At 58.5% G+C, this 56,649-nt stretch carries 54 protein-coding genes, 2 tRNA genes, 1 other RNA gene and 1 pseudogene (2 of these 58 running past the window's edge); 32 read left to right on the plus strand and 26 right to left on the minus strand.

Going from position 1 to position 56,649, the window contains the following annotated elements:
- The 4 genes in view from BLL36_RS18655 to BLL36_RS18670 are tightly spaced (at most 58 nt apart) and all read left to right on the plus strand, a layout consistent with a single transcriptional unit that may run on beyond the window.
- Positions 1–512, plus strand: partial view of a YmfQ family protein gene (locus BLL36_RS18655; protein ID WP_076952806.1) — the 3' portion only. It extends 79 nt beyond the left edge of the window; 512 of the gene's 591 nt are visible here — the last part of the coding sequence; the start codon falls outside the window, past its left edge; it ends in the stop codon at positions 510–512.
- Between the two features lie 3 nt (positions 513–515).
- Entirely contained in the window at positions 516–1,511 is a 996-nt protein-coding gene (locus BLL36_RS18660) for a hypothetical protein (protein ID WP_076952807.1), read from the plus strand.
- Positions 1,511–1,915, plus strand: a complete 405-nt coding sequence (locus BLL36_RS30140) for a tail fiber assembly protein (protein WP_083735301.1) — start codon at positions 1,511–1,513, stop codon at positions 1,913–1,915. Before BLL36_RS18660 ends, BLL36_RS30140 begins: the two co-directional genes overlap by 1 nt.
- Positions 1,916–1,973: 58 nt before the next feature.
- Positions 1,974–2,507 (plus strand): glycoside hydrolase family 19 protein, encoded by a 534-nt coding sequence (locus tag BLL36_RS18670; RefSeq protein ID WP_076952808.1) that lies wholly within the window; start codon positions 1,974–1,976, stop codon positions 2,505–2,507.
- 383 nt (positions 2,508–2,890) lie between these two features.
- Here BLL36_RS18670 and BLL36_RS18675 read toward each other — a convergent pair whose 3' ends face one another.
- From BLL36_RS18675 to BLL36_RS18745, 15 genes and pseudogenes are all read right to left on the minus strand, one after another.
- A complete protein-coding gene (locus BLL36_RS18675; protein ID WP_231998928.1) occupies positions 2,891–3,121 on the minus strand; it encodes a hypothetical protein in 231 nt (76 codons plus the stop codon).
- A complete protein-coding gene (locus tag BLL36_RS18680) occupies positions 3,118–3,357 on the minus strand; it encodes an excisionase (RefSeq protein ID WP_076952810.1) in 240 nt (79 codons plus the stop codon). The genes BLL36_RS18675 and BLL36_RS18680 overlap by 4 nt, the downstream gene beginning before the upstream one ends.
- Positions 3,358–3,389: 32 nt before the next feature.
- Positions 3,390–3,587: a DUF4224 domain-containing protein gene (locus BLL36_RS18685; RefSeq protein WP_076952811.1), complete on the minus strand. Its 198-nt coding sequence runs from the start codon at positions 3,585–3,587 to the stop codon at positions 3,390–3,392.
- Positions 3,588–3,617: 30 nt separating this feature from the next.
- On the minus strand, positions 3,618–3,836 hold the full coding sequence (locus BLL36_RS18690) for a hypothetical protein (RefSeq protein ID WP_076952812.1): 219 nt from the start codon (positions 3,834–3,836) through the stop codon (positions 3,618–3,620).
- 174 nt (positions 3,837–4,010) lie between these two features.
- Positions 4,011–4,217 (minus strand): annotated as a pseudogene (locus BLL36_RS30145) (DUF2388 domain-containing protein); the annotation flags it as partial.
- Between the two features lie 119 nt (positions 4,218–4,336).
- Positions 4,337–4,555 (minus strand): hypothetical protein, encoded by a 219-nt coding sequence (locus BLL36_RS18700; protein WP_076952813.1) that lies wholly within the window; start codon positions 4,553–4,555, stop codon positions 4,337–4,339.
- 129 nt (positions 4,556–4,684) lie between these two features.
- On the minus strand, positions 4,685–5,794 hold the full coding sequence (locus tag BLL36_RS18705) for an ImmA/IrrE family metallo-endopeptidase (protein ID WP_076952814.1): 1,110 nt from the start codon (positions 5,792–5,794) through the stop codon (positions 4,685–4,687).
- Positions 5,787–6,116 (minus strand): type II toxin-antitoxin system RelE/ParE family toxin, encoded by a 330-nt coding sequence (locus BLL36_RS18710; protein ID WP_076952815.1) that lies wholly within the window; start codon positions 6,114–6,116, stop codon positions 5,787–5,789. Before BLL36_RS18710 ends, BLL36_RS18705 begins: the two co-directional genes overlap by 8 nt.
- 92 nt (positions 6,117–6,208) lie before the next feature.
- Positions 6,209–6,436 carry a BAR domain-containing protein gene (locus tag BLL36_RS18715; RefSeq protein ID WP_076952816.1) on the minus strand — a complete coding sequence of 76 codons (228 nt, stop codon included), beginning with the start codon at positions 6,434–6,436 and terminating at the stop codon, positions 6,209–6,211.
- Between the two features lie 2 nt (positions 6,437–6,438).
- Positions 6,439–6,738, minus strand: a complete 300-nt coding sequence (locus tag BLL36_RS18720; RefSeq protein ID WP_076952817.1) for a hypothetical protein — start codon at positions 6,736–6,738, stop codon at positions 6,439–6,441.
- A gap of 162 nt (positions 6,739–6,900) precedes the next feature.
- Entirely contained in the window at positions 6,901–7,638 is a 738-nt protein-coding gene (locus BLL36_RS18725; RefSeq protein WP_076952818.1) for a hypothetical protein, read from the minus strand.
- 114 nt (positions 7,639–7,752) lie between these two features.
- Positions 7,753–8,149: a transfer-messenger RNA gene (gene ssrA / locus BLL36_RS18730) on the minus strand.
- A 104-nt stretch (positions 8,150–8,253) separates the two neighbouring features.
- Positions 8,254–8,532: a hypothetical protein gene (locus BLL36_RS18735; RefSeq protein ID WP_076952819.1), complete on the minus strand. Its 279-nt coding sequence runs from the start codon at positions 8,530–8,532 to the stop codon at positions 8,254–8,256.
- A gap of 136 nt (positions 8,533–8,668) precedes the next feature.
- Positions 8,669–11,479, minus strand: coding sequence for an FAD-binding and (Fe-S)-binding domain-containing protein (locus BLL36_RS18740; RefSeq protein ID WP_076952820.1), 2,811 nt, complete (start codon positions 11,477–11,479; stop codon positions 8,669–8,671).
- Between the two features lie 69 nt (positions 11,480–11,548).
- On the minus strand, positions 11,549–13,243 hold the full coding sequence (locus BLL36_RS18745) for a lactate permease LctP family transporter (protein ID WP_076952821.1): 1,695 nt from the start codon (positions 13,241–13,243) through the stop codon (positions 11,549–11,551).
- Positions 13,244–13,493: 250 nt separating this feature from the next.
- On the opposite strand from BLL36_RS18745, the gene BLL36_RS18750 reads away from it, so the two are divergent.
- The gene (locus BLL36_RS18750; RefSeq protein ID WP_076952822.1) at positions 13,494–14,261 is read left to right on the plus strand and encodes an FCD domain-containing protein; all 768 of its coding nucleotides are present in this window, start codon (positions 13,494–13,496) and stop codon (positions 14,259–14,261) included.
- Between the two features lie 36 nt (positions 14,262–14,297).
- Here the strand turns inward: BLL36_RS18750 and smpB are convergent, their stop codons facing one another.
- Positions 14,298–14,780 (minus strand): SsrA-binding protein SmpB, encoded by a 483-nt coding sequence (gene smpB, locus BLL36_RS18755; protein WP_049711476.1) that lies wholly within the window; start codon positions 14,778–14,780, stop codon positions 14,298–14,300.
- Between the two features lie 166 nt (positions 14,781–14,946).
- Between smpB and BLL36_RS18760 the strand changes: the two genes are divergently transcribed.
- Positions 14,947–15,381 carry a type II toxin-antitoxin system RatA family toxin gene (locus BLL36_RS18760; protein WP_076952823.1) on the plus strand — a complete coding sequence of 145 codons (435 nt, stop codon included), beginning with the start codon at positions 14,947–14,949 and terminating at the stop codon, positions 15,379–15,381.
- Positions 15,374–15,676, plus strand: coding sequence for an RnfH family protein (locus BLL36_RS18765; protein ID WP_076952824.1), 303 nt, complete (start codon positions 15,374–15,376; stop codon positions 15,674–15,676). Before BLL36_RS18760 ends, BLL36_RS18765 begins: the two co-directional genes overlap by 8 nt.
- 63 nt (positions 15,677–15,739) lie before the next feature.
- On the opposite strand, the gene BLL36_RS18770 is transcribed toward BLL36_RS18765, so the two are convergent.
- Positions 15,740–16,267, minus strand: coding sequence for an outer membrane protein assembly factor BamE (locus tag BLL36_RS18770; RefSeq protein ID WP_076952825.1), 528 nt, complete (start codon positions 16,265–16,267; stop codon positions 15,740–15,742).
- 98 nt (positions 16,268–16,365) lie between these two features.
- On the opposite strand from BLL36_RS18770, the gene fur reads away from it, so the two are divergent.
- A complete protein-coding gene (fur, locus tag BLL36_RS18775) occupies positions 16,366–16,770 on the plus strand; it encodes a ferric iron uptake transcriptional regulator (RefSeq protein ID WP_003194220.1) in 405 nt (134 codons plus the stop codon).
- Positions 16,771–16,855: 85 nt separating this feature from the next.
- Here fur and recN read toward each other — a convergent pair whose 3' ends face one another.
- On the minus strand, positions 16,856–18,529 hold the full coding sequence (gene recN / locus BLL36_RS18780) for a DNA repair protein RecN (protein WP_076952826.1): 1,674 nt from the start codon (positions 18,527–18,529) through the stop codon (positions 16,856–16,858).
- Between the two features lie 253 nt (positions 18,530–18,782).
- Here recN and grpE point away from each other — a divergent pair, with 253 nt between their 5' ends.
- The 8 genes from grpE (at position 18,783) to BLL36_RS18820 (ending at position 29,255) form a co-directional block, all read left to right on the plus strand.
- Positions 18,783–19,343, plus strand: a complete 561-nt coding sequence (grpE, locus tag BLL36_RS18785) for a nucleotide exchange factor GrpE (RefSeq protein ID WP_076952827.1) — start codon at positions 18,783–18,785, stop codon at positions 19,341–19,343.
- Positions 19,344–19,445: 102 nt separating this feature from the next.
- Positions 19,446–21,362 (plus strand): molecular chaperone DnaK, encoded by a 1,917-nt coding sequence (gene dnaK, locus BLL36_RS18790; RefSeq protein ID WP_076952828.1) that lies wholly within the window; start codon positions 19,446–19,448, stop codon positions 21,360–21,362.
- A 316-nt stretch (positions 21,363–21,678) separates the two neighbouring features.
- On the plus strand, positions 21,679–22,803 hold the full coding sequence (gene dnaJ, locus BLL36_RS18795; RefSeq protein ID WP_076952829.1) for a molecular chaperone DnaJ: 1,125 nt from the start codon (positions 21,679–21,681) through the stop codon (positions 22,801–22,803).
- A gap of 10 nt (positions 22,804–22,813) precedes the next feature.
- On the plus strand, positions 22,814–23,620 hold the full coding sequence (gene dapB / locus BLL36_RS18800; RefSeq protein WP_076952830.1) for a 4-hydroxy-tetrahydrodipicolinate reductase: 807 nt from the start codon (positions 22,814–22,816) through the stop codon (positions 23,618–23,620).
- Between the two features lie 259 nt (positions 23,621–23,879).
- The gene (gene carA / locus BLL36_RS18805) at positions 23,880–25,016 is read left to right on the plus strand and encodes a glutamine-hydrolyzing carbamoyl-phosphate synthase small subunit (protein WP_076952831.1); all 1,137 of its coding nucleotides are present in this window, start codon (positions 23,880–23,882) and stop codon (positions 25,014–25,016) included.
- A 105-nt stretch (positions 25,017–25,121) separates the two neighbouring features.
- Complete coding sequence (carB, locus tag BLL36_RS18810; protein ID WP_076952832.1) at positions 25,122–28,343, plus strand: carbamoyl-phosphate synthase large subunit; 3,222 nt, start codon at positions 25,122–25,124, stop codon at positions 28,341–28,343.
- Positions 28,344–28,345: 2 nt separating this feature from the next.
- Positions 28,346–28,822, plus strand: coding sequence for a transcription elongation factor GreA (gene greA, locus BLL36_RS18815; RefSeq protein ID WP_076952884.1), 477 nt, complete (start codon positions 28,346–28,348; stop codon positions 28,820–28,822).
- Between the two features lie 28 nt (positions 28,823–28,850).
- Positions 28,851–29,255 (plus strand): MFS transporter, encoded by a 405-nt coding sequence (locus tag BLL36_RS18820; RefSeq protein WP_076952833.1) that lies wholly within the window; start codon positions 28,851–28,853, stop codon positions 29,253–29,255.
- 8 nt (positions 29,256–29,263) lie between these two features.
- On the opposite strand, the gene BLL36_RS18825 is transcribed toward BLL36_RS18820, so the two are convergent.
- Positions 29,264–29,572 (minus strand): YhbY family RNA-binding protein, encoded by a 309-nt coding sequence (locus tag BLL36_RS18825; RefSeq protein ID WP_003176146.1) that lies wholly within the window; start codon positions 29,570–29,572, stop codon positions 29,264–29,266.
- 106 nt (positions 29,573–29,678) lie between these two features.
- Between BLL36_RS18825 and rlmE the strand changes: the two genes are divergently transcribed.
- From rlmE to BLL36_RS18905, 16 genes are all read left to right on the plus strand, one after another.
- Positions 29,679–30,329 (plus strand): 23S rRNA (uridine(2552)-2'-O)-methyltransferase RlmE, encoded by a 651-nt coding sequence (rlmE, locus tag BLL36_RS18830; protein WP_065892263.1) that lies wholly within the window; start codon positions 29,679–29,681, stop codon positions 30,327–30,329.
- 200 nt (positions 30,330–30,529) lie between these two features.
- Positions 30,530–32,440: an ATP-dependent zinc metalloprotease FtsH gene (ftsH, locus tag BLL36_RS18835; RefSeq protein ID WP_076952834.1), complete on the plus strand. Its 1,911-nt coding sequence runs from the start codon at positions 30,530–30,532 to the stop codon at positions 32,438–32,440.
- 8 nt (positions 32,441–32,448) lie between these two features.
- Positions 32,449–33,300, plus strand: coding sequence for a dihydropteroate synthase (gene folP, locus BLL36_RS18840; RefSeq protein WP_076952835.1), 852 nt, complete (start codon positions 32,449–32,451; stop codon positions 33,298–33,300).
- A gap of 16 nt (positions 33,301–33,316) precedes the next feature.
- Entirely contained in the window at positions 33,317–34,654 is a 1,338-nt protein-coding gene (gene glmM, locus BLL36_RS18845) for a phosphoglucosamine mutase (protein WP_076952836.1), read from the plus strand.
- Positions 34,655–34,720: 66 nt separating this feature from the next.
- Positions 34,721–35,476, plus strand: coding sequence for a triose-phosphate isomerase (tpiA, locus tag BLL36_RS18850; RefSeq protein WP_076952837.1), 756 nt, complete (start codon positions 34,721–34,723; stop codon positions 35,474–35,476).
- Positions 35,477–35,480: 4 nt separating this feature from the next.
- Positions 35,481–35,864, plus strand: a complete 384-nt coding sequence (secG, locus tag BLL36_RS18855; RefSeq protein WP_010206600.1) for a preprotein translocase subunit SecG — start codon at positions 35,481–35,483, stop codon at positions 35,862–35,864.
- Positions 35,865–35,885: 21 nt separating this feature from the next.
- Positions 35,886–35,971 (plus strand) — tRNA-Leu (locus tag BLL36_RS18860).
- Positions 35,972–36,067: 96 nt separating this feature from the next.
- A tRNA-Met gene (locus BLL36_RS18865) sits at positions 36,068–36,144 on the plus strand.
- Positions 36,145–36,284: 140 nt separating this feature from the next.
- Positions 36,285–36,743 carry a ribosome maturation factor RimP gene (gene rimP, locus BLL36_RS18870; protein WP_034117933.1) on the plus strand — a complete coding sequence of 153 codons (459 nt, stop codon included), beginning with the start codon at positions 36,285–36,287 and terminating at the stop codon, positions 36,741–36,743.
- 47 nt (positions 36,744–36,790) lie between these two features.
- Complete coding sequence (nusA, locus tag BLL36_RS18875) at positions 36,791–38,272, plus strand: transcription termination factor NusA (RefSeq protein ID WP_076952839.1); 1,482 nt, start codon at positions 36,791–36,793, stop codon at positions 38,270–38,272.
- Positions 38,273–38,299: 27 nt separating this feature from the next.
- Complete coding sequence (infB, locus tag BLL36_RS18880; RefSeq protein ID WP_076952840.1) at positions 38,300–40,825, plus strand: translation initiation factor IF-2; 2,526 nt, start codon at positions 38,300–38,302, stop codon at positions 40,823–40,825.
- A 159-nt stretch (positions 40,826–40,984) separates the two neighbouring features.
- Entirely contained in the window at positions 40,985–41,380 is a 396-nt protein-coding gene (gene rbfA, locus BLL36_RS18885; RefSeq protein ID WP_057725021.1) for a 30S ribosome-binding factor RbfA, read from the plus strand.
- A gap of 3 nt (positions 41,381–41,383) precedes the next feature.
- Positions 41,384–42,301 carry a tRNA pseudouridine(55) synthase TruB gene (gene truB / locus BLL36_RS18890; RefSeq protein ID WP_076952841.1) on the plus strand — a complete coding sequence of 306 codons (918 nt, stop codon included), beginning with the start codon at positions 41,384–41,386 and terminating at the stop codon, positions 42,299–42,301.
- 262 nt (positions 42,302–42,563) lie between these two features.
- A complete protein-coding gene (rpsO, locus tag BLL36_RS18895; RefSeq protein WP_003176135.1) occupies positions 42,564–42,833 on the plus strand; it encodes a 30S ribosomal protein S15 in 270 nt (89 codons plus the stop codon).
- Positions 42,834–43,027: 194 nt separating this feature from the next.
- Positions 43,028–45,133, plus strand: a complete 2,106-nt coding sequence (gene pnp / locus BLL36_RS18900; protein WP_076952842.1) for a polyribonucleotide nucleotidyltransferase — start codon at positions 43,028–43,030, stop codon at positions 45,131–45,133.
- Between the two features lie 297 nt (positions 45,134–45,430).
- Entirely contained in the window at positions 45,431–46,051 is a 621-nt protein-coding gene (locus BLL36_RS18905) for a BON domain-containing protein (protein ID WP_076952843.1), read from the plus strand.
- A gap of 290 nt (positions 46,052–46,341) precedes the next feature.
- On the opposite strand, the gene BLL36_RS18910 is transcribed toward BLL36_RS18905, so the two are convergent.
- The 7 genes from BLL36_RS18910 to panB form a co-directional block, all read right to left on the minus strand.
- Positions 46,342–49,260, minus strand: a complete 2,919-nt coding sequence (locus tag BLL36_RS18910) for a DUF748 domain-containing protein (protein WP_076952844.1) — start codon at positions 49,258–49,260, stop codon at positions 46,342–46,344.
- Between the two features lie 87 nt (positions 49,261–49,347).
- On the minus strand, positions 49,348–50,364 hold the full coding sequence (locus tag BLL36_RS18915; protein WP_076952845.1) for a class I SAM-dependent rRNA methyltransferase: 1,017 nt from the start codon (positions 50,362–50,364) through the stop codon (positions 49,348–49,350).
- Between the two features lie 66 nt (positions 50,365–50,430).
- Positions 50,431–51,300 (minus strand): oxygenase MpaB family protein, encoded by an 870-nt coding sequence (locus BLL36_RS18920; protein WP_076952846.1) that lies wholly within the window; start codon positions 51,298–51,300, stop codon positions 50,431–50,433.
- A gap of 16 nt (positions 51,301–51,316) precedes the next feature.
- The gene (gene acs, locus BLL36_RS18925; RefSeq protein ID WP_076952847.1) at positions 51,317–53,254 is read right to left on the minus strand and encodes an acetate--CoA ligase; all 1,938 of its coding nucleotides are present in this window, start codon (positions 53,252–53,254) and stop codon (positions 51,317–51,319) included.
- 105 nt (positions 53,255–53,359) lie between these two features.
- On the minus strand, positions 53,360–55,024 hold the full coding sequence (gene pgi / locus BLL36_RS18930; RefSeq protein ID WP_076952848.1) for a glucose-6-phosphate isomerase: 1,665 nt from the start codon (positions 55,022–55,024) through the stop codon (positions 53,360–53,362).
- Positions 55,025–55,249: 225 nt separating this feature from the next.
- Positions 55,250–56,101, minus strand: a complete 852-nt coding sequence (gene panC / locus BLL36_RS18935; protein WP_076952849.1) for a pantoate--beta-alanine ligase — start codon at positions 56,099–56,101, stop codon at positions 55,250–55,252.
- A protein-coding gene (gene panB, locus BLL36_RS18940; protein ID WP_076952850.1) for a 3-methyl-2-oxobutanoate hydroxymethyltransferase crosses the window boundary here: on the minus strand, positions 56,098–56,649 show its 3' portion. The gene runs 249 nt beyond the window's last position; 552 of the gene's 801 nt are visible here — the last part of the coding sequence; the start codon falls outside the window, past its right edge; it ends in the stop codon at positions 56,098–56,100. Before panB ends, panC begins: the two co-directional genes overlap by 4 nt.

Raw genomic sequence — 56,649 nt, forward strand, 5'->3', positions numbered from 1 at the left:
CCACGCTTCACAACCTGCTTGACGGTATGTCGATTGAACTGGCTCGGGTAGATGACCGTGGCGAAGCGCTTCCAATGGAGGCCAATCCTTCCACCACCAACGAGATGCTGAGCGACTGGGAAAGGGTCGCGGGCCTCCCCGATAAATGCTCCGGTGTTTTGGAAGAAACGCTGCAAGGCCGGAAGAACGCTCTGCTGGCGAAACTATCCAGCACTGGAGGGCAGTCGGCGGGTTACTTCATCGAACTGGCGGGCGTGCTCGGTTACACGGTGACTATTGAGGAGTACCGGCCCTTCCGGGCCGGTCTTTCGCGCGCCGGTGACGCGCTCACCAATGGTGACTGGGTATTTACCTGGCTTATTCGCGCTCCCGAAACCTCGATCATTTCTTTCCGTGCCGGGATGTCTGCGGCAGGGGAACGGTTGCGTACCTGGGGCAATGACACCCTCGAATGCAAAATAAATCAATTGAAGCCAGCGCACACCATCGCGCTCTTCGCCTACGGAGATTGACGCATGCACAGAATTGATGGGCCGGGCGCCACGGTCGACAACAAGTTCACTGAAGGTGATCCGGTAGGCGGTATTCAGGCCACGGTTGTGACCGATGATTTTCTGAACGACGTTCAAGAAGAATTCATCAGCGTTTTGGCCGCCGCCGGTGTAACGCCAGTAAAAGGCACACAGGATCAGGTGCTTCAGGCCATTTATAAGCTGGTTCAGTCGCAGAAGGCAACGGCGTTTACGGCGGGAGGAAGCGCTACAGCGCTCACCCTGACACCGACCCCGGCTATCTCTGCCTATGCGGCGAACCAGCGGTTCACCGTGAAGTTCCCGGTAAATTCTGGACTGAATCCGACGCTGAACGTATCGGCTAAGGGCGCCAAGCCGATAAAACAGTACGATTCCACCGGGGCTAAAGTTCCTGCAGTGTTCGTAGCGGATCAAGTGTCCGACGTTTTATTTGACGGTGTAGACCAAATTCTTTTAGATCAACTTCCATCGAACTCGCTTAGTGATCCTTGGGCTCTTCAGCCTATTGGTGTGCCAATTGCGGTTTTTGATCACATAAACGGAATGTCTCCCCCACCCACAAACTCTAGTTACCGGTACATAAAACTCACCGCGAGCGATTCATATAATACCGGCGTTTTGAGTTCGGAAAGTGTGACCGGTACAGCGCCGCTGGTGAACGCGACAGCGCTTATCAGTCTTTCTGGAAGCCCCATCAATGGGCAGGCAGTGCGGCTTATCAACACCGAACGTCGGGACCTGCGAGCGGGCAATAGCGGCACTGTTCAAGACGACCAGTTCCAAGGACACACGTTTGGCGATGGCACGAACGCGATGCGGGCGGCCCCTAGTGGCGTTTCCAGTGGCGGCGAGTTTCTTCGGCTCACTGCTGGCGGTCTTCTGGTGATTATGAATGACGGTACCAACGGAGTTCCTCGGGCTGGCAATGAAACCAGGTCCCGCAACATTGGCGCAACTTATTACATGAGGATCAAGTAATGCCGTATGCAGCCGCCGGAATTGTGCAACAGGACCCTATTGAGGGCGGAATCGAGATAACCGAGGAACAGTACTTCGAAGCAATTGAAGGGATGTGTGCAGGGTTGATGGTTTCAATTGAGGGAGGCTTCAAAGTGATTGAAGTTCCGCCACCGGCGCCAGTTATCCCACCCGAACCGACATTGGAAGAACTGGCAAATCAGGCGCGCGGCCAGCGCGACTATCTGTTGTCGGTAGCTGCTATTCGCATCGCGCCGCTACAGGACGCTGCCGACCTGGATGAAGCGACCACGGCCGAGGTCGCACTGCTCAAAAAATGGAAGCAATACCGAGTCGCAGTCAATCGTGTGCCAGATCAGCCTGATTACCCTCTGAGCATCACTTGGCCGGTTGAGCCTTCTTAACCTATAGCCGGAAGCAATCACCCGCCATGAGCGGGTTTATTTTTGCCTGGAGAAAACCATGCCGATCACTGAGCAGCAGTTGTTGCAAACACTCCCCAACGCCGGTCGCCAAGCCGGCGTTTTTGTTCCGGCGCTGAACTCTGCCATGGGCAAATACGGGATCGTGACCAAGCTGCGCATCGCTGCATTCATCGCCCAGGTCGGGCACGAGTCTGGACAGCTGCGGCACGTGCGCGAGATCTGGGGCCCCACCGCGCGGCAGGCCGGCTACGAGGGGCGCGCTGATCTGGGCAACACTGTGCCGGGTGACGGCTCAAAGTACCGTGGGCGGGGCCTGATCCAGATCACCGGCCGGGCGAACTACGCGGCGTGCGGTGAAGCGCTGGGTCTTGACCTGGTCAATCAACCCGCATTGCTGGAGCAGCCGCAGCACGCCGCGATGTCGGCGGCCTGGTTCTGGTCTACCCGTGGCTTGAACACCCTGGCAGATCAAGGAGAGTTCGTGAAGATCACCCGGCGCATCAATGGTGGGCTCAATGGATTAGAAGATCGCCTTCAGCTTTGGGACATAGCGAAAAAGGTGTTGGCATAGGAGGTCAGTGCCAGTTTGATCAAGTTACAGTCGTAGCGCGCGCAGGTGCGAAGATTGGTCGCTCAACGTAAAAAGGCCAGCCACGAAGTGTGGATGGCCGCTAAACACTATTTTCCTTTCGGTGGAGCATTCCCTCTGCCGCCACCAGAAGGATTACCCGTGGTGCTTGGCAGATTAGGTACTGCCGGAGTCTTGGAGCCACCTCCTGCACTGCCGCTACCCTTGCTTGATGATCCCGAACCGCTCTTACTGCCCGACGATTTCGACATAACGTTCTCCTGATTATGACCAGCAAGACTGCACAAGAGACTCTAGTCCAACTGGTAGCATTTACTGGTAAAACGAAGGCTAGCTAGGATACGACTCAGAGCCTTGGCGAGCATTCAGTCAATTTTGAGCATCTGCGCGAGCAGCGGATCGTTCGATCCCATTATTGCCGCCTGTACGTCTACGAAGTACATCCCTCCCGTGATCTCACCAATAATCTCGCCTTCTTCAATCCATTTCTTCAGTTGCTGCAGGCTGGGCTTGTTCCCGACATACCGCAGCTTTCGATATTCACCGACCTCCATGAGCCTCGGCAGTCTTACTGTTATCTGGGACAGAATTTTCATAATCCGACGGCTCGCCGAGCTGCTTCCACTCTTTCTATGAGATTACCGCCGTGAGTTCTTCTCACAAGCTTCTCGGGTTTCAGGTACTGCGAATTCGCATCTACGTAGTAATTGCGCCCGTGCTTGATAGGGTGAGGTGTAATGCGGCCTTCGCGGGCCCATTTGCGTAGGGTATTTGGACTGGGCGGCGTTTTATAGTTTTCAGCTGCCCATTCTGAGAGAGTCAATTTGGTCATGAGTTCACCTGCCACTAGGCTAATATCGGCCGCTATTTTAGTCGGAGCTCAGGGCTTCTCTTCTGAGTCGCCTGGCCTCCCAGTCGACTTATTACGACTTGGCGTAGCACTTTGGGTACGCCGTCACCACCCACGATAAATCCGAACTGTTGCGCCTCTAACCACCTGATTTGCGCACTCGGTTTTTGATACCCAGTGAGCTCCGCCACTTCGTCCCTCGTTAAAAACATCGGATTTCTCCAGGCGCACGGCTGATCAGACTACATCTTTCCATTCTGCTTGATGCGCGCCAAGCCCTGTTTGATATGCCCTGCGTTCTCGCCGATCGTCTCTAGGGCGCCGCGGACGTTCTCACCTACGTTTGAGGTTTTGCAGTCCTCTGCCCACAGAGTTAACTCCATGATGGCTGCCTCCAGGGCGAGCTGGTTCTTGTAGATGCGCTCGAGCGTGTCAGGAAGGGAATATTCCGGGGAGGGCATTGCAGTGGCTCCATTCAGTTATTCTCTGAGCGTAGCCCAGCCTAACGCGGCCGATCCAGGCAAATCGCAGACAAAGAAAATCCCGCGATGGGGAGTGCGGGCTTAAAGGGAGGTTCACTAGGAGCTGAGATGACGATAGGCGGTCGACTGTGAAAAGGTCGTGAAAGGTTACGCTCAGTGGGAGGTTGCTATCGCCTGGGCCAGTTGCATGTCCGACATCAGCGGGGAGGCATTGGTCGCGCGGTAGTACCGGTAGGCCTGTTCAAACTGGGCTCCCCGTATCTCGCCGTCCGAACCGATGAATGCCAAAGCGTCAGTCTTGGCTGACTTGAAAATCTTTGGCGGCTCGGTCGTGAGAGATGTGGTTGCTCCCATTGCGATCTAAGGACGCTACCATAGCAGAGCAGTGGACCACCACATACGAGAAGCCCGGCGATGGTTTATTCGCTGATGCGCAAGGTACCTTTGGCCGAGTTCATTGTGTTGAATGTGCGTTGAGATCAGTGGAGTACAGGAGAAAAGAGCGCCTTGGCAGCCTCTTCCAGCTGCTTCTCGATCTCAATCAGCTCAGCCGCTTTGATATCAATCGAGCTTTTGTAGATGCCGGCCATGAGTCGCAGCAACTCGAGGTCTGATATTTTCGCGAGATCATCTTTCAGGTCGGGACGCTGGCTGATTAGAAGCGCTCGCATCTCTTCTGCGGTTTTCGACTTGTCCATGGGCATTTCCTTCATAGCTCAGCTCGATTTTAGCGCATGAGAATGTGGAGTCATGGCCGCTGATCGCCAGATTGACCGAAGGAGATGAGCCTAGATACAAGAAGCCCGGCGCTGGGCCGGGCTTTGGATTTAATTGGTTTCGGCGAACCTGAAGCTTTGCTTCAAGTCATTCATCCAGGACACTTCTATCAACCCATCATGCTGAAGTCGACCCACGACAATTCCCGGATGAACTCCGATCTGGCGTGCAAAGATCTGTACCGCATCTCTGGTCTTCAACCCAGCCAAAGCGTGCGAATACTGCTTTGGAATCATAAAGTTTCCTGCCCAATCGTTTGCCTCTATCTCCTTCGGATCTTCGTTGTTTCGCTTGCTTGGATCGTCGAGGTAAACAGACTTCTTTTCGTTAGCATGAAGCAAAATATGCGCTGACTCATGGAACAGGGTGAACCAAAACTTATCGTTCGTTTTTCCATAAAGCGACATCTGGATTAGCGGCCTGTGAGGGTTAAGCCACCTGGCAACGCCGCTTACATGAGATCTCGGAATGGCAGGTACGAGTACGAACGCTACACCAGCGTCAGTGAAAAGCGACCTCATTCGAGGTTCAAAGTCTTTGGGGCTCTTTGTGGTTAGGGAGCGAATTTCAATCAAGGCTTTTTCAAATTTATCTCGATCGTATTTCGGTCCAGAGAACTGTTCAGCCTCAATCTCACCCATTCGAAGCCAAGAAGAAATAGCTGCGATATCGCTTTGGTCCTCTCGGCTACGTCGGAACGCTACTTGCATTCCAGAATAGTGATCTGTCCACTCGTCAGGAGATGCGACACCGAAGAACTTCAGACATTGCTCTACTAGTCCGGGCTTGTTTTTTTCAACAATTCGGCATTTTTCAATAGCGCCTGAAGACATCAGCTCCTTTAAAGGGAGGCAGTCAAGCCAAGACGTCCATTGACCAAGCTTCGCCTTGGACTCTGCACGAGATAGCTGCTCCCTATAGAGGGCCTCTCGTGAAATCCAAAATGCAGCAGTACTGCCCAGTACGCGCTCAAGCTTGAGGGCTGTATCCTGACTTAATGCTGCCTTGCCTTTGATTAACTGATTTACAAGCTTTGCCGACACCCCGAGCCTTGTAGCTAGCTCATCCTGAGTCCATTCCTTCTCCTCGATGAGGTCGAGGATGGTGTCGCCAGGCGGGGACACCCAATCTGGCGCAAACGAAACGGCCAAATCACTCATGGTAATCTCCGATAAAAATAACTTTCACATCAAATACTTGAGACCAGTCCAAAGACTGATCGTCGCGCAGCGGGAGTGGGTCGTGATCGGGCTCGAATACAATCCTGCATCCGCCGGCCAAACTGACTGAGAACTGATTTTTCCTGTCGCCCTTAAGGGGGTGGGGGGCGCCAGCAACGAGATCGAGAACTGTGGTCGCGGCTTCAATATCAGAAAGCCTAGATCTCAATTTACGGGCCGAATCAGCTCCTAGCTTTTTCTCCGCAACACGGCTTTGCTCACATAGATCGCGAAGCTTTTTGTCTTTGAAGTCCAGTTTCAAGCTTCACTCCTAAAGGCTACCCTTCTTTACCTATCAGGTAAAGATTAGATGCTATAAAGCGACGAGAAGTCACAAAAAGGCCATTTTACACATCACTGAGCCTTCCCTCGCACGATCCTTCTCGCCTTCACTTCATCCGCATACCCAGCCAGCCTGCTGGATTCCTCGTAAAGCGTACCCACCAGTCCCGCCAGGGCTATGGCGTCGGCGTCGCTGAGCTTTTCCGCAAGCTTTCCCAGGTCGACACAGGACTGCTCGAGGTTGAGCGCTATAGCCTTGAGGTCGCGGCGCAGCTGCTGGTTGGCTTTGGTCAGAGGCATGGTCAGCGCTCTCGTTTAGTTTGGCCAGTCAAAATCCACTGCACGACCCGGCCGATTACCTTGTCATACAGGACTGACAAGAAAAGCCCAATTATCACAAGGTAGCTACCGTAAAAGACCGCCGGGTACTGCCTGACGCGATATTTATTCCAGCTGATCACATCTAGCCACCGTTCAGAAAAACGGTCCAAGCTCAGGTAGCGCCCGCTCATATCGTAAAGACCAATCGATAGAATAATCAGGCCGACCAGCAACAAAACAATACCTATGCGCTTTGTGACGGTATTTGTGAACTGCTCCACGCTGGCCTCCTGTCAGCTCACCGCAACATGCCGCATGGCTGGTCTTTGATCCGTAAAATTGCTGTAGTACCTGCAGAAGGCGCGTACGGAGTACTAGAGTCGAGTATTGGCGTTCTGCTATCGAGTTGCTAGCGAAGCAGTTTTGGCCAGCAATATCTGGTCTCAATGGAGCAGTGGCAGTAGTTTTTCGATCATAGGTGACGCCAGCGCCACCATTTCATGTGTCTTAGCAAGAATTTGATTTACGGAGCTGAAATGCTCGATTACTTTTTTTGCTAAGGACTGTCCCTCAGCTGATGAGCTTTCAACAGAGGGTAAGCTCTTAACAAAAGCGCCTACGGCTTGGTCTGAAGCTTCCTGAATCTTGTCAGGCCCGCCTGCTAAGTAAATCAACAAACTTGCACGTATTGCCTCAAGGTGTCTCACGAAAAGAGCCTTGAGCTCCTCGGAGAGGTCTGATGCCAGGCACTCCTTTAGCAAACCTTCGAGTTTTTCGACGAAGGCAAGAATGTCCTGTTGAACTTGAGTATCGGCAGTAGGATAGGAGTTGCTCAAGTTCTGATGACCAAAAGACAATCCCTGCATTGTGCCGGCATCAATATGGTTTCGGCATGCCTGCCAGGCTTGATTGAATGTAAATTTGGATACCATGGCGCGTACATTTTTCAGCGGGGCGAGATAGAGACTCGGGTCACCTGTGACATGCTCTCGGAGCGCGGTTTCGCATGTGTCAACTAGATCGGAAAACTCCCGAAGGCCCTTTGCTATGGCTAAGGGATCATCTTTTTCGCATTGTAGTAGCGCCGCCCAAGCGTCACACGCGACCAGGTCTCCTTTGATGCGCAAGGCCGCATTCATATAGTCCAGTAGGCGGCCCACAGGGTTGTTTATCTCGCTCATTCGCCATTTCCCCCAAGCTGTCATTAAGCTGGCATAACCGAGCCAATCCGGGCCCGTCAGGCACAAAAAAGGCACCTGCGGTAAACGCTAAGTGCCTGATTTATAAAGCTAATTTGGTGGAGCCGGGGGGATTTGAACCCCCGTCCGCCAGTACTCCGCTGTCGGTACTACATGCGTAGCCGTTTCTATTAAGTTAACCCGCAGCGACCCGAAGGGCAGGGTGCTTTGGGCGAGTTGTGTAAGTTTTAGCCGCTTCGTCCACAACGTACTGCACGGCGATTCTGTTCTATATGACAATCACTTTGGGTTTACAGACATCCCCTGGTGATTGCTGGACCCGAAGGTACCAGAAGCTCAGGGCTAAGGCTGCTTACGCAGCGAGAGCGAATTCCTGGCCGTAGTTTTCGTCATTGGCAACTATAAGTAGTTGCAACAGTGGATTTACGAGTTCTGTTACCAACTCGGCATGCACCTAAAGTTTCGCGACCGGCGTCGAATCCTAAACGGCCCCGTGCTTGTAACTCGTTGTTTCTTAGTGAGTGACAAGCTCGTGCAGTGTACTCCAAACCGTCACGGAAGGCCAACCCGAAGGTTGGTCCTGCGTGACAGGGCAACCTATTCGCCGCCTTTGTCGTTGTTCTGCAGGTCTTGCAGGGCCTTGGAGGTGATTTCGATGCACTTTTTCTCATCACCGGCGGCGTGGGCGGCCTTGGCTTGGGAGACGGCGGTGTCTATCTCGCCGCTTTTGCCACTGGTGTCGGTAGCGAGCAGTGCCTTGCCGTTGTTGATTTTGTTCAGGTTGATCTCGCAGAGGTCTTTGTCGCCCGCAGCAAACACAGGGGACGCCAGCATCGCAGCGGTAATGAACAAGCCAGCCAGAGCGGAACGCTTCATAAGGTATCTCCTTGCGCAAAAGGGCTCGACGCTGCTGGCGTTCAACGGCTGCCAGCGACATCACTGATGGGCCTCGTCTGTCGAGGCCTATGCAGATGACTGCGCCAGCGCTTAAGGGTTCTATTTTTTTGCTGGATCAATGGGCGCGGGCCTGGGTGACGCGGTCAACCAGGTAGACCAGGCCGTGATAATCAATGCCGCCATGCTGGCTCAGGCCGATCTCGCAGGTGCGGCTGGTGGAGATGCCTTCACTGCAATATTGCACGGCATTTTTGAGGCTGCGCAGTGCATGGGCGTTGAGTTGCGGTGTGGTGAAGCCTTTGTCGCCGGCGAATCCGCAGCAGTGGATGCCTTCCGGAATCACTACGGTCTTGGCGCAGCGCCGGGCCAGGTCGATCAGGGCCTGGCTTTCGCCCAAATGTTGGGTGCTGCAGGTGACGTGCACGGCGATGGGCGCCTCCTGGGGCGTGAAGTCGAGACGATCCATCAAGTGGGTGCGGATAAAGCGTACGGGGTCGTAGAGGTCCAGGCGGGTTTCGCCCAGGTCCTGCACCAGGCGCAGTGTGCAGGGGCTGGTGTCGCAGTAGATCGGGTCGAGCCCGCCGCGGCTGGCGTGGAGCAGGGCGCCGAGCAGTTCCTGGCGCTTGTGTTCGGCTTGTTCGGCATAGCCTTTGGAGGCGAAGGGCTGACCGCAACACAGGCTGTCCTGGTTCTCGGGGAGCACCACTTGGTAACCGGCTTTTTCCAGCAGGCCGCGGGTTTTGTCGTACAGCGACATCTGCTCTTTATCCCCCGCCGCCGGGCCCATGGCGCGGGAGACGCAGGCGGCCAGGTAGACCACCCTTGGCCGTTCGTCCGTCACGGCGGGGCTGAAGCGGATGGCTTTTTCCGGCTGTGGCATGGCGTTGGTCCACTGCGGGATCTGCCCCTTGGACAACCGGGTGACAGTGGCCGATAGCTTGGCCAGACGCGGCGCGCCCAGCAGCATGCGTGCACCATTGGCCACGTGCAGCGTAAAGCGCGCACCTTGCAGCGCAGTGGAGAAATGGCTGGCGAGCCATTCGGCCGTTTTCGTACGGTCGGCTTCACGGCTGCGCAGTTTTTTCACCAGGTCGCCGGTATTGATTCCCACAGGGCAGCGTTGAGCGCACAGGCCGGTGGCGGCGCAGGTGTCGATGCCCTGGTAGTGATACGCGGCTTCCAGTTCGGTGGTGTCGACGCCGGCGCGCTTTTTCGCCTGAATGTCGCGCCAGATCACGATGCGTTGGCGCGGGCTCAAGGTCAGGCCTTTCGAGGGGCACACCGGTTCGCAGAAGCCACATTCGATGCACTTATCCACCAGCTCGTCGGCGGCGGGCAGCGGCTTGAGGTGTTTCAGGTGGATTTGCGGATCTTCGCTGAGCACCACGTCCGGGTTGAGGATGCCATTGGGGTCGAGCAGACGCTTGAGTTGCCACATCAATTGGTAGGCATCGCTGCCCCATTCCAGCTCGACAAACGGCGCCATATTGCGGCCGGTGCCGTGTTCGGCTTTCAGCGAGCCACCAAACTCTACCGCCACCAGTTGCGCCACGTCGTCCATGAACGCTTGGTAGCGTGTGATTTCTTCCGTGCTGTTGAAGCCCTGGGTGAAGACAAAGTGCAGATTGCCTTCCAGCGCGTGCCCGAAAAGAATCGCTTCGTCGTAGTGATGTTTGTCGAACAGTTCGATCAAGCGATTGACCCCGATTGCCAATTGCTCAACCGGGAAGGTCACATCCTCGATGATCACCGTGGTGCCGGTTTTACGCACAGCGCCGACGGCGGGGAAGGTGTCTTTGCGGATTGCCCACAGGCGGGCGTTTTCCAGTGGGTCTTCGGTGAAGTCGACCTGTTTTTCCACAGGGAAACCGGCCAGGGAATCCATGATCAGCGCCAGTTGCTCATGCAGCAAGGCCGTTGAAGCAGCGCGGGATTCGATCAGCAGTGCGCAGGCATTTTCCGATAGTTGCTGTACGAAAGCGGGCATGCCCGGCTTGTCCTGTACCGAGCGCATGCTGCGTCGGTCCAGCAGCTCGACGGCGGAGACCGGTTGGGTTTTGAGAACGGTGACCGCGTTGCAGCAGGTTTCGACATCCGGGAACACGATCAGCGCCGACGCTTTGTTCGGGTGATCAACCACCGTGTCGTAAGTGACCGCACTGATAAACCCGAGCGTTCCCTCGGAGCCCACCAGCAGATGGCTGAGGATATCCAGCGGCTCATCGAAATCCACCAGGGCATTGAGTGACAGCCCAGTGGTATTTTTCAGACGGTATTTGTGGCGGATTTTGGCTGCCAATTCAGCATTTGCCCGCGTCTCGCGGCCCAGCGACGCCAGGCGCTCAAGCAACGGCCCGTGTTGTTCACGAAACGCCGCGACGCTGTTTGCATCTTCAGTGTCCAGGCGGCTGCCGTCAGCCAGTACCAGGCGTATGCCCGCCAGGGTGTGGTAGGTATTCTGCGCCGTGCCGCAGCACATGCCGCTGGCATTGTTGGCGACGATCCCGCCGATTTTGCAGGCGTTGATCGACGCCGGGTCTGGCCCGATCTTGCGCCCGAACGGCGCCAGCCACGCATTGGCCTGGGCACCGATGACACCGGGCTGCAAGCGAATCTGCGTGCCTTGCCCACGAATTTCGCGGCCGTTCCAGTTGTCACCCAACACGATCAGCACCGAGTCGCTGATGGCCTGCCCGGACAGGCTGGTGCCGGCTGCGCGGAAAGTCACGGGTACGCGGTCGCGTTGGGCCAGCTGTAACAGCGCCACGACTTCATCTTCCGACTCCACGCGGATCACCAGCTGTGGGATCAGTCGGTAAAAGCTGGCGTCGGTGCCGAAAGCGAGCGTGGAAAGTGGGTCGTCGAAACGCCGATCATTCGGAATCAGGTGTGCGACGTCGCTCAGGAAAGCAGCAGGCAGGCTCATCGGTCCTCCAGAAATAGCTGACGCCGGCATCGGTGTCCGGCGTCGATTCTTACTCTGTTACGTGCAGGCCTAGTGCACCAGCATACCGGTGAACCAGTACGCCTGGGCCAGGGTAATCAGCCCGACGATCGTGGCAAAGAACAGGCTGTGTTTGAGCGTGAAGCGGAACAGGTCGGACTCCTTGCCCACCAGGCCGGTGGCGGCGCAGGCCACGGCGATCGACTGGGGCGAGATCATCTTGCCGGTGACGCCGCCGCTGGTATTCGCGGCCACCAGCAAGGTGTCATTTACGCCGATCTGATGCGCGGTGGTGGCTTGCAGCGAGCTGAACAGGGCGTTGGACGACGTGTCGGAGCCTGTCAGGAAAACCCCCAGCCAACCGAGGAAAGGCGAGAAGAACGGGAAGGCAGCCCCTGTGCCGGCCAACACCAATGCCATGGTTGAAGACATGCCCGAGTAGTTGGTGACAAAGGCGAACGCCAGCACCATGCCGATGGACAGGATTGGCCAACGGAGCTCGTAGAAGGTCTCTCTTAAAGTGGTAAGACCAGTTTTAAGGTCTATCTTCAGCACCAGCATCGAGATCAGGGCGGAGAAGAAAATCGCCGTGCCGGTCGCTGAAATCGGGTCCAGCTTGAACACGGCCGGGATCGCGGTGGGGTTGGTCACGATCGGTGCGACCTTGACCACCAGTTGATCCAAGTGGGGGATCGCGAAGTTGAACACCCAGCTGTACATCGAGCCGCCGGCGGCGAACATCGCCTTGAACGGTTTGAGCGTCCAGAGGGTGACCAGCACGGTGAGAATCAGGAACGGCGACCACGCCTTGAAAATTTGCCCCAGGCTGTAGGGTGAGACCGCCGTGTTGCGTGGCAGGCCGAAACCTCCGGCGCTGGCGGTGACCGCTGCGCTGGAGGTGGCGCCGGCAATCTGTGCACCGGCGGTGCGCTTGGGTTGCCAGACTTTCAGGAATAGCGTGAGGGCGATCAGGCTGGCGAGCGCCGAGGTGATGTCCGGCAGTTCCGGGCCGATGAAGTTGGAGGTGAAGTACTGGGTGATGGCAAAACTCAGGCCCGCAACCAGCGCCGCCGGCCAGGTTTCGCGAACGCCGCGCACGCCGTCCATCATGAACACCAGCCAGAACGGCACGAACAGCGACAACAACGGCAGCTGGCGGCCTGTCATGGCGCCAATCTTGAAGGCGTCAATGCCGGTCACTTGGCCGGCCACGATAATCGGGATACCCAGTGCGCCGAAGGCCACGGGGGCGGTGTTGGCGATCAGGCACAGGCCGGCGGCGTACAGCGGGTTGAACCCCAGGCCGACCAGCAGCGCGGCGGTGATCGCCACGGGAGCGCCGAAACCGGCCGCGCCTTCGAGGAAGGCGCCGAAGCAGAAACCGATCAGCAGCACTTGCAGGCGCTGGTCATCGGTGATCGACAGCACCGAGCTGCGGATAATCTCGAACTGGCCGCTTTTGACCGTGAGTTTGTAGAGGAAAACCGCAGCGACAATGATCCACGCAATTGGCCACAGACCATAGGCAAAGCCGTAACCGGCGGCGGCGAGTGCCATGTCCACCGGCATCTGGAAGGCAAAGATCGCCACCAGGATCGACAGCGCCAAGGTGATGCTGCCGGCCACGTGGCCTTTGAGGCGAAACACGGCCAGAGCCAGGAAGAAGAATACGATCGGAATGACGGCCGCCAGTGCGGACAGGCCGAGGCTGCCGAGCGGGCTATAGAGCTGTTGCCAGGTTTGCATGGGGGATGGCCCTGATTGTTGTTGTTTGGTCAGCTTGGTTAATTGGTAATACCAATTTACAGTCGCTGTGGGCTAGAGTAAAAGCCTTGGCAGGGATGTGTCAATTTGCCGCTTACGAAACTTTGGTCGTAAGTGGTCGAGCGGGGCTCGCTGGTCGGCTGAAATGAAGGCGTTCTGATAGGTGCTGCCAGCGCTGCGATAGGCCAGAATGGAGCCGCCGGCGAGTGGTCGGGATGGTGGAGAGTGAGTGATGGGGTTTGATCAGGTGCGTCAGCGCCGTTTGTCTGACGATATCGTCGAGCAGCTGGAGGGCATGATCCTTGAGGGCACGCTGAAGTCGGGTGAGCGCTTGCCGGCCGAGCGCGCGTTGGCCGAGCAGTTTGGGGTGTCGCGCCCATCTTTACGCGAGGCGATCCAGAAACTGGCGGCCAAGGGCTTGCTCGTCAGTCGTCAGGGCGGCGGCAACTATGTGGCTGAATCTCTGGGCTCCACATTCAGTGACCCGCTGCTGCATCTGTTGGAAAACAATCCCGAGGCTCAGCGTGATCTGCTGGAATTTCGGCAAACGCTCGAAGCTTCTTGCGCCTATTACGCAGCGCAGCGCGCCACCGAAGTCGATCGCGAGCGGCTTACGGCGGCGTTCGAAGCGCTGCAGGATTGCTACACCCGCTCCGATGAAGTGAGTCGACTGGAGGAGGGCGCGGCGGATGCGAGGTTTCACTTGGCAATCGCCGAGGCCAGCCACAACGCGGTATTGCTGCACACCATTCGCGGCTTGTTCGACCTGCTCAAACGTAACGTGGTGACCAACATCGGTGGCATGTATCAGCAGCGTACGGAAACCCGCGACATGCTGATCAGTCAGCATCGGGATTTGTACCTGGCGATTATCGAAGGGCGGGCCGAGCAGGCACGCGAGGTTTCAACACGGCACCTGCTGTATGTGCAGGAAGTGTTGGAGGAGGTGCGTCAAGAGGTACAGCGCGTGGCGCGTGCGGAGCGGCGCAAGGGGATGTAGCCGAGGGAGGCTCCCTAGGCTACATCACTGCAAGGATCAATCTTCCTTGCCCTTGTTGCGCACGGCGCGGTGCAGCTCACGATTGGAGTCACGCTCGCGTTCGGTATCACGCTTGTCGTACTCCTTCTTGCCCTTGCCCAGGGCAATTTCGCACTTGACCAGATGCTTGCTCCAGTACCAGGACAGGCAGATGCAGGCATAGCCCTTCTGCTGTACGGCGGAAGCGAGCTTTTCAAGTTCGCGTGCGTTGAGCAGTAGCTTGCGCGTGCGCACCGGGTCGGCAATCACGTGGGTGCTCGCCGTGGTCAGCGGGGTGATATGACTGCCGAGCAGCCACGCCTCGCCGTCCTTGAGCAGCACATAACTGTCGACCAGCTGCAGCTTGCTGGCACGCAGACTCTTTACTTCCCAGCCGGCCAGGACCAGACCAGCCTCGAACCGATGTTCGATGAAGTAATCGTGTCGCGCCTTTTTATTTTGCGCGATGGTCCCTGTGGGGTGTTTCTTTTGTTTAGCCATAGGGGCGGCATTATAGGGAGTTGCGCGCGAGTAGGCTACGGTCAACCTGCGTGCTTGAGCGTGTTGTCCGAATCCCGGACAATGCGGGCAGTTCTCTGGTTTTTTCTCTCGCGGATCGGGCTGTTCTTTCGCGATGTTTTGCCTCAGCAGTGGAAATAACGCACACATGACGACGCATATTCAACGTTCGGCGCTGCTGCCCTATCCGGCACAGGCGCTTTATGACCTGGTCAACGACGTGGCGCGTTATCCGGAATTCCTGCCTTGGTGCTCAACCGCCGAAGTGCTGGAAAGCAGTGATGAGCACATGGTCGCCAGTGTCGGGGTCGCGAAGGGCGGTCTTAGCCAGCACTTTGTTACGCGCAATGTGCTGGTACCTGGGAAGTCCATCGAAATGAACCTGCAGGAAGGGCCGTTTACCCAACTGCACGGGGTCTGGGTATTCAAGGCGCTGACGGATAAGGCCTGCAAAATCAGCCTGGATCTTTCTTTTGATTACGCCGGGCCGATCATTCGAGCGACGTTGGGGCCTTTGTTCAATCAGGCGGCCAATACGCTGGTCGATGCGTTCTGCGAACGGGCCAAGCAATTGCATGGTTGAGGTTGAGGTGGTGTATGCCGCCGAAGATCGCCAGGTGTTATTGACGGTGGCGGTACCGGTGGGCATCAGTCTGCGGGCAGCGGTGCAGGCGTCGGGTATTGCGCAGCAGTTTCCCGACCTGAACCTGGCTGATTGCCCTTTGGGGATATTCGGCAAGGTAGTCGCGGACGCTGATATGAGCGCCGTACAAGCGGGTGATCGTATTGAAATTTACCGGCCGTTGCTGGCGGACCCGAAAGAAGTGCGCCGACTGCGTGCAGCCAAGGCGGCGCTTGCCAGGCAGCAGCATTCATAAGCCCGCCAAGTGGCAGGCAGCAAAAAGCCCGGCATGCCGGGCTTTTTGTTGGGCGCCGCACAGTTACTGCGGGCTGGTGTCCAGAGGCTGTGGCGTCGGGACGGGCACAGTTTCGACGCCGTCGACGTCCTTCTGGATCTTGTCGAGCAAGGAGCCAGGCTTGGCCGGAACTTCGGACTTCGGCTGCTCGCCTTCCTTCGCAGGCGCGGTGACATTGGTGCCGTTGTCCTTGCCGAGCAAGGCTTCATCACGGCTTACGCCGGGCATGAAGTCACCGGACAGGCTGACGAGCTGGTCATTGCCATTGAAAATGACACTGACACGCTCCTGCTGGCGTTCACCGCCACCAGGCTGGAGGCTGTAGAGATAATCCCAGCGATCGGCATGGAAAGTGTCGGTCAGCAGGGGGTTCCCCATGATAAACCGTACTTGCCGTCGGGTCATTCCGGGGCGTAACTGGTCTATCATGTCCTGCGTGACGACATTGCCCTGCTGGATGTCGATTTTGTAAACCCCGGGGAATGAACAACCGGCGAGTGCGAGCAGTCCCACAAAGGTGAAACTGGTTAGCAAGAGCTTGGTGTTTTGCATCGGTGGGCGACTTCCACTATCTTGGCTGGGACAACGTAAACGCCGATCATACCCGTATTAAGAGAAGCTGCGAAGCAGCATCCGCGAGAAAGCTAACCATGGTTGAAAATAGCGAACTACGCAAAGCCGGTCTCAAAGTGACTCTGCCACGAGTCAAGATTCTACAAATGCTCGATTCTGCTGAGCAGCGCCACATGAGTGCCGAGGATGTCTACAAGGCGCTGATGGAGTCTAACGAGGACGTTGGTCTGGCCACGGTTTACCGTGTGCTGACCCAGTTTGAAGCCGCTGGGCTGGTGGTTCGTCATAATTTCGACGGCGGTCATGCAGTGTTCGAATTGGCTGACGGTGGTCATCACGACCACATGGTTGACCTGGATACCAATGAGGTTATCGAGTTCACCAGCCCTGAGATCGAAGCGCTGCAGCATAAGATTGCTGAAGAGCACGGCTTCGATTTGGTCGACCATAACCTGGTCCTGTACATCCGTAAGAAAAAGTAACAAGCGCTGCAGATTTACGCTGCAAAACGATCGAAGGCGACCTTATGGTCGCCTTCGTGCTTTCTATAGAGGAAAATTTACCCGATCAGGCCTTCGCCGCCACGACCATCTTCTTCGCGTGCGCCAGCGATTCCTTGGTCAAATCAATACCACCGAGCATGCGCGCCACTTCCTCCACGCGTTCCGACTTGTTCAGCTTGGACACGGCCGTGTGCGTCGCATCACTGCCTCGCACCTTATGCACAAACAAGTGCTGATGCCCTTGGGCCGCGACTTGCGGCAGGTGGGTGACCGTAAGCACCTGGCCTCTATCCCCCAGGCGTCGCAGCAGTTGGCCGACAATTTCCGCGGTCGGCCCGCCAATCCCCACGTCGACTTCGTCAAATACCAGCGTTGGTACCCGAGAGGTTTGCGCGGTAATCACTTGAATCGCCAGGCTGATCCGTGACAGCTCGCCGCCGGATGCCACTTTTGCCAGCGCCTTGAGCGGTTGCCCAGGGTTGGCGCTGACCAGAAGTTCGACCTGTTCCAGGCCGTGAGGCTGCAGTTCGTTGCTGGCGTTGGCGCGCAATTCAATGGTGAAGCGCCCGCCCGGCATGCCCAGGCGCTGGATTTCCAATTCCACCGCGCTCGCCAGGCCGGTGGCCGCTTGCTGGCGCAGATCGCTCAGTTCGCGTGCTTTCTCCTGATAATGGCGGGCGAAAGAGGCGAGCTCCTCACCCAGGCGTTCGATGGATTCATCGTTGGCGTTCAGCGTTTCGATTTCATCCATCAACTTTTGCTGCATTGCCGCCACTTCGGTGGGCTGGATGCGATGTTTGCGCGCCAGGGTATAGATGGTGTCCAGGCGTTCTTCTATTTCCTGCAAGCGTGCCGGGTCGGCGTCGAAGTGATCCAGGAAGCGGTTGAGTTCGCCGACGGCTTCCTCGACCTGGATCTGCGCACTGGTGAGCAAGGTCGTTGCTTCACTCAGCGAGTCGGACGCGTTGTTCACGCTGGACAGGCGATTGAGGCTGGCGGTCAGTGCGTTGAGCACGTTGCCGGAATCACTCTCGCTGCATTGCTCCACCACCTGGCGGCAAATACCCAGCAGGGTTTCGGCGTTGGTGAGGTTCTTGTGTTCCTGTTCGAGTTGTTCAAGCTCGGTCTCGCCCAGGCCCAGGCTTTCCAGCTCTTCGAGCTGATAGCTGAGCAATTGGTGGCGAGCGCGTTGTTCATCGCCGGAATTGGAGAGTCGCTCCAGCTCCTGGCGGGTCTGGCGCCAGCGCTGAGCGGCAAGCTGTACCTGGCGCGCAAGGTCGGTGGCGCCCGCATATTCATCGAGCAGGCGGCGGTGGGTGTCGGTTTTCAGCAGGGACTGATGTTCATGCTGGCTGTGGATGTCGATCAGCAACTCGCCCAGCGCCTTCAGATCGCCAAGCGGGCAAGGTGTGCCATTGATATACCCGCGTGAGCGGCCTTCCGCCGTGATGACCCGGCGCAGGATGCACGGGCCTTCATTATTAAGGTCGCGCTCGGCCAGCCAGGTTTCGGCCTCGGGGATATCCGCCAGGTCGAAGGTGGCGAGGATGTCGGCCTTGTCCGCACCGGGGCGCACCACGCCGCTGTCGGCACGATCACCCAGGGTAAGGCCCAGGGCGTCGAGCATGATCGACTTGCCGGCGCCGGTTTCGCCTGTGATTACGCTCATCCCGCGATCCAGTTCAAGATCCAGGTGTTCAACGATGGCGTAGTTATGTACGGACAAGTGCACGAGCATGACGGCCGCTCCCAGGCTTTAGGTCTGGTTATTTATACAGTGTTTTGTCCGGGGCTGACAATCCTGACGCTTAGCTTGATTTGCTTGGTTTGAGCGTTTTTTAAGCGCAATCAGGAATGACCCGGTAAGAATTGATGAGGGTCAATCGAAAGACTTTTGGTAACGCCTGCGCCCTTGAACCTGGAAATTGTGGCCCCATATACCGGAACAGAAGCGCGAGTTGAGTTCGCGCATGATTTGAAAGGAGAACACTATGGCTGACGAACAGACGCAGGATACGCAAACTCCAGACGCCAATTCGGCTGTCGGCGACGAGCTGGCGACCCGTGTGCAAGTGCTCGAAGAGCAATTGGCCGCTGCGCAGGATCAGTCTTTGCGTGTTGCCGCCGATCTGCAGAACGTCCGCCGCCGTGCCGAGCAGGACGTAGAGAAGGCTCACAAATTCGCACTGGAAAAATTCGCTGCAGATTTGCTGCCGATTATCGACAGTCTGGAGCGCGGTCTTGAGTTGTCCAACCCGGACGACGAAAACATCCGCGCGATGCGCGAAGGGATCGAACTGACCCTGAAAATGTTCCAGGACACCCTGAAGCGTTATCAGTTGGAAGCCATCGACCCAGCAGGCGGCGAACCGTTCAACGCTGAACATCACCAAGCCATGGCGATGCAGGAAAGCCATGACCTGGAGCCAAACAGCGTATTGAAAGTCTTCCAGAAAGGCTATCTGCTCAATGGTCGCTTGCTGCGCCCGGCGATGGTGGTGGTGAGCAAGGCTCCCGCACCCGTTTCGCCTTCTATTGATGAGCAGGCTTGAAATACGCCGCAAGGCCCCCATCTATAAGTCAAGCGTTTAAGTGCTACCGCAGTTAGCCACCACTGCTGCGGCAACCAAATTCAAGTTTCGGGAGAGTCAATCATGGGTAAAATTATCGGCATCGACCTGGGGACCACCAACTCGTGCGTCTCGGTCATGGAAAACGGCAAGGCCAAAGTTATCGAGAACGCCGAAGGCGCGCGTACCACGCCGTCGATCATCGCTTACGCGAATGATGGCGAGATCCTGGTGGGTCAGTCGGCCAAGCGCCAGGCTGTCACCAACCCGCACAACACCTTGTACGCGGTAAAGCGTCTGATCGGTCGTAAGTTCGACGAAGAAGTCGTACAGAAAGACATCAAGATGGTGCCTTACAAAATCGCCAAGGCCGACAACGGTGACGCCTGGGTTGAGGTAAATGGCACCCGGATGTCCGCGCCGCAGATCTCGGCTGAAGTCTTGAAAAAGATGAAGAAGACTGCCGAAGACTACCTCGGTGAAACAGTGACCGAAGCGGTGATCACCGTTCCGGCCTACTTCAACGACAGCCAGCGCCAGGCAACCAAAGACGCCGGCCGCATCGCGGGCCTGGACGTAAAACGTATCATCAACGAACCAACCGCAGCTGCCCTGGCTTACGGTATGGACAAGGCCAAAGGCGACCACACCGTGATCGTTTATGACCTGGGTGGTGGTACTTTCGACGTCTCCGTCATCGAGATCGCTGAAGTTGACGGCGAGCACCAGTTCGAAGTGTTGGCCACCAACGGTGACACCTTCCTGGGTGGCGAGGACTTCGACATTCGTCTGATCGACTACCTCGTTGACGAATTCAAGAAAGAAAGCGGCATGAACCTCAAGGGTGACCCGCTGGCGATGCAGCGCCTGAAAGAAGCCGCTGAGAAAGCCAAGATCGAACTGTCCTCGAGCATGTCGACCGATGTGAACCTGCCGTACATCACTGCAGATGCCACCGGGCCTAAGCACTTGAACGTGAAGATTTCTCGCGCCAAGTTGGAAGCACTGGTTGAAGACCTGGTTCAGCGCACCATCGAGCCATGCCGCATCGCCCTGAAAGACGCCGGTATCGACGTGGGTTCCATCAACGACGTGATCCTGGTCGGTGGCCAGACCCGCATGCCGCTGGTGCAGCAGAAAGTTACCGAGTTCTTCGGTAAAGAAGCACGTAAAGACGTGAACCCGGACGAAGCGGTTGCCATGGGTGCTGCCATCCAGGGCGCGGTATTGGCCGGTGACGTGAAAGACGTGCTGCTGCTGGACGTGAGCCCGCTGACCCTGGGTATCGAAACCATGGGTGGCGTAATGACTGCGCTGATCGAGAAAAACACCACGATTCCTACCAAGAAATCCCAGGTGTTCTCGACTGCCGACGACAACCAGGGCGCCGTGACCATTCACGTGCTGCAAGGTGAGCGTAAGCAAGCCGCCCAGAACAAATCCCTGGGCAAGTTCGACCTGGCCGAGATTCCACCAGCACCGCGTGGCGTGCCGCAAATCGAAGTGACCTTCGACATCGACGCCAACGGCATCCTGCACGTCGGCGCGAAAGACAAGGCGACCGGCAAAGAGCAGAAGATCACCATCAAGGCCAACTCCGGTCTGTCTGATGAAGAAATTCAACAGATGATTCGTGATGCTGAAGCCAACGCCGATGCGGATGCCAAGTTTGCCGAACTGGCTGGCGCCCGTAACCAGGGTGATGCGCTGGTTCACTCGACGCGCAAAATGGTCGCTGACGCTGGCGACAAAGTGACTGCGGAAGAGAAGGCCGCGATCGAAGCTGCCGTGGTTGCCCTGGAAGCCGCCGTCAAAGGCGACGACAAGGCCGCTATCGAAGCCAAGATCGAGGAGCTGTCCAAAGTCTCTGCCCCGGTTGCTCAGAAAATGTATGCCGAACAAGGTCAGCCAGCTGACGCTGCCGCGCAACAGGCAGAGCCTGAAGCCAAGCACGACGACGTTGTCGATGCCGAGTTCGAAGAAGTCAAAGACAACAAGTAATTGGGTTGTCCGGTTGACCGCTTTCAAGCGGTGACTGGTAGGATGTCGCCGCGCGGGAGCTTGCTCCCGCGTTGGCGTGTCTGGGGTATGCGAATTTTTACAGCATGCGACAACGTGCGGATGCTGGCGGTGTGATCGGAAATGCTCCTGCTTTCCGAGTAATAAATACCGCGTTTTGGCCGGGTCCCTGGCTGAAAGTAGTAACGACCAGGATCGTTGAATTGACGTGAGTTGGGTCCGGGCCTGTATTGGGGCTCAACGAGTTTGGCGGGGCTCAGGAGGGTCTGGCCGAACGTCCTTAAGAGTGCAAAGACTTATGGCAAAGCGTGACTATTACGAAGTGTTGGGTGTGGAGCGCGGCTCCAGCGAGGCGGACCTGAAGAAGGCCTACCGTCGCCTGGCGATGAAGCATCACCCGGACCGTAATCCGGACAGCAAAGAATCCGAAGAGATGTTCAAGGAGGCCAACGAGGCCTACGAATGCCTGTCTGATCCCAACAAGCGTGCGGCCTACGACCAGTATGGTCATGCGGGCGTCGACCCGAGCATGGGTGGCGGCGGTGCCGGTTTTGGCGGTCAGAATTTCTCCGACATTTTCGGCGACGTATTCAGTGATTTCTTCGGCGGTGGCCGGGGCGGCCAGCGTGGTGGCGCCCAGCGCGGCAGCGATTTGCGTTACACCCTGGAATTGAACCTGGAAGAAGCCGTGCGCGGTACCAGCGTCAATATCCGCGTGCCAACGCTGGTCAACTGCAAGCCGTGCGATGGTTCGGGTGCCAAGAAAGGCTCATCGCCGATCACCTGCCCGACCTGCGGCGGCATCGGCCAGGTCCGTATGCAGCAAGGCTTCTTCTCGGTGCAGCAGACCTGCCCGCGTTGCCATGGCCAGGGCAAGATCATTTCCGACCCGTGCGACGCCTGCCACGGCGAAGGTCGCGTCGAAGAGTACAAGACCCTGTCGGTGAAAGTGCCGGCGGGCGTGGACACCGGTGACCGCATTCGCCTTTCGGGTGAAGGCGAGGCGGGTGCCCAGGGCGGCCCTACGGGCGATCTGTACGTGGTGATCAATGTGCGTGAGCACTCGATCTTCCAGCGCGACGGCAAGCACCTGTTCTGCGAAGTGCCGATCAGCTTTGTCGATGCCGCCCTGGGTGGCGAGCTGGAAATCCCGACGCTCGACGGTCGCGTCAAACTGAAGATCCCTGAGGGTACTCAAACCGGCAAGCAGTTCCGTATCCGTGGCAAAGGCGTTGCGCCGGTGCGCGGTGGTGGAGCGGGCGACCTGATGTGCCGCGTCGCGGTTGAAACGCCGGTCAACCTGGGGCGGCGTCAGCGCGAACTGTTGGAAGAGTTCCGCAGCTCCCTGGAAGGCGATGACTCGCACTCGCCGAAAACCACGGGCTTCTTCGATGGTGTGAAGCGCTTCTTCGGCGACCTGTAAGGAATTGAATATGCGACGTATAGCCGTAATGGGCGCAGCCGGGCGCATGGGCAAGACGCTGGTGGAGGCGGTACAGCTGCGTTCGCCAGCCTCTGGCCTGACGGCGGCGATTGTTCGTCCGGGCAGCACGTTGATCGGCGCGGACGCGGGTGAGTTGGCTTCATTGGGGCGTATCGGCGTTTCGTTGTCCGGCAACCTGGAGCAGGTGGCCGATGAGTTCGATGTGCTGATCGATTTCACCCTGCCGGAAGTGATGCTGAAAAACCTGGCGTTCTGCCGTAAGGCGGGCAAGGCCATGGTAATCGGCACCACCGGGTTGACGGCGGAGCAAAAGCATTTGCTGGCGGACGCGGGCAAGGATATTCCCATCGTCTTCGCCGCCAACTTCAGCGTCGGCGTGAACCTGTCGCTCAAATTGCTCGACCTCGCGGCGCGGGTGTTGGGTGACGAGGCGGATATCGAGATCATCGAGACCCACCACCGTCACAAGATCGATGCGCCGTCGGGCACTGCCTTGCGCATGGGTGAAGCGATTGCCGATGCACTGGGCCGCGATTTGTCGAAAGTGGCGGTGTACGGTCGTGAAGGCCATACCGGCGCGCGTGCGCGTGACACCATTGGTTTTGCAACGGTGCGCGGTGGCGATGTGGTCGGTGATCACACCGTGTTGTTCGCCAGTGAAGGCGAGCGCCTGGAAATCACCCACAAGGCGTCCAGTCGCATGACCTTTGCCAAGGGTGCGGTGCGTGCTGCGCTCTGGTTGGAGGGTCGTGAGCCGGGCCTGTATGACATGCGTGATGTGCTGGATCTGCACTAATCAGTAGCTAAAACAGGGCCTCAAGCTTATGCTTAGGCCCCGTTTTTACCCGCTAAGCGACGTCCTGTCGCATTCCCCTGCCTTTAAGGCTCATTAGCGGTGGACCAAAAAAGCCTTTTTCTGTAAGCTACAGCTTTAGTGTGTCCACTAAAAGCGCGCAGAATAATTCAGTGAAGAAGCGGGGTGACGTGTCCATACGTCACTCCGCTTTTTTGCAACCTGCGATCGCCCTTTCAGGCTTTATTTACGGGAGGTCTTCTTGACTAAGCCAGCCATACTCGCCCTTGCTGATGGCAGCATTTTTCGCGGCGAAGCCATTGGAGCCGACGGTCAAACCGTTGGAGAGGTGGTGTTCAACACCGCCATGACCGGCTATCAGGAAATCCTTACCGATCCTTCCTACGCCCAACAGATCGTTACCCTGACCTATCCGCACATCGGCAACACCGGTACTACACCGGAAGACGTTGAGTCCGATCGTGTCTGGTCGGCCGGTCTGGTGATTCGTGACCTGCCACTGGTTGCGAGCAACTGGCGTAACACGATGTCGCTCTCCGATTACCTGAAAGCCAACAACGTTGTGGCGATCGCCGGTATCGATACGCGCCGCCTGACACGCATCCTGCGTGAAAAAGGTTCGCAGAACGGCTGCATCATGGTCGGTGAGAATATCTCCGAGGAGGCGGCGATTGCCGCTGCGCAAGGTTTCCCTGGCCTCAAAGGCATGGACCTGGCGAAAGTCGTCAGCGTCAAAGAGAAGTACGAGTGGCGTTCCACTGTCTGGGACCTGAAGACCGACAGCCATGCGACAATCGATGCCGCTGAGTTGCCTTACCATGTTGTGGCCTACGACTACGGCGTCAAGTACAACATCCTGCGCATGCTGGTTGAGCGCGGCTGCCGCGTGACCGTAGTGCCGGCGCAAACGCCTGCCAGCGACGTGCTTGCCCTGCAGCCGGACGGCGTGTTCCTGTCCAACGGCCCCGGTGACCCGGAGCCCTGCGACTATGCCATCCAGGCCATCAAGGACGTGCTGGAGACCGACATTCCGGTGTTCGGTATCTGCCTCGGCCACCAGTTGCTGGCCCTGGCCTCCGGCGCCAAGACCCTGAAAATGGGTCACGGCCACCACGGCGCCAACCACCCCGTGCAAGACCTGGACACCGGCATCGTCATGATCACCAGCCAGAACCACGGTTTTGCGGTGGATGAAGCGACCCTGCCGGCGAACGTGCGCGCCATCCACAAGTCGCTGTTCGACGGTTCCCTGCAAGGCATCGAGCGCACCGACAAGAGCGCGTTCAGCTTCCAGGGCCACCCTGAAGCCAGCCCCGGCCCGAACGACGTAGCGCCGCTGTTCGACCGTTTCATCAATGAGATGGCCAAGCGACGCTGACTGAGCAGCCTGCGGGCGGCCCCGAATATCGGTGGCCCCCGCAGGCTTTTCAAAGAGTGTTCAAGACGGCTTGCCGACTGACCTGCGGATTTGAGTGACAAACCCATGCCAAAACGTACAGACATAAAAAGCATCCTGATTCTCGGCGCTGGCCCGATCGTGATCGGCCAGGCCTGCGAATTCGACTACTCCGGCGCCCAGGCCTGTAAAGCCCTGCGCGAAGAGGGCTACCGCGTCATCCTGGTGAACTCCAACCCGGCCACCATCATGACCGACCCGGACATGGCCGACGCCACCTACATCGAACCGATCAAGTGGCAGACCGTTGCCAAGATCATCGAGAAAGAGCGTCCGGACGCGTTGCTGCCGACCATGGGCGGCCAGACCGCCCTGAACTGCGCCCTGGATCTGGAGCGCGAAGGCGTCCTGGAAAAGTTCGGCGTAGAGATGATCGGCGCGAACGCCGACACCATCGACAAGGCGGAAGACCGTTCGCGTTTCGACAAGGCGATGAAGTCCATCGGCCTTGACTGCCCGCGCTCCGGTATCGCCCACAGCATGGAAGAGGCCAACGCGGTTCTCGAAAAGCTGGGCTTCCCGTGCATTATTCGTCCGTCCTTCACCATGGGCGGCACCGGCGGTGGCATTGCTTACAACCGTGAAGAGTTCGAAGAAATCTGCGCCCGCGGTCTGGATCTGTCGCCGACCAAAGAGTTGCTGATCGACGAATCCCTGATCGGCTGGAAAGAGTACGAGATGGAGGTTGTCCGCGACAAAAAAGACAACTGCATCATCGTCTGCTCCATCGAAAACTTCGACCCGATGGGCGTGCACACCGGCGACTCGATCACCGTTGCTCCGGCGCAGACCCTGACGGACAAGGAATACCAGATCATGCGTAACGCCTCGTTGGCGGTACTGCGTGAGATCGGCGTTGAAACCGGCGGCTCCAACGTTCAGTTCGGCATCTGCCCGGACACGGGCCGCATGGTCGTGATCGAGATGAACCCGCGTGTATCGCGCTCTTCAGCGCTGGCATCGAAAGCGACCGGCTTCCCGATCGCGCGTATCGCGGCCAAGCTGGCTATCGGTTACACCTTGGACGAGCTGCAAAACGAAATCACCGGCGGCGCCATGCCGGCGTCTTTCGAGCCGTCTATCGACTACGTTGTCATCAAGCTGCCGCGCTTTGCTTTCGAGAAATTCCCAAAGGCCGACGCGCGCCTGACCACTCAGATGAAGTCGGTCGGTGAAGTCATGGCCATCGGACGCACCTTCCAGGAGTCCCTGCAGAAAGCCCTGCGTGGCCTGGAAGTGGGCGTTTGCGGCCTGGACGAGAAGCTCGACCTGAGCAACCCGGAAAGCATGAGCATCCTCAAGCGCGAGCTGACCGTGCCGGGCGCCGAGCGCATCTGGTACGTGGCTGACGCCTTCCGTGCGGGCATGACCGTCGAAGACATCTTCGGCATGAACATGATCGACCCGTGGTTCCTGGTGCAGATCGAAGATCTGATCAAGGAAGAAGAGAAGGTCAAGACCCTCGGTCTGTCGTCCATCGACCGCGACCTGATGTTCCGCCTTAAGCGCAAAGGCTTCTCCGACCAGCGTCTGGCCAAATTGCTGGGTGTGACCGAGAAGAACCTGCGGACCCATCGCCACAAGCTGGATATCTTTCCGGTCTACAAGCGCGTGGACACCTGCGCCGCCGAGTTCGCCACCGACACTGCCTACATGTACTCCACCTACGAGGAAGAGTGCGAAGCCGCGCCGTCGGGCCGCGACAAGATCATCATCCTGGGCGGCGGTCCGAACCGTATCGGCCAGGGCATCGAGTTCGACTATTGCTGCGTACACGCCGCCCTTGCGCTGCGCGAAGACGGGTACGAGACCATCATGGTCAACTGCAACCCGGAAACGGTTTCCACTGACTACGACACTTCCGACCGTCTGTACTTCGAGCCGGTAACACTGGAAGACGTGTTGGAAATCTGTCGCGTCGAGAAGCCCAAAGGCGTGATCGTCCAGTACGGTGGCCAGACCCCGCTGAAGCTGGCGCGTGCCCTGGAAGCCGCCGGCGTGCCGATCATCGGCACCAGCCCGGACGCCATCGACCGTGCAGAAGATCGTGAGCGCTTCCAGCAGATGGTTGAGCGCCTGAACCTGCGTCAACCGCCAAACGCCACCGTGCGCAGCGAAGACGAAGCTATCCGCGCCGCCAGCAAGATCGGCTACCCGCTGGTGGTGCGTCCGTCCTACGTTCTGGGCGGTCGTGCGATGGAAATCGTCTACGAAGAAGACGAGCTCAAGCGCTACCTGCGCGACGCGGTGAAAGTGTCCAACGATAGCCCCGTGCTGCTCGACCACTTCCTCAACTGCGCCATCGAGATGGACGTGGATGCGGTTTGCGACGGTACCGACGTAGTGATCGGCGCGATCATGCAGCACATCGAACAGGCGGGCGTTCACTCCGGTGACTCCGCGTGCTCGCTGCCGCCGTACTCGCTGCCGGCGCATATTCAGGACGAGATGCGCGAACAGGTCAAGAAAATGGCCCTGGAACTGGGCGTGGTCGGCCTGATGAACGTTCAGTTGGCGCTGCAAGGCGAAGACATCTACGTCATCGAAGTCAACCCACGTGCTTCGCGTACCGTGCCGTTTGTATCCAAGTGCATCGGTGTGTCCCTGGCCATGATCGCTGCCCGCGTGATGGCCGGTAAGACCCTGAAGGAAATCGGCTTCACCAAGGAGATCATTCCGAACTTCTACAGCGTCAAAGAGGCGGTGTTCCCCTTCGCCAAGTTCCCTGGCGTGGACCCGATCCTGGGCCCTGAGATGAAGTCCACCGGTGAAGTGATGGGCGTGGGCGACACCTTCGGCGAAGCGTTCGCCAAGGCCCAGATGGGCGCCAGCGAAGTGCTGCCGACCGGCGGTACTGCGTTCATCAGCGTGCGTGATGATGACAAGCCATTGGTTGCAGGCGTGGCCCGTGATCTGATCAACTTGGGCTTCGAAATCGTGGCCACCGCCGGGACCGCCAAGCTGATCGAAGCCGCCGGCCTGAAAGTGCGTCGCGTGAACAAGGTGACGGAAGGCCGTCCGCACGTGGTCGACATGATCAAGAACGACGAAGTCACTTTGATTATCAATACCACCGAAGGTCGCCAGTCGATCGCGGACTCCTACTCCATTCGTCGTAATGCCTTGCAGCACAAGATCTACTGCACCACCACTATTGCTGCTGGCGAAGCCATCTGCGAAGCGCTCAAGTTCGGTCCGGAAAAGACCGTGCGTCGCTTGCAGGATCTACACGCAGGATTGAAGGCATGAGCATAACCAAATACCCGATGACCGTTCAGGGCGCTCGCGCCCTGGAAGAGGAACACGCCCACCTGACCAAGGTCGTTCGTCCAAAGCTGAGCCAGGATATCGGTACGGCCCGCGAGCTGGGTGACCTGAAGGAAAACGCCGAATACCACGCTGCTCGCGAGCAGCAGGGTATGGTCGAGGCGCGCATCCGTGACATCGAAGGCCGCATGCAGAACGCGGTGATCATCGACGTGACGACCATTCCACATACCGGCAAGGTGATTTTCGGCACCACCGTGGAAATCGCCAACGTCGAGACGGATGAGCGCGTGGTCTACCAAATCGTGGGTGAAGACGAGGCTGACTTCAAACTTGGCAAGATCTCCGTCGGTTCACCCCTTGCCCGCGCCTTGATTGCCAAGGAAGAGGGGGATGTGGTGTCCGTGAAAACCCCTGGCGGCGTGATCGAGTACGAGATTGTTGAAGTTCGTCACATCTGAAAGACGGCGCCCGCTTCGTGCGGGCGCCATGCTCTGGCAGCTCTCCCAGATGCTCTGGGTCGGCGGCCTGTGGTTGCTGCACATTGGTGTATTACCGGCGCTGGGCCTGATTGGCCTGGCGCCGTTGCTGGTCGATGAGATCGATGGATTGCTCAGTGCGTTGCTGGTAGGTTTTGCGGCGGCGTGCGTGACGCTCCAGGCGTTGGTGCTGGTCAAGGCCGAGGGCTTGGGGAGTTTGTGGCGCGATATTCGCGGGCAACTGCTGTTGATGGCGCTGTATGCGTGCGCAATGTATTGCATTGTGCATGTCTGGCTGCCGGAGGCGTTGCGCTGGCAGCTATTCAGCTATCTTGTGCTAGGGTTCTCCGGCCTGGTGCTGGTTGTACAACCCGCACCGGGATGGAGTGGCGGGGCGCGCGAAGCACGCCCCTGACCCTTGTTTTACTTGAAGCGATGAACGTTCGACAGCTGCTTGTTGACGCTGAAGTTCTTGCGATACAGCAGCGCCATCTTGCCGATGACCTGAACCAAGTCCGCCTTGCCCACCTTGCACAGTTCTGCAACGGCAGCCAGGCGCGCTTCGCGATCAAGGATGTTGACCTTGATCTTGATCAGTTCGTGATCGTTCAGTGCGCGTTCAAATTCGGCTAACACACCTTCAGTCAAGCCGTTATCTGCCACAATCAGAACTGGTTTCAGATGGTGGCCAATGGACTTGTACTGTTTCTTCTGCTCTTGAGTGAGCGGCATAATCTGACCCCTGCGTCTGATCTTGTAAAAAGCGGCGGCCAGTTTACCCGAGCGAGTCCGGGACCGCCCAGTTAATCACGACCCGTTTTATTTTTCGAGGTGGCCCGTGGCCCGTTCCAAAACCAGCCTTAAGTGGCTACAAGAACATTTCAACGATCCTTACGTCAAAAAGGCGCAAAAGGACGGCTACCGTTCCCGGGCCAGCTACAAGCTGCTGGAGATCCAGGACAAGGACAAATTGATCCGCCCCGGCATGAGTGTTATTGACCTGGGCGCGGCGCCGGGTGGCTGGTCTCAGGTGACCAGTCGTCTGATTGGTGGGCAGGGCCGCTTGATCGCTTCCGACATCCTGGAGATGGACAGCATCCCGGATGTGACCTTTGTTCACGGCGATTTCACCCAAGATACGGTGCTCGCAGAGATTCTCGAGGCTGTGGGAAATTCCCAGGTAGACCTTGTGATTTCAGACATGGCCCCCAATATGAGTGGATTACCGGCCGTCGATATGCCGCGCGCGATGTTCCTTTGTGAGCTGGCGCTGGATTTGGCGGGTCGGGTTCTGCGTCCTGGTGGTGATTTTCTGGTGAAAGTCTTCCAGGGCGAAGGGTTTGACGAGTACCACAAGAACATCCGCAAGCTGTTCGACAAGGTGCAGACGCGCAAGCCTGACTCTTCCCGGGACCGGTCTCGGGAGCAATATCTGCTCTGCCGCGGCTTCCGCGGCGTAGAAGGCGCTGCGAGCGAAGAGCGTTTTTAAGGAATTCGAGGAGGGCGATAGGTTTTTTTATTTCGCTTTCGTCACGAAGCTTTACGAATATTGTGTAGTCAAAGTTTCACAAAGGGTTACAGACGGCGCCTGCCAGAGTTGTAGGTAATGTAGTAAGTTAGGCCGGTGAATATCATGCGAAGCACGCGCCAGTAGCGGAGCTTGCTTCAGAGGGTAGTTAATTGAACGATATGGCAAAGAATCTGATCCTGTGGTTGATCATCGCGGCTGTCCTGGTGACGGTGATGAACAACTTCTCCAGCCCTAACGAGCCGCAGACCCTCAACTATTCCGACTTCATCCAGCAAGTTAAGGATGGCAAGGTCGAGCGCGTAGCGGTTGATGGCTACGTGATTACCGGCAAACGAATTGATGGCGACAGCTTCAAGACCATTCGTCCGGCAATCCAGGACAACGGTCTGATCGGCGACCTGGTGGACAACAAGGTCGTTGTGGAAGGCAAGCAGCCCGAGCAGCAGAGCATCTGGACCCAACTGTTGGTGGCCAGCTTCCCGATCCTGGTGATCATCGCCGTGTTCATGTTCTTCATGCGCCAGATGCAAGGCGGCGCGGGAGGCAAGGGCGGGCCGATGAGTTTCGGCAAGAGCAAGGCGCGCCTGCTCTCCGAGGATCAGGTGAAGACCACCCTGGCTGACGTTGCCGGTTGTGACGAGGCCAAGGAAGAAGTCGGCGAGCTGGTCGAGTTCCTGCGCGATCCGGGCAAGTTCCAGCGCCTGGGCGGCCGCATTCCTCGTGGCGTATTGATGGTCGGTCCTCCGGGTACGGGTAAAACCTTGCTGGCCAAGGCGATTGCCGGCGAAGCCAAGGTGCCTTTCTTCACCATTTCCGGTTCCGACTTCGTCGAAATGTTTGTCGGTGTCGGCGCCAGCCGTGTTCGCGATATGTTCGAACAGGCCAAGAAACACGCGCCATGCATCATCTTTATCGATGAAATCGACGCCGTTGGTCGCCATCGTGGCGCCGGCATGGGCGGTGGTCACGATGAGCGTGAGCAGACCCTCAACCAGTTGCTGGTCGAGATGGACGGCTTCGAAATGAACGACGGCATCATCGTGATCGCCGCCACCAACCGTCCGGACGTACTTGACCCAGCGTTGCTGCGTCCAGGCCGTTTCGACCGTCAGGTTGTGGTGGGCTTGCCGGATATCCGCGGTCGCGAGCAGATCCTGAAAGTGCACATGCGCAAAGTGCCCATGGGCGATGATGTGGCTCCGGCCGTGATTGCCCGTGGTACGCCTGGTTTCTCCGGTGCCGACCTTGCCAACCTGGTCAACGAGGCGTCGCTGTTCGCTGCCCGCACCGGCAAGCGCATCGTTGAAATGAAAGAGTTCGAACTGGCGAAAGACAAGATCATGATGGGCGCCGAGCGCAAGTCCATGGTCATGTCCGAGAAAGAGAAGCAGAACACGGCCTACCACGAAGCGGGTCACGCAATCGTCGGCCGCGTAGTGCCTGAGCACGACCCGGTCTACAAAGTGTCGATTATTCCTCGTGGGCGGGCGCTGGGTGTCACCATGTTCCTACCGGAAGAGGATCGTTACAGCCTCTCCAAGCGTGCGTTGATCAGCCAGATCTGCTCCCTCTACGGCGGTCGTATCGCCGAGGAAATGACCCTGGGCTTTGACGGTGTGACGACGGGTGCCTCCAACGACATCATGCGTGCGAGTCAAATTGCGCGGAATATGGTGACCAAATGGGGCTTGTCGGAGAAACTTGGCCCGTTGATGTATGCCGAGGAAGAAGGCGAAGTGTTCCTGGGTCGTGGCGGCGGCGGTCAAAGCGCCAGCTTCTCCGGCGAGACCGCCAAGCTGATCGATTCCGAGGTGCGCAGTATCATTGACCAGTGCTACGGCACGGCCAAGCAGATCCTGACCGACAACCGCGACAAGCTGGACGCCATGGCTGATGCGTTGATGAAGTACGAGACCATCGACGCCGACCAGATCGACGACATCATGGCCGGCCGTACGCCGCGTGAGCCTCGCGATTGGGAAGGTGGTTCGGGCACCTCGGGCACTCCGCCTGTGGTACAGAATGAACGCCCTGAAACTCCGATCGGCGGCCCCGCAGCTGACGTCTAAGGTTTGAAATGACTTCTGTGTCGTCCTCCACCCGGTTGCCTTGCGGCAACCGGGTTCTTGATTTGGCTCATACGCATGTCATGGGCATCCTCAACGTAACTCCCGACTCCTTTTCCGATGGTGGCCGCTTCAGCCAGCTTGATGCTGCCTTGCGTCATGCCGAGGCGATGGTGGCGGCGGGCGCGACGCTGATTGATGTGGGCGGTGAGTCGACTCGGCCTGGTGCGCGCATGGTTTCTCCCTTGGAGGAGCTGGAGAGGGTGGCGCCAATCGTCGAGCGTATTGCGCGTGAACTGGACGTGATCATTTCGGTGGATACGTCGACGCCTGCGGTGATGCGCGAAACTGCGCGCCTGGGAGCAGGCCTGATCAACGATGTGCGCGCTCTGCAGCGTGACGGTGCCCTTGATGCCGCTGCCGCGACCGGTTTGCCGGTGTGCCTGATGCATATGCGTGGCGAGCCCGGGAATATGCAGGACAGTCCTCACTATGATGATCTGGTCGGCGAAGTGAGTGGTTTTCTCGCCGAGCGAATTGCTCAGTGCGCTGCCGTCGGGATTGCTGCGCACAAGATCATCCTCGACCCCGGCTTCGGCTTTGCCAAGACCCTGCAGCACAATTTAAGCCTGTTCAAGCATATGGAGTCCTTGCATCGCCTTGGGCGGCCGCTGCTGGTCGGCGTTTCGCGCAAGAGCATGATAGGGCTCGCCCTGAATCGTCCGGTGGGCGAGCGGTTGTACGGTGGGCTTGCACTGGCGGCGCTTGCGGTAGCCAAGGGCGCACGTATCTTGCGTGTGCATGATGTCGCCGAGACAGTGGATGTGGTGCGTATGATTACCGCGGTAGAATCAGCCGAATAAGAATGATGGAGCACTTATGACTAAAAAATACTTTGGCACCGACGGTATCCGTGGTCGGGTCGGCGAATTCCCGATTACTCCCGATTTCATGCTCAAGCTGGGTTGGGCGGCGGGCATGGCGTTCCGCAGCATGGGCGCGTGCCGCATCCTGGTGGGCAAGGACACCCGCATCTCGGGGTATATGTTCGAGTCCGCGCTGGAGGCGGGCCTGTCCGCGGCGGGTGCCGACGTGATGTTGCTGGGGCCGATGCCTACGCCAGCGATCGCCTACCTGACGCGTACCTTTCACGCTGAAGCCGGTATCGTGATCAGCGCCTCGCACAATCCCCATGACGACAACGGCATCAAGTTCTTTTCGGGCCAGGGCACCAAGCTGCCGGACGAAATCGAGTTGATGATCGAAGAGCTGCTGGATGCGCCGATGACGGTGGTTGAGTCCAGCAAGCTGGGCAAGGTATCGCGTATCAATGACGCATCCGGCCGTTATATCGAGTTCTGCAAGAGCAGTGTGCCCAGCAGCACCAATTTCGCCGGCCTGAAAATTGTGGTCGATTGCGCGCATGGTGCTACCTACAAAGTCGCACCCAGCGTATTCAAGGAATTGGGCGCGGACGTCACGGTGCTGTCGGCCCAGCCTAACGGTTTGAACATTAACGACAACTGCGGCTCCACGCACATGGAGCAGTTGCAGGCGGCCGTTCTCGCCGAGCATGCCGACCTGGGCATTGCCTTCGACGGTGACGGTGACCGTGTACTCATGGTGGATCACACCGGGGCTATCGTTGACGGTGATGATCTCTTGTTCATCATTGCCCGTGACCTGCACGAGCGTAACAAGCTGCAAGGTGGCGTCGTCGGTACGCTCATGAGCAACCTTGGGCTCGAGCTGGCCCTGGCCGACCTGGGTATTCCGTTCGTGCGCGCCAACGTCGGTGACCGCTATGTGATCGCTGAGCTGCTTGAGCGCAACTGGCTGGTGGGGGGGGAGAACTCCGGGCACGTTGTCTGCTTCCAGCACACCACCACCGGTGATGCGATCATCGCTGCGCTGCAGGTGCTGCTGTCGCTGCGTCGTCGCCAGGAGAGCCTTGCACAGGCGCGCCAGGCGTTGCGCAAGTGTCCGCAAGTGCTGCTCAACGTGCGTTTTGGCGGTGGCGAAAACCCGATCGAGCACCCGGCGGTCAAAGAGGCGTGCGAGCGCGTGACCCTTGCAATGGCGGGGCGTGGTCGCGTGTTGTTGCGCAAGTCCGGCACAGAGCCTCTGGTGCGTGTCATGGTCGAAGGTGACGACGAAACGCAGGTTCGCGGCCATGCTGAAGACCTGGCAAAACTGGTAACTGAAGTTTGCGCCTGAATTCGGCTTGCCAGTGATGATGTGGTTGGGTAACATCTGCGCCCACTTTGACCGACGGGGTACAGCATGCGTCGCACGATGGTAGCTGGTAACTGGAAGATGCACGGTACCCGCGCCAGTGTCGCTGAGCTGATCAATGGCCTTCGTCACCTGGCCTTGCCTGGCGGTGTCGATGTCGCGGTTTTCCCGCCTTTCCTGCATATCGGCCAAGTGGTTGATGGCTTGAAAGGTCAGTCGATTCAGGTCGGCGCGCAGAATTCTGCGGTGGAACCCGCCCAAGGTGCGTTGACCGGTGAGATTGCGCCGAGTCAGTTGGTTGATGCAGGTTGTGCCTATGTGCTTGTCGGGCACTCCGAGCGCCGCCAGCTGATGGGTGAAAGCGATCAGGTGCTCAATCGCAAGTTCGCAGCGGCACAGGCTTGTGGCTTGATCCCGGTGTTGTGCATAGGGGAGACCCTGGAGCAGCGCGAATCGGGCAAGACGCTTGAAGTTGTCTCGCGTCAATTGGGCAGCATCATCGAAGAGCTGGGTGTCGGTGCATTTGCAAAAGCGGTCATTGCTTACGAGCCGGTCTGGGCCATTGGCACCGGGCTGACTGCTACACCGCAACAGGCGCAGGATGTGCATGCAGCCATCCGCGCGCAGTTGGCGGCAGAGAATTCTGAAGTCGCACAAGGTGTGCGTCTTCTATACGGCGGCAGCGTGAAGGCGGCCAATGCGGTCGAACTGTTCGGCATGCCGGATATCGATGGGGGGCTCATTGGTGGAGCGTCCCTGAATGCAGATGAGTTCGGTGCGATCTGTCGCGCCGCGGGAAACTGAAAAAATGCTGGAAACAGTCGTAGTCGTTTTTCATCTGTTGGCTGCCCTGGGCGTAGTTGCCCTGGTTTTGTTGCAACAGGGTAAAGGTGCGGATGCTGGTGCGTCTTTCGGTGCAGGTGCTTCAAATACTGTATTCGGAAGCCAAGGTTCCTCTACCTTTCTTAGTAAGTTTACTGCTATACTTGCCGCCGGTTTCTTCATAACCAGCTTGGGGTTAGGTTACTTTGCTAAAGAGAAAGCTCATGTGCTGACTCAAGTAGGTCTCCCAAACCCAGCAGTGTTGGAAGTACCCAAAGCGAAACCGGCTTCTGATGATGTCCCGGTGCTTCAAGAGCAAAAGTCGGCTACTCCAGCGACTGACGTACCTCCAGCTCAAGAGCAGAAGTAAGAAGGTTGTAAGCGCTGTATTGCCGAGGTGGTGGAATTGGTAGACACGCAACCTTGAGGTGGTTGTGCCCATAGGGTGTAGGGGTTCGAGTCCCCTTCTCGGTACCAATTATCAGGAGAGCCCGCTGTTGCGGGCTTTCTTGTAGGTGGAAGGTTACATTGACCCTGTAAGGGATCGGTCGTATACTTCCGCCCCAGCTTTGTCGCGGGGTGGAGCAGTCTGGTAGCTCGTCGGGCTCATAACCCGAAGGTCGTCGGTTCAAATCCGGCCCCCGCAACCAGTTTTAGCGGAGCCCCTTTTAAGGGGCTTTTTGTTAGCTGGACACTTTCAACGCCGCTGTTCGACGGCGTTTCAAGGATGGGCGTTTCGCCCATTTTTTTATTTTGCACAGCATGCACATACATGCACGAGGGGGTTCAGGTGTCGAGCAAGCTAGAAGAGTTGCAGGCCTTGTTGGCCCCGGTGATCGTGGCCCTAGGCTATGAATGCTGGGGTATTGAGTTTTCGGCTCAAGGTCGCCACTCAATGTTGCGCGTTTATATCGATAAAGAGGGCGGTGTGCTGGTGGACGATTGCGCCATTGTCAGCCGCCAGATCAGCGGCGTGCTGGATGTTGAAGATCCAATCGCCGTTGAATACACCCTCGAAGTTTCCTCGCCAGGCATGGAACGCCCACTGTTCACTATTGATCAGTTTGCAAAATTTGCCGGTGAACAAGTGAAGATCAAGCTGCGCTCTCCCTTCGAAGGGCGACGCAACTTTCAGGGCCTTCTGCGCGGTGTAGAAGAACAGGATGTCGTGGTGCAGGTAGAAGACCATGAGTTCCTGTTGCCGATCGATATGATCGACAAGGCCAACATTATTCCCAGTTTTGACTGAGACGCGGATCCCGCGGATCCAATGGCTTGCGAAAGGCGAGGCGTACGATGAGCAAAGAAGTACTGCTGGTTGTTGAGTCGGTATCCAATGAAAAGGGCGTACCGGCAAACGTGATTTTTGAAGCGTTGGAGCTGGCCCTGGCCACTGCTACCAAGAAGCGTTTTGAAGACGAAGTTGATCTGCGTGTGGAAATCAACCGCCACACCGGTGCCTATGAGACTTTCCGTCGCTGGACGGTCGTCGAAGAAGCCGATCTTGATGATCCGGCCATCGAAACCTGGCCGAGCAAGGTTGCGCAAACGCATCCTGGCGCCCAGGTCGGTGATGTCGTCGAAGAAAAGATCGAATCGATCGAGTTCGGCCGTATCGCTGCACAGACTGCCAAGCAGGTCATCGTGCAGAAGGTTCGCGAAGCCGAGCGCGCGCAAGTCGTTGACGCCTATCGCGAGCGCCTGGGTGAAATCATCTCCGGCACTGTGAAAAAAGTCACCCGCGACAACGTGATCGTTGACCTGGGCAACAACGCCGAAGCGTTGCTGGCCCGTGAAGACATCATCTCTCGCGAAACCTTCCGTGTCGGCGTGCGCCTGCGTGCGCTGCTCAAGGAAATCCGCACCGAGAACCGCGGCCCTCAGCTGATCCTGTCGCGTACCGCGCCGGAAATGCTGATCGAGCTGTTCCGTATCGAAGTGCCGGAAATCGCCGAAGGCCTGATCGAAGTCATGGCAGCGTCCCGCGACCCGGGTTCGCGCGCCAAGATCGCGGTCCGCTCCAAGGACAAACGCATCGACCCGCAAGGCGCTTGCATCGGTATGCGCGGTTCGCGCGTCCAGGCAGTGTCGGGCGAATTGGGCGGTGAGCGTGTGGACATCGTTCTGTGGGACGATAACCCGGCGCAGTTTGTGATCAACGCCATGTCGCCGGCTGAAGTGGCGGCAATTATCGTTGACGAAGATGCCCATGCAATGGACATCGCCGTTGGCGCAGACAATCTGGCTCAGGCCATTGGTCGTGGTGGTCAGAACGTGCGTCTGGCCAGCCAACTGACCGGTTGGACCCTGAACGTGATGACCGAATCGGACATCCAGGCTAAACAGCAAGCGGAAACCGGCGACATCCTGCGCAACTTTATCGAAGAGCTTGAAGTCGATGAAGAACTGGCGCAGGTGCTGGTGGACGAAGGCTTTACCAGCCTGGAAGAGATTGCCTACGTACCGGTGGAGGAGATGCTCAACATCGACGGCTTTGACGAGGATATCGTCAACGAGCTTCGCGCTCGGGCCAAGGATCGTTTGTTGACCAAAGCCATCGCTACTGAGGAAAAGCTGGCAGACGCCCATCCGGCCGAAGACCTGCTCTCGCTTGAGGGTATGGACAAGGATCTGGCGATGGAACTGGCGGTGCGCGGCGTAATTACCCGCGAAGACCTGGCCGAGCAGTCTATTGACGATCTGCTCGACATCGACGGCATTGACGATGATCGTGCCGGCAAGTTGATCATGGCCGCCCGAGCCCATTGGTTCGAGTAACTAGGCGCGGCCTGAGGAGAGAAGTGCATGACGCAAGTCACGGTGAAACAACTGGCCGATGAGGTCAAAACACCGGTAGAGCGCCTGTTGCAGCAGATGCGTGAGGCAGGTCTGCCGCACACCGCCGCCGACGAAGGTGTGAGCGACAGTGAGAAGCAGTCTTTGCTGACTCACTTGAAGAGCAGCCACAAGGCGAAAGTGGAAGAACCGCGCAAGATTACATTGCAGCGCAAAACCACCAGCACCCTGCGTGTTGCGGGTAGCAAGAGCATCAGCGTTGAAGTACGCAAGAAGAAAGTCTTCGTACAACGCAGCCCGGAAGAAATCGAAGCCGAGCGCAAGCGCGATCTGGAAGAACGTCGCGCAGTAGAAAATGCTGCACGTCAGAAGGCTGAAGAAGAAGCCAAGCGTCGCGCCGAAGAAGAAGCGCGTCGCCAGCCTGCTGCTGCGCAACCTGCTGGTACTGACGCGGTTGCCGCGCCTGGCGCGCCGGTAGAAGCTGTGCGTGAGGCCGCTCCGGTTGCCCCTGCACCAGCGCCGGCTGCTGACGCCCGCAAGCGCGACGAACCTCGTCGTCCGGACAAGCCGCGTGCTGACGATAACAATCGTCGCGGTGGCGGCGGTGATGGCGAGCGCAAAAACGCTCCGCATCGTGCTTCGGTCAAAGAGAAAGCGCCTGCGCCACGCGTTGCACCACGTACTACCGATGAAGAAAGCGACGGTTTCCGTCGTGGTGGTCGCGGCAAGGCCAAGCTGAAAAAGCGCAACGCCCACGGTTTCCAGAGCCCAACCGGCCCTGTCGTGCGTGATGTGCAGATCGGCGAGACCATCACCGTTGGCGATCTTGCCAACCAGATGTCGGTCAAGGCTGCTGAAATCATCAAGTTCATGTTCAAACTGGGTACTCCAGCGACCATCAACCAGGTGCTTGATCAGGAAACTGCTCAGCTGGTAGCCGAAGAACTGGGCCACAAAGTGACCCTGGTCAGCGACACCGCCCTGGAAGATTCCCTGGCCGAGTCCCTGAAGTTTGAAGGTGAGACGTTCTCCCGTGCGCCAGTTGTGACCGTAATGGGCCACGTTGACCATGGTAAGACGTCGCTGCTCGACTACATCCGTCGTGCCAAGGTAGCTGCTGGCGAAGCCGGCGGCATCACCCAGCACATCGGTGCGTACCACGTTGAAACCGAGCGCGGCATGGTCACCTTCCTCGACACCCCAGGTCACGCCGCGTTTACCGCGATGCGCGCCCGTGGTGCCAAGGCGACTGACATCGTGATCCTGGTGGTTGCAGCGGACGACGGCGTGATGCCGCAGACCATTGAAGCTGTCCAGCACGCCAAGGCTGCCGGTGTTCCACTGGTTGTTGCAGTGAACAAGATCGACAAGCCGGGCGCCGATCTTGATCGCATCCGTAGCGAACTGTCGGTTCACGGCGTGACTTCCGAAGAGTGGGGCGGTGATACGCCGTTCGTTTCGGTCTCGGCGAAAGTCGGTACCGGTGTAGACGAACTGCTTGAAGCGGTCCTGCTGCAAGCCGAAGTACTCGAGCTCAAGGCAACCCCATCGGCTCCAGGCCGCGGTGTTGTGGTTGAATCGCGTCTCGACAAAGGTCGTGGCCCGGTAGCAACCGTCCTGGTTCAAGACGGTACCCTGCGCCAAGGCGACATGGTACTGGTCGGTTCGAACTACGGCCGTGTACGTGCCATGCTCGACGAGAACGGCAAGCCAATCAAGGAAGCCGGTCCTTCCATCCCTGTCGAGATCCTCGGCCTGGACGGTACCCCGGACGCTGGCGACGAGATGAGCGTGGTTGCCGACGAGAAGAAAGCCCGTGAAGTGGCTCTGTTCCGTCAAGGCAAGTTCCGCGAAGTCAAACTGGCTCGTGCTCACGCAGGCAAGCTGGAAAACATCTTCGAAAACATGGGCCAGGCAGAGAAGAAGACGCTCAACATCGTCCTCAAATCCGACGTCCGTGGTTCCCTCGAAGCGTTGAACGGCGCCTTGAACGGCCTGGGTAACGACGAAGTGCAAGTGCGTGTTGTCGGTGGCGGTGTCGGTGGTATCACCGAATCCGACGCCAACCTGGCACTGGCTTCCAACGCTGTATTGTTCGGCTTCAACGTGCGTGCCGATGCTGGCGCTCGCAAGATCGTCGAGCAGGAAGGCCTGGACATGCGTTACTACAACGTCATCTACGACATCATCGAAGACGTCAAGAAAGCCCTTACCGGCATGCTTGGCAGCGACGTTCGGGAGAACATCCTGGGTGTGGCCGAGGTGCGTGACGTGTTCCGCTCGCCGAAATTCGGCGCGATCGCCGGTTGCATGGTTATCGAAGGTGTTGTGCACCGTAACCGTCCAATCCGTGTACTGCGTGAAGACATCGTTATCTTTGAAGGCGAGCTGGAATCCCTGCGCCGCTTCAAGGATGACGCTTCCGAAGTACGTGCCGGCATGGAATGCGGTATCGGCGTCAAGAGCTACAACGACGTCAAGCCTGGCGACAAGATCGAAGTCTACGAGAAGGTTCAGGTTGCTCGCAGCCTCTGACTCTCACACTTCAGGAGCCACACGGCGTGTGGGCATGCAGATGCCCCGCGCGGTGTACGGACTCTAAACGCAACGCCCGGTCTGGCTTTTGTCAGGCCGGGCGTTTGCCGCTTTCAGACCCCACGGGTTTCACCGTGTGGCAGTAACAGGTAACAAGACATGGCAAAAGAATACAGCCGTACCCAGCGTATCGGCGATCAGATGCAGCGCGAGCTGGCCCAACTGATCCGTCGCGAAGTCAAGGATCCACGTGTTGGCCTGGTCACCATCACTGCGGTTGAAGTGAGCCGTGACGTGGGTCACGCCAAGATTTTCATTACCGTGATGGGGCAGGACAGCAGCGAAGAAATCGCGCAAAGCATCAAGGTGCTCAACGCTGCCGCGGGTTTCCTGCGCATGCAGTTGGCCCGTGAAATGAAGCTGCGCAGCGTGCCCCAGTTGCATTTCCACTACGACGAAAGCGTCGTACGCGGTGCGCACCTGTCGGCTTTGATCGAGCGCGCGGTGGCTGAAGACAGCCAGCACCCGTCGACACCTGAAGACGCCAAGGAGTAAGCGGTGGCTCAGGTCAAACGTATCCGTCGCAACGTCAGCGGCATCATTCTGCTCGACAAGCCCATTGGTTTTACCTCCAATGCCGCGTTGCAGAAGGTCCGCTGGCTGCTCAACGCCGAGAAGGCCGGGCACACCGGCAGCCTCGATCCCCTGGCCACCGGCGTATTGCCGTTGTGCTTTGGCGAGGCCACCAAGTTCTCGCAATACCTGCTTGATTCCGACAAGGGTTACGAGACCCTGATGCAGTTGGGCAAGACCACCACCACGGCCGACGCCGAAGGTGATGTGCTGCAGGCGCGCGATGTGACCGTTGGTCGTGCCGATATTGAAGCTGCCTTGCCCGGTTTTCGTGGGCAAATCAGCCAGATACCGCCGATGTACTCGGCGCTCAAGCGTGATGGCCAGCCTCTTTACAAGCTGGCACGTGCGGGCGAAGTAGTGGAGCGCGAACCGCGTTCTGTTACTATTGCCCGGCTCGAATTGCTCGCCTGTGAGGGCGACACTGCCCGATTGGCGGTGGACTGCAGTAAAGGCACCTATATCCGTACCCTGGTGGAAGATATTGGTGAGCAACTGGGCTGTGGCGCATACGTTGCCGAACTGCGACGTACCCAAGCCGGCCCTTTCACCCTGGCCCAGACGGTCACGCTGGAAGAGCTCGAAGCGGTACATGCCGAAGGCGGCAACGAAGCGGTTGATCGCTTCCTGATGCCGTCGGACAGCGGTTTGCTCGATTGGCCATTGCTTCACTTTTCGGAGCACAGCGCGTTCTACTGGCTTAACGGCCAACCCGTACGTGCCCCGGATGCTCCAAAGTTCGGCATGGTGCGGGTACAGGATCATAACGGTCGCTTTATCGGTATCGGTGAAGTGAGCGAAGACGGGCGCATCGCGCCACGTCGACTGATTCGGTCAGAATGACCGGAACCAGTTTGTGGTAAAAGCGTAGCGAGCGAAGGTAAGACAAGGAAAAAACAGGCGAGGAAGCGGAGTTAACTGCTGTTAATGAGCATTCCGAGCCTGTTTTTGACGCAGGATTACCGAGCGCAGTAGCTTTTACGCAAACTGGGACGAGTGTGGCTGTTAACAGGCATGGTCAACACTCATTTTTAGATACAGGGATTTGTCCCTGGCCTGTTGAAACCGCCCTTTGGGTGGTTTCCTTAAAAAAAAGGATTGCCTCATGGCTCTCGACGTTCAAGAAAAAGCACAAATCGTAGCTGACTATCAGCAAGCTGTTGGTGACACTGGTTCGCCAGAAGTGCAAGTTGCACTGCTGACCCACAACATCAACAAGCTGCAGGGTCACTTCAAGGCCAACGGTAAAGATCACCACTCCCGTCGTGGTCTGATCCGCATGGTAAACCAGCGCCGTAAGCTGCTGGACTACCTGAAAGGCAAGGATCTGGGTCGTTATCAGGCTCTGATCGGTCGCCTGGGTCTGCGTCGCTAATCAGCGATTGCGCTAGAGGTTGGTTGTCTGCCGTGTGCCAGTGGGATTCCCGCTGGCCCATGGCAGGCTCCCAGCCTCAAGTTTTATCTGGATACACGTTTTACCCTGGACGAGGGTCGGGCCGATTCCCGACATTGCCCAAGAATTTCGCAAGAAAACAAGTTCCCCAAGAGCCACAAAGAAGGTAGGACACCGTGAACCCGGTTATCAAAAAATTCCAGTTCGGTCAGTCGACCGTTACCCTCGAGACAGGCCGTATCGCCCGTCAAGCCTCCGGCGCAGTGCTGGTTACCGTTGACGACGACGTGACCGTATTGGTGACCGTTGTTGGCGCCAAGACCGCTGACCCGAGCAAAGGCTTTTTCCCTCTGTCCGTTCACTACCAGGAAAAGACTTACGCTGCCGGTAAGATCCCTGGCGGTTTCTTCAAGCGCGAAGGCCGTCCTTCCGAGAAAGAAACCCTGACTTCCCGACTGATCGACCGTCCGATCCGTCCGCTGTTCCCAGAAGGCTTCATGAACGAAGTGCAGGTTGTCTGCACCGTCGTTTCCACCAGCAAGAAGACCGATCCGGACATCGCTGCGATGATCGGTACCTCGGCTGCCCTGGCTATCTCCGGCATTCCTTTTGATGGCCCGATCGGCGCTGCCCGCGTTGCTTTCCACGAAAGCACCGGCTACTTGCTGAACCCGACTTACGAGCAACAGAAAGCATCGAGCCTGGACATGGTCGTTGCCGGTACCTCGGAAGCCGTGTTGATGGTTGAATCGGAAGCCAAAGAGCTGACCGAAGACCAGATGCTGGGCGCCGTACTGTTCGCCCACGACGAGTTCCAGGTGGTGATCAACGCCGTCAAGGAACTGGCCGCTGAAGCTGCCAAGCCAACCTGGACCTGGGCTCCACAGCCTGAAGCCACCGAGTTGCTGGCCGCTATCCGCGCCGAGTTCGGCGACGCGATCTCCCAGGCCTACGCCATCACCGTCAAAGCCGACCGTTACGCTCGCCTGGGCGAGCTGAAGGACCAGGTCGTCGCCAAGCTGTCCGGTGAGGAAGGTCAGCCTTCTTCCAGCGAAGTCAAAGCGGCTTTCGGTGAAATCGAATACCGCACCGTTCGCGAAAACATCGTTAACGGCAAGCCACGTATCGACGGCCGCGACACTCGCACTGTACGTCCGCTGAACATCGAAGTCGGCGTTCTGCCGAAGACTCACGGTTCGGCGCTGTTCACCCGTGGTGAAACCCAGGCACTGGTTGTCGCGACCCTGGGCACCGCCCGTGACGCACAGCTGCTGGACACCCTGGAAGGCGAGAAAAAAGACCCGTTCATGCTGCACTACAACTTCCCTCCGTTCTCGGTGGGCGAGTGTGGTCGCATGGGTGGTGCCGGTCGTCGTGAAATCGGTCACGGCCGTCTGGCCCGTCGTTCGATCGCCGCGATGCTGCCGGCTGCCGACGTGTTCCCGTACACCATCCGCGTCGTGTCGGAAATCACCGAGTCCAACGGTTCCAGCTCCATGGCTTCGGTCTGCGGTGCCTCCCTGGCATTGATGGACGCCGGTGTGCCGATGAAGGCACCGGTTGCCGGTATCGCCATGGGCCTGGTTAAGGAAGGCGAGAAGTTCGCCATCCTGACCGACATCCTGGGCGACGAGGATCACCTCGGCGACATGGACTTCAAGGTAGCCGGTACCGCCAAAGGTGTGACCGCGCTGCAGATGGACATCAAGATCAAGGGCATCACCGAAGAGATCATGGAGATCGCCCTGGGCCAAGCCCTGGAAGCGCGCCTGAACATCCTCGGTCAGATGAACCAGATCATTGGTCAGTCGCGTACCGAGCTGTCGGAAAATGCTCCGACCATGATCGCGATGAAAATCGACACCGACAAAATCCGTGATGTCATCGGTAAAGGCGGCGCGACCATCCGTGCGATCTGCGAAGAAACCAAGGCTTCGATCGACATCGAAGACGACGGCTCGATCAAGATCTTCGGCGAGACCAAGGAAGCTGCAGAAGCTGCCCGCCAGCGCGTTCTGGGCATCACCGCGGAAGCCGAGATCGGCAAGATCTACGTCGGTAAGGTTGAGCGCATCGTCGACTTCGGCGCATTCGTCAACATCCTGCCGGGCAAGGACGGTCTGGTTCACATCTCCATGCTGAGCGATGCCCGCGTTGAGAAAGTGACCGACATTCTCAAAGAAGGCCAGGAAGTGGAAGTGCTGGTACTGGACGTGGACAACCGCGGCCGTATCAAGCTGTCCATCAAGGACGTAGCAGCAGCCAAGGCTTCGGGCGTTTAATTACCCCTGAGCGTTACGCTGAACAAGAGGACTCTTCGGAGTCCTTTTTTTATGGCTTCAGGAAAATGCCGAGAAATCAGGTGCTTACTGAGCGGTAAAAAGCCGCAACTTGCATGCAGTGGTGATTGGCATCATGCAAGTTGCACGATTCCGGGAATTTCGCATTTTCATAACGCATTGATTTATAAGGTTTTAATTGCGCGGCATGACTTGGCACATTGCCTGCAACATCCCTGTTAGCGCTGCAGTGTCGAGGTTTAGGTACTGCGGTCTTTTAATAAAACAGGAGTTACTCGTATGAAGAAGTTCGCTCTCGCTACTGCTACCGCTCTGACTCTGGCCATGGGTGCTAACGTAGCCTTTGCTCAGACTTCCCAAGCCCCTATGACTCTGGCGGCCGGCGAAGCCACCCAGGCTAAGGAAAGCGTTTCGGATACTTGGATCACCACCAAAGTCAAAGCTGACCTGCTGACTGAGAAAGGCATCCCAGGTTCGGACATCAAGGTTGAAACCAACAAAGGCGTGGTTTCCCTGTCTTCCGACGTAGCCATCTCGAACGCGCAGAAGGCTACCGCTGTAGCGATCACCAAAAAAATCAAAGGCGTGACCGCTGTTTCCGCTGACGGCCTGCTGGCTGGCGGTGCTACCAAGGCTGACGGTATCGACAAAACCAAAGGCGCAGCCCATAACGCTGGCGAGGCGACTAGCGATACCTGGATCACCACCAAAGTAAAAGCTGACTTGGTTACCGAGAAAGGTATTCCTGGTACCGACATTAAAGTCGAAACCAACAAAGGTGTTGTCTCCCTGTCGTCCTCTACTGCCGTGACTGAAGCGCAGAAAGAAACCGCAGTAGCGATCACCAAGAAGATCAAAGGCGTTAAAGCTGTATCGGCCGACGGCCTGAAAGCAGAGTAACGCTCAACAGTTCGTCTGAACTAGAAGGCGGCGGCAACGAGTGAGTTAGATATCCACTCAATGCACCTCACAGGTTCATGCGACCGACCACACGGATGTGGTCATTACAGGCCCCGGCACTTGTGTCGGGGCCTGTTCTATTGTGGGCTTGGCTCGAAGTCTTGAGACCGACAAAGATCAATGTGGGAGCTGGCTTGCCTGCGAAAGCATCACCTCAGTTCAGCTGATTGACCGAGGTGTCTGCATCGCAGGCAAGCCAGCTCCCACATTTGGACAAGCATCGCTCGTAGTTACTCGGCATCCAGATGCATCGGCGTGACCACCCGACCATCTTTTTCAGCCTGCCCCAACTGCGCATCAATGAAGTACACCCGGTCATCCTCCAACTGGCCTTTATCCACCAGGTAATCCTTGATGGTGCTGGCCCGGTCCTGGCCCAGTTGGCGCAGTAACACATCACTGGCGCTCCAGAACTTGATCACGCCGTCACGAAGCCTCGCACTGCGTTCGTCGCTGCTCAGGTCCTTCCACTCGGCCGGCGGTTGTTGTTTCAGGCGGGTGCGGTAGATGCCTTCGAGCAAGGGCGCCTTTTCTTTTTCGGGTACGACAAGCAGCGACGCCTGGGCGGGCACCTTGTCGCCACGTCGCTGGAGGATCTTGTAGTAGTTGTATTGGTATTCACGTTCCAGTCGCTGTGCAGCGAGGAACGGGCCATCGCTGCTGGCGGCGGCAGTGCCTTCGATTTCCAGGCGCAGTGCTGGACGTTCTTTCAAGGCCTTGGCCAGGGTGTTCAAGGCGCCCTCGGCGTCCTTGTTCAACTCGCTGGAGCCTGCGGCAAACGACACACTACCGAGGTCTTCCGAGCCCCCGCCGGTCACCAGCCCGCCTATGAACTTGAAGGGCGCCGTTGCCGCGCGCACCACCAGATTACGCAGGGTCTGCCATACAATCGGCATTACGCTGAATTGCGGGTTATTCAGGTCGCCTGTCACGGGCAACTCAAGGGTGATCTTGCCATTCGAATCCTTGAGCAGCGCGACTGCCAGGCGAATCGGCAAGTCCACCGCATCGGCGCTGTCGACTTTCTCACCCAGTTGCAATTGCTCGACCACCACTTTGTTCTCGGCCTTCAACTGGCCCTTGGTAATCACATAGTGCAGGTCGAGGTTCAAGCGTCCCTTGCGGATACGGAACCCGGCGAACTTGCCGGAATAGGGGGTCAGGGTGGTCAGTTCGACACGTTTGAAACTGGTGGCAATGTCCAGCGCCGCCATGGGATCGAACGGGTTCACGCTGCCTTTGATGGTAACCGGCGCATAGCGGTCGACCTTGCCCTTGATATCAACGCTAGCCGGTTTGGCCTGGCGGCTATCAATCGTGCCGATCTGCCCGTTGAGCTGTTGAATGGCGGTGGCGAAGTTTGGTGTAAGGCTGAAGTCGGCAAAGTTGGCCGAACCGTCGTTGATCGCGATCTGCCCGATACGGATGCCCAGGGGCTTTTCCTTGCTGGCAGGCTTGGCGCTTTTGTCGGCCGGTTGAGGGATCAACAGGTCATCGACGTTGGTGGTACGGTCATCGTTGATCATGAAGCGCGCATAGGGCTGCAGCAGGTTGACCTTGTCGATCGACAGGCTATCGCCGTGCTGGTAGTTGACGCCTTCGAGCACCAGTCGCTGCCATTTGACGAAGTCGCGGGTCTTGAGGGTGTCCAGCGTATGCAACTGGTCGACCTGCGCCCGTCCCGTGATCTGCAGCTTCAAAGGATCAGTGCTTTTCAGGTCGACATCGAGATTGCTGCCGAGCATGCCGCTGCGCAGTTCCAGGCGGATGAAGGGGCTGATATAGGACTGGGCAACCCGCAGGTCGATGTCCTGGGTATTCACCTTCAGCTTGGCGCTGACCGGGTTGAGGTTGACCGCGCCGCTCGCCTGGAGCTTGCCTTGCTTGCCCAGGCCCGTGTCGACCTTCAAGGTGAAGGGGCTCTGGTTGAGGCTATCGAAATTCTGCACATCGACATTCAACGGGCCCAGTTCCAGCGCGACCGCAGGCTTGGCCCGGCGGTCTGCCAGGTGCACCTGATAGTTACGCAGTTGCACATCCTTGAGCAGCACTTGCCAGGGCTTGCCTGGTGCGGCGGGTTCAGCTTTTGGCGAGTCGGCAGTGGCTGGCGCGGTGGTGGGTTCCGGCGCCTTGGCGGGTTTGTTGGGTTGGCTGGCGAACAGTTTTTGCCAATCCAGTTGGCCGTCGGCCTCAAGGGCCGCCCAGGTTTCCAGTTTGTTGCTGCGGATCTTGCCAACCACCACCTGCTGCTTGGCCAGGTCCACTGTGGTCTCGCTGATATCCAGGCGTTCCAGGCGTACCAATGGACGACCGTCCGGTGCCTTCATGGCAAAGGGCGCAATGCTGGCGGCGGTGTTGGTCAGGTTCAGCTCGGTCTCCTTGGCCAGGCTGAACTTATATTCAGTGCTGAAGTTGAGCACACCATCTTCCAGCACCAGGGGCAGCGCGTCGCGTACATAGGGCCACCAGGCTTTCATCTTGCCATCGGTGACCTTCAAGGTGCCTTCGGAGGTGATCGGCACCAGGCTGAAGTTGCCTTTCCAGTCGATCTGCCCGCCTTCAGGCCCGGCTGCCACCAGCGTCATGTCGGCATTGTCTTCCGGCAGGGTACTGAGGTTTTTCAGTTCGAAGTCGAGGGTGTCATAAAGGAATTCGATGGGCTCGCTCGGGCGCAAGTCCTGGAAGTGCACATAGCCGCCCGCCAGCTTGATGCTGTCGATACGCAACGGAAACGGTTTGGCATCAGGATCGGCCGGGGTTGGCTCGCTGGGTGGCAGCTTGAACAGCTGCGCCAGGTTCAGCTGGCCGGACTTGTTGAACAGCAGCTCGGTCTTGGGCTTGTCCAGTTGTACGTCAGCCAGGTGCAGGGCGCGGGTCCATAGGCTGTCGATCTGCAGGTTGGCGTAGAGACGCTCGAAACCCACCTGTTCCTTGCCGGGCTCACCGATTTTCAGCCCCCATGCCGTCACTTCCAGGCTGAACGGGTTTAGCTCGATCCGCTCGATCCGCGCCGGCACCGTGGCGTAATTGGCCAGTTGCTGGTTGGCAATGCGAAGCGCGATACCGGGGAGAATCAAAAAGCCCAGCAGGCTATACAGGGCAAGGGCAGTCAACAAAGCGCCAGCGGCGCGGATCAATCCTTTGGGCATGGGGCGGCGCCATCTATGTCAAACAGGAGTGCCTTGGAGTATGGCACGGCTTTTCGGTTCCGAAGCGCTGGGCCTTTGGGAAACCTCTTACAGCTGAAGTATCAAGGTTTTCAAAGGAGGCTGTTGATCCTGCGAGGGAAAGTCCGCGCCAGGCGTCATGATTTCCCAGTTACGCACCGGGCGCCCGGCTTTTTCCGCACAGCGCAGCACCTGCTCACGCCAATCCTCCATACTGACTTTCGCCAGGTTGTTGCAGCAGATCAGCACGCCATTGTTGGCGGTGGCAAGCAGCGCCGGCTTGAGCAGGCTCTGGTAGTCGCGCAGCAGGTCGACGGTGCCGAACGCGCTTTTGGCCCAGGCCGGAGGGTCGAGCAGCACCAAGTCGTATTGGCGCTGCTCCAGGCGTGGATAACTGGGCAGCTTTTGCCCGCGCCGCTGGGTGATCGGCAGACCGGCCAGTTGGCGGATCGCCGGAAAGTAGTCGGACTGCACGAATTGCATGGTCGGCAACTGCGGGTTCAGCAGGCCATTTTCGCGGCCGATCGCCAGGTTGCCCTCGGCAAAATCCAGGTTGCATACCTCGCGGGCCCCCCCGGCGGCAGCGCTCAGGCCCACGCCGCAGGTGTAGGCGAACAAGTTCAGCACGCTTTTGCCGGCGCTGTGTGCCTTGACCCAACCCCGCGTGTTACGCAGATCCAGAAAGAGAAGCGGGTCTTGCCCCGCATGCCGCCCGCGCACGCGGTAATTGAGGCCCCATTCGTGGCCAATCAGATCGTCCAGCGCCGCGGGTTCGGCGCGGTATACCGTGTCTTCGCGGTCGATGCGCGAATTGCCACGGGAGCGGTCGTTGTACACCAGCAGCAGTTCCAGGCCCAAATGCTGGTTGACCTGCTGATGCAGGGCCAGCAGGTCTGCGCTTTCCAGGGCATTGTGGAAGCTCTGTACCAACAATTGCGGGCCATAGCGGTCGATGGTCAGGCCGCCGGCGCCTTCCTGGCTGCCATGGAACAGCCGGTAGCAGTCGGTGCCCTGGGCGTGCAACTCGCCGATCAGGTCTTGGCGATGGTCGAGGGCGGCGCGCAGCGCCTGATTCAAGGAAGACATGGAGCGCGCCTGGCTAAGTGATGGATGGCAATGAGGGCGCGGAGTTTAGCAGCTATGCGACGTCGCCTACATCAACCCCATCCGCCGATGGGCGCGTTGCACCGAACCGTTGCGCATCGCCCAACGCAGCATCGGCGCACTGCGCTTGACCCCGGCGCGGACCATCTGGCGCTGCAGCGGGCTCTGGTGTTGCTGGAGCATGGCGCTGGCCCAATCCGGCAGCAAGTCGATCCCGGCCTGCATCATCAAGCTGCCGAAGGGTTTGGCCAGCAGGCTGGGGGCGGGCGCGTTGAGCAGCAAACGCAGCACTTCGCGGCTTCGGTCGTCGCACAGCAATTGCGGGCGGATGCGGGCCATGTAATCCGAAATTTCCTGGCGGGAACGCGGAACATTCAGCGCGCCCAGGCGTTCCGCCACCAACGCAATTTCACTGTAGTAGCGGTCCTGGTCCGGGCCAGAAAGGTGCGGGTTACGGTAGCGCAAATGCGCGGCCAGGAAGTTGCTGACTTCCGCCACATGCACCCAGGTCAGCAGGTCCGGGTCGCTGGCTGCATAAGGCCGCCCGTCCGGCGCATGCCCTACCACCTGCAGGTGAATGGTGCGGACCTTTTCGATCAGCCATTCGGCGTCTTTGCGCGAGCCAAAGGTGGTGCCCGAGATGAACTGCGAGGTACGCCGCAAGCGCCCGAGCATGTCCTGGCGAAAATTCGAATGGTCCCACACGCCGGCCAGGGCCAATGGGTGCAAGGCTTGCAGCATCAAGGCACTGATGCCGCCAATGAGCATGCTGCTGAAATCACCATGGACTTGCCAGCTCACCGAGTCCGGCCCGAACAGGCCCGGGTCGCCCTTGGGGTTTTCCAGGTCCAGCTGGCCCAGCGCCAGGCCGGTCAGGCTCAGCAACTGGGTTTCGATACGGCTGCGGATAAATTCCATGGCGACTCAGGGGTTCCTATCGGTTCAGGCGTTTGTCGATCAGGCCCTCTACAACGCTGGGGTCGGCCAGCGTCGAGGTATCACCGAGGCTGTCGAGTTCGTTGCAGGCGATCTTGCGCAGAATCCTGCGCATGATCTTGCCGGAACGGGTTTTCGGCAAGGCCGGTGCCCATTGGATCAGTTCCGGCTTGGCAAAGCTGCCGATTTCCTTGCTGACCAATTCCAGCAGGTGCTTTTTCAGCGCGTCGCTGGGCTCTACGCCATTCATGGGGGTGACAAAGGCATAGATGCCCTGGCCTTTGACGTCATGGGGATAGCCCACCACGGCGGCTTCGGCCACTTGGTCGTGCAGCACCAGGGCACTTTCCACCTCGGCGGTGCCGATGCGGTGGCCGGAGACGTTGATCACATCGTCGATGCGCCCGGTGATCCAGTAATCGCCGTCCTCATCGCGCCGCGCGCCGTCACCGGTGAAGTAATAACCGGGGTAGGGTTTGAAATAGGTGTCGACCATGCGCTGCGGATCGCCGTACACGCTGCGGATTTGCCCCGGCCAACTGGCCTTGATCGCCAGCACGCCGTTGCCGGCGCCACTGATTTCCTTGCCTTGCTCGTCGAGCAATACGGGCTGCACGCCGAACATCGGCTGGGTTGCGCAGCCGGGCTTGATCCGCTGGGCGCTCACCAATGGGCTGAGCATGATGCCGCCGGTCTCGGTCTGCCACCAGGTGTCCACGATCGGGCAGCGCTGTTCGCCAACTGCATTGAAGTACCAGTCCCAGGCTTCCGGGTTGATCGGCTCGCCCACGCTGCCGAGCAAGCGCAGGCTGGCGCGGGACGTATTTTCCAGTGGGCCATGGCCCTCACGCATCAATGCGCGCAAGGCCGTGGGCGCGGTGTAGAAGATATTGACCTTGTGCTTGTCAATCACCTGCCAGAAGCGCGAGCTGTCCGGGTAGCTCGGCACACCTTCGAACATCAGTGAGGTCGCGCCGTTGGCCAGCGGACCGTAGACGATGTAGCTATGGCCGGTGACCCAGCCCACATCGGCGGTGCACCAGAACACTTCGCCGTCGCGGTAGTCGAGTACGTATTTGAACGTCATGGCCGCTTGCAGCAGGTAGCCGCCGGTGCTGTGCAGCACGCCTTTGGGTTTGCCGGTGCTGCCGGAGGTGTAGAGGATGAACAGCGGGTCTTCGGCGTCCATCGGCTCGGGTGGGCAATCGTCGCTGGCGGCGTCGAGGGCCTGTTGATACTTGAGATCGCGGCCTTCGCTCCAATTGACGATGGCACCGGTGCGTTCAACCACCAGCACCGTGCTGACATCGGGGCAACAGGCCAGCGCCTTGTCGACATTCTGTTTCAGCGCCACCGGCTTGCCGCCGCGCACGCCCTGATCGGCGGTGATGACGGTGCGGCAGTCGGCATCGAGGATCCGGTCGCGCAGGGCATCCGGCGAGAACCCGCCAAATACCACCGAGTGCACCGCGCCAATGCGTGTGCAGGCCAGCATGGCGTAGGCGGCTTCCGGGATCATCGGCATGTAGATGCACACCCGATCGCCTTTCTTTACGCCACGGCTTTTCAGCACATTGGCCAGGCGGCTTACGTTCTGGTGCAGTTGGCGGTAGGTGATGTTGGAGGATTTTGTCGGATCATCGCCTTCCCAGATGAGGGCCGGTTGATCGGCGCGTTGCGCCAGGTGACGGTCGATGCAGTTGTAGCTGACGTTCAGCTGACCGCCGGCAAACCATTGGGCGGCGCCGGTGTGGATGTCTGAGCGATGAACGCTGTGCCAGGGGGTAATCCAGTCGAGAAAGCCCTTGGCCTGTTCAGCCCAGAACGTGTCCGGCTGTTCGATGGATTGGCGGTAGAGGCGCTGATAGTCCTCTTGACTGAGTTGCGCAGCCCGGCGGACGGCATCGGCGGTGGGAAACGTGCTGATATCGAACATGAGCGATCCTTATTCTTGTTTTTGCGACAAGTCATAAAGATGCACCCTGTAAGGGGAGGGTTCAAGGCCAACCTCCAAACGGACGTTGGCCCTGCAAAACCTGGATCAGCCGCGGTGACGACCACGGAAGTAGTTGATCAGGCCCTGGGTCGACGCATCGTCGGCCACGGTTTCCTCGGCACCGGTCAGGCGGTTGTAGACGCCCTTGCCCAGCTCTTTACCGAGTTCCACACCCCATTGGTCGAAGGCGTTGATACCCCAGATCACGCTCTGCACGAACACTTTGTGCTCATACATGGCGACCAGCGCGCCCAAGCGACGCGGGCTGATGCGCTCGACCACCAGGGTGTTACTCGGACGGTTGCCCGGAATCACCTTGTGCGGCGCGAGTTTCTGCACGTCTTCTTCCGGGATGCCCTTGTCGCGCAGCTCGGCTTCGGCTTCGCCGCGGGTCTTGCCGAGCATCAATGCCTGGCTCTGGGACAGGCAGTTGGCATACAGCCATTGATGGTGGTCGGACACCGGGTTGAAGCTGACGATCGGCACAATGAAGTCAGCCGGGATCAGTTGGGTCCCCTGGTGCAGCAACTGGTGGTAGGCATGCTGACCGTTGCAGCCCACGCCGCCCCAGATCACCGGGCCGGTATCGGTGCCCACCGGCGTACCGTCCTGGCGCACGCTCTTGCCGTTGGATTCCATGTCCAACTGTTGCAAGTGCTTGGTGATGTTACGCAGGTAGTGGTCGTACGGCAGGATCGCATGGCTCTGCGCACCCCAGAAGTTGCCGTACCACACGCCCAGCAGGCCCAGCAGTACCGGCATGTTCTGTTCGAACGGCGCGTTCTGGAAATGCTGGTCCATGGTGTAGGCGCCGGACAGCAGTTCCTTGAAGTTGGACATGCCGATGGCCAGGGCGATTGGCAAGCCAATGGCCGACCACAGCGAGTAACGCCCGCCGACCCAGTCCCACATCGGGAAGATGTTCTCTTCGCGGATGCCGAAGGCAACCGCTGCCGCGTTATTGCTCGATACGGCGATGAAGTGCCGGTACAGCTCGGCTTCCGAGCCACCCTGGGCCAGGTACCAGGCGCGGGCGGCCTGGGCGTTCTTCAGGGTTTCCAGGGTGTTGAAGGATTTCGACGAGACGATAAACAGCGTGGTCTCGGCGCGCAGCTTCATGGTCAGTTCATGGAACTCGCTGCCGTCGATGTTTGCCAGGTAATGGCAGCGCACGCCTTTGTGGGCGTAGGACAGCAGCGCTTCGGAGACCAGCTCCGGGCCGAGGAACGAGCCACCGATACCGATATTCACTACGTCGGTGATCGGCTTCTCGGTGTAGCCACGCCACAGGCCGTCATGGATGCGCCCGACCAGGTCGGTCATCTGGTTCAGCACCTTGTGCACGTCCGGCATGATGTTCACGCCGTTGACCGACAACTTGTCACCCACAGGGCGGCGCAGCGCAGTGTGCAGGGCTGGGCGGTGTTCGGAAGAGTTGACGGGTTCGCCGTTGTACAGCGCGTCGATCGCCGCCTTGAGGTCGACTTCCTTGGCCAGCGCCACCAGCAGGTCACGGGTTTCGCCGGTAATCAGGTTTTTGGAGTAATCGAGGAAAAGTCCGCAGCTGCTCAAGGTGAACTGTGAAAAACGCTGCGGATCGGCATTGAACGCTTCGCGCATGCTGAAATCCTGCATGGCTTGGCGATGTTGATTGAGCGCTTGCCAGGCGGGCAGAGCGGTAACGTCATGAGGAGTGCGGTAGTACGCCATCGCTGCGGGTTTCCTTTTTATTACGGGGACTGCCTTTAGGACACTTCTGGGTCCGGAACGTCCAAATTTTCATCAGGCAATGGGTTCCGGACAGCGCTAACCATAGCGCAGGGCGATTACATTAAACCTAGCGTGTCGATATGTCTTGGCTTTGTCTGCGCTGTGGCCGGTACTTTTTTATACCGGCGCAACGAGAAGAGCAACGAGAACCGCGACGGGAGGGGCTCAGTCGAGGGTCAGGTGCAGGTTGTCGATGAGGCGGGTGGCGCCCAGGTACGCCGCGACCAGGATCACGATATCGCGGTCCTCGGCCGTGGCCGGGCGCAGGTGTACGCCCTGGCGTACTTCGAGGTAGTCCAGGCGCAGCCCGGCGGCTTCGATCTGCCCGACCTGCTCGGCGTGCAGCCTGGCAAAGTCACGCTCACCGGCTTTGATCGCCGCGCCAATCTGGCTGAGGCAGCGGTACAGCACCGGCGCGATGGCGCGTTGCTCGTCGGTGAGGTAGCCGTTGCGTGATGACAGCGCGAGGCCGTCGTCGGCGCGCACGGTGGGCTCGCCGATGATCTGGATCGGCATGTTCAGGTCTTGGACCATGGCGCGGATCACCGCCAGTTGCTGATAGTCCTTCTGGCCAAACACCGCCATGTCCGGCTGGACCATGTTGAACAGCTTGCTGACCACCGTCGCCACGCCTTCGAAGTGCCCCGGACGGCTGGCGCCGCACAGGCCTTCAGACAGCTGCGGCACGCTGACACGGGTCTGGCCGGTGGTGCCGCCGGGGTACATTTCCTCGACGGTGGGCGCGAACAGCAGGTTGCAGCCGGCTTGCAGCAGCTTTTCCTGGTCGGCAGCCAAGGTGCGCGGGTATGTGTCCAGGTCTTCGCCGGCGCCGAACTGCAGCGGGTTGACGAAGATGCTGGCGACGACGAAATCCGCCTGCTGGGCAGCCTTGGTCACCAGGGTGGCATGGCCGCTGTGCAGGTTGCCCATGGTGGGTACGAAGCCGATGCGCTTGCCGGCGCTACGGGCATGGGTTACGGCAGCCCGTAGTTCACGTACGGTTTTAACGGTGTTCATGCGGAGAATCCGTGTTCGGCGCCTGGAAAGGTCACGCCTTTGACTTCAGCCACGTAGGCGCTCAATGCGTCGTGGATACTGGTTTGGCCGGCCATGAAATTCTTCACGAATTTGGGCACGCGGCCGCTGATCGACAGGCCGAGCATGTCGTGCAGCACCAGCACTTGACCATCGGTGGCCGATCCCGCGCCAATCCCGATCACCGGCACTTTAACGGCCTGGGTGATTTCGGCCGCCAGTTCGCTGGGCACGCATTCGAGCAGGATCATCGCTGCGCCCGCTTGCTCCAGGGCGATGGCGTCGGCACGCATCTGGCGCGCCTGGGCTTCATTGCGGCCTTGTACCTTGTAGCCGCCGAGGAGGTTGACCGACTGCGGCGTCAGGCCCATGTGCGCGCATACCGGCACGCCGCGCTCCGCCAGCAGGCGGATCGATTCGGCCAGCCATACGGCGCCTTCCACTTTGATCATGTGCGCACCGGCTTGCATCAGCTTGCCGGCATTCTGGAACGTCTGTTCGAGTGTGGCGTAACCCATGAACGGCATGTC

Source organism: Pseudomonas cedrina subsp. cedrina (assembly GCF_001983175.1).
Lineage (GTDB): Bacteria > Pseudomonadota > Gammaproteobacteria > Pseudomonadales > Pseudomonadaceae > Aquipseudomonas > Aquipseudomonas cedrina.

Bases quoted from the DNA above. Each gene is read 5' to 3' on its own strand.
- BLL36_RS18660 (WP_076952807.1), top strand. From the start codon at position 516: ATGCACAGAATTGATGGGCCGGGCGCCACGGTCGACAACAAGTTCACT.
- BLL36_RS30140 (WP_083735301.1), top strand. From the start codon at position 1,511: ATGCCGTATGCAGCCGCCGGAATTGTGCAACAGGACCCTATTGAGGGC.
- BLL36_RS18670 (WP_076952808.1), top strand. From the start codon at position 1,974: ATGCCGATCACTGAGCAGCAGTTGTTGCAAACACTCCCCAACGCCGGT.
- BLL36_RS18675 (WP_231998928.1), bottom strand. From the start codon at position 3,121: ATGAAAATTCTGTCCCAGATAACAGTAAGACTGCCGAGGCTCATGGAG.
- BLL36_RS18680 (WP_076952810.1), bottom strand. From the start codon at position 3,357: ATGACCAAATTGACTCTCTCAGAATGGGCAGCTGAAAACTATAAAACG.
- BLL36_RS18685 (WP_076952811.1), bottom strand. From the start codon at position 3,587: ATGTTTTTAACGAGGGACGAAGTGGCGGAGCTCACTGGGTATCAAAAA.
- BLL36_RS18690 (WP_076952812.1), bottom strand. From the start codon at position 3,836: ATGCCCTCCCCGGAATATTCCCTTCCTGACACGCTCGAGCGCATCTAC.
- BLL36_RS18700 (WP_076952813.1), bottom strand. From the start codon at position 4,555: ATGGACAAGTCGAAAACCGCAGAAGAGATGCGAGCGCTTCTAATCAGC.
- BLL36_RS18705 (WP_076952814.1), bottom strand. From the start codon at position 5,794: ATGAGTGATTTGGCCGTTTCGTTTGCGCCAGATTGGGTGTCCCCGCCT.
- BLL36_RS18715 (WP_076952816.1), bottom strand. From the start codon at position 6,436: ATGCCTCTGACCAAAGCCAACCAGCAGCTGCGCCGCGACCTCAAGGCT.
- BLL36_RS18725 (WP_076952818.1), bottom strand. From the start codon at position 7,638: ATGAGCGAGATAAACAACCCTGTGGGCCGCCTACTGGACTATATGAAT.
- BLL36_RS18735 (WP_076952819.1), bottom strand. From the start codon at position 8,532: ATGAAGCGTTCCGCTCTGGCTGGCTTGTTCATTACCGCTGCGATGCTG.
- BLL36_RS18740 (WP_076952820.1), bottom strand. From the start codon at position 11,479: ATGAGCCTGCCTGCTGCTTTCCTGAGCGACGTCGCACACCTGATTCCG.
- BLL36_RS18745 (WP_076952821.1), bottom strand. From the start codon at position 13,243: ATGCAAACCTGGCAACAGCTCTATAGCCCGCTCGGCAGCCTCGGCCTG.
- BLL36_RS18750 (WP_076952822.1), top strand. From the start codon at position 13,494: ATGGGGTTTGATCAGGTGCGTCAGCGCCGTTTGTCTGACGATATCGTC.
- smpB (WP_049711476.1), bottom strand. From the start codon at position 14,780: ATGGCTAAACAAAAGAAACACCCCACAGGGACCATCGCGCAAAATAAA.
- BLL36_RS18760 (WP_076952823.1), top strand. From the start codon at position 14,947: ATGACGACGCATATTCAACGTTCGGCGCTGCTGCCCTATCCGGCACAG.
- BLL36_RS18765 (WP_076952824.1), top strand. From the start codon at position 15,374: ATGGTTGAGGTTGAGGTGGTGTATGCCGCCGAAGATCGCCAGGTGTTA.
- BLL36_RS18770 (WP_076952825.1), bottom strand. From the start codon at position 16,267: ATGCAAAACACCAAGCTCTTGCTAACCAGTTTCACCTTTGTGGGACTG.
- fur (WP_003194220.1), top strand. From the start codon at position 16,366: ATGGTTGAAAATAGCGAACTACGCAAAGCCGGTCTCAAAGTGACTCTG.
- recN (WP_076952826.1), bottom strand. From the start codon at position 18,529: ATGCTCGTGCACTTGTCCGTACATAACTACGCCATCGTTGAACACCTG.
- grpE (WP_076952827.1), top strand. From the start codon at position 18,783: ATGGCTGACGAACAGACGCAGGATACGCAAACTCCAGACGCCAATTCG.
- dnaK (WP_076952828.1), top strand. From the start codon at position 19,446: ATGGGTAAAATTATCGGCATCGACCTGGGGACCACCAACTCGTGCGTC.
- dnaJ (WP_076952829.1), top strand. From the start codon at position 21,679: ATGGCAAAGCGTGACTATTACGAAGTGTTGGGTGTGGAGCGCGGCTCC.
- dapB (WP_076952830.1), top strand. From the start codon at position 22,814: ATGCGACGTATAGCCGTAATGGGCGCAGCCGGGCGCATGGGCAAGACG.
- carB (WP_076952832.1), top strand. From the start codon at position 25,122: ATGCCAAAACGTACAGACATAAAAAGCATCCTGATTCTCGGCGCTGGC.
- BLL36_RS18820 (WP_076952833.1), top strand. From the start codon at position 28,851: ATGCTCTGGCAGCTCTCCCAGATGCTCTGGGTCGGCGGCCTGTGGTTG.
- BLL36_RS18825 (WP_003176146.1), bottom strand. From the start codon at position 29,572: ATGCCGCTCACTCAAGAGCAGAAGAAACAGTACAAGTCCATTGGCCAC.
- ftsH (WP_076952834.1), top strand. From the start codon at position 30,530: ATGGCAAAGAATCTGATCCTGTGGTTGATCATCGCGGCTGTCCTGGTG.
- folP (WP_076952835.1), top strand. From the start codon at position 32,449: ATGACTTCTGTGTCGTCCTCCACCCGGTTGCCTTGCGGCAACCGGGTT.
- glmM (WP_076952836.1), top strand. From the start codon at position 33,317: ATGACTAAAAAATACTTTGGCACCGACGGTATCCGTGGTCGGGTCGGC.
- tpiA (WP_076952837.1), top strand. From the start codon at position 34,721: ATGCGTCGCACGATGGTAGCTGGTAACTGGAAGATGCACGGTACCCGC.
- secG (WP_010206600.1), top strand. From the start codon at position 35,481: ATGCTGGAAACAGTCGTAGTCGTTTTTCATCTGTTGGCTGCCCTGGGC.
- nusA (WP_076952839.1), top strand. From the start codon at position 36,791: ATGAGCAAAGAAGTACTGCTGGTTGTTGAGTCGGTATCCAATGAAAAG.
- infB (WP_076952840.1), top strand. From the start codon at position 38,300: ATGACGCAAGTCACGGTGAAACAACTGGCCGATGAGGTCAAAACACCG.
- rbfA (WP_057725021.1), top strand. From the start codon at position 40,985: ATGGCAAAAGAATACAGCCGTACCCAGCGTATCGGCGATCAGATGCAG.
- rpsO (WP_003176135.1), top strand. From the start codon at position 42,564: ATGGCTCTCGACGTTCAAGAAAAAGCACAAATCGTAGCTGACTATCAG.
- BLL36_RS18905 (WP_076952843.1), top strand. From the start codon at position 45,431: ATGAAGAAGTTCGCTCTCGCTACTGCTACCGCTCTGACTCTGGCCATG.
- BLL36_RS18910 (WP_076952844.1), bottom strand. From the start codon at position 49,260: ATGCCCAAAGGATTGATCCGCGCCGCTGGCGCTTTGTTGACTGCCCTT.
- BLL36_RS18915 (WP_076952845.1), bottom strand. From the start codon at position 50,364: ATGTCTTCCTTGAATCAGGCGCTGCGCGCCGCCCTCGACCATCGCCAA.
- BLL36_RS18920 (WP_076952846.1), bottom strand. From the start codon at position 51,300: ATGGAATTTATCCGCAGCCGTATCGAAACCCAGTTGCTGAGCCTGACC.
- acs (WP_076952847.1), bottom strand. From the start codon at position 53,254: ATGTTCGATATCAGCACGTTTCCCACCGCCGATGCCGTCCGCCGGGCT.
- pgi (WP_076952848.1), bottom strand. From the start codon at position 55,024: ATGGCGTACTACCGCACTCCTCATGACGTTACCGCTCTGCCCGCCTGG.
- panC (WP_076952849.1), bottom strand. From the start codon at position 56,101: ATGAACACCGTTAAAACCGTACGTGAACTACGGGCTGCCGTAACCCAT.